This window comes from Streptomyces sp. NPDC047002, from assembly GCF_040704505.1.
Taxonomy (GTDB): domain Bacteria; phylum Actinomycetota; class Actinomycetes; order Streptomycetales; family Streptomycetaceae; genus Streptomyces.
Window position 1 is genome coordinate 1 of record NZ_JBEYWC010000003.1, and the last position, 57,208, is coordinate 57,208.

A 57,208-nucleotide genomic window follows, 5' to 3' on the forward strand; every position below is an offset into this window, starting at 1 on the left:
TCGAAGCCCTCGGTGACGAAGTGGAAGGTGGTGCCTCCCGCCATCGTGACCGGTTCACGGGCGTAGCGGGTGAGCACGAAGACCGGGGCGTGGTAGGGCGGCTCGGGCCCCCACCACCCGTCCCACGCCTCGTCCCACTCGCCCCGCACGGGCCCGAACATGTTCCGGCCCATGACATAGGCGCCGCGCGGCCGCATCAGCCAGCTGTTGGCCTTCTCGTCGGCCTCCGTCGCGCGCGGGTCGCCGATGTGCCAGCCGTGCAGCTCCTGGCCGCGCTTGCCCAGCGGATCCTCCCGGCTCTGCGCGGCGCACACGGCCCGGAGTCGCGTACGGCCCCGCCGCCCAGGGCGGCGGGGCCGTTCCCGCGGTGGGCGCGGACGGTTTCGAACCGCCGACATCTGCTTTGTAAGAGCAGCGCTCTACCCCTGAGCTACGCACCCGTGGAGGCAACAGGGTACATGGCGGGCGGGACACGGCCCGCACCCGGCGGGGCGGCGGACGAGGGGGGTTAGCCCCACCCCGGGACGGTGGCCGGCCGGATCGGCGGGGCGGGGCCCGGCTCCTACGGTGGGGGCACCGCTCGACGCCGACCCGTCCGACCAGGGGGACCGATCACCGTGACCACCACCGCCCGACCTCGCCGTGGCACCGGCGCCCGTGCCGTACTCGCCTTCTGCGGGGCCGTCGCGGTGGGGGCCACCGCGACGGCCTGCGGCTCCGACGTGTCGCACGCGCCCGTGCGGGAGCACACCTTCGCGTTCACCGGCAAGAAGCTCACCATCGACGCCGACGACTCGCGCGTGCGGGTGGTGCCCGGCGATGTCACGGGGGTACGGGTGCGGCGGCAGGTCGACGGCTGGGTGTTCCTCGGCACCGGACCCGCCCCGTCGTGGCGGCTGGCCGGGGACACGCTGACGCTCAAGGTGAAGTGCTCGGGGCTCGTCGCCGACTGCGAGGCCCGGCACACGGTGACCGTGCCGCGCGATGTCGCGGTCACTGTCAGGGGCGGCAACGGCAGCGTCACCGCCTCCGGCTTCCGTACGGCCGTGTCGGTGCGCACGTCCAACGGAAGCGCCGAGGTGCGGGACAGCTCGGGGCCCGTCAGCCTCAGCTCGGACAACGGGTCGGTGACCGGGGCCGGGCTCACCGGCGGCAAGGCCGTGGCGCGGAGCAGCAACGGCTCGGTCGACCTCGGCTTCTCCTCCGTCCCCGACGACGTCGAGGCCGTCAGCCACAACGGCCGTGTCCGGATCAGCCTGCCGAGGGGCCGCACCGCGTACGCGGTCGACGCGGGCAGCGGGAACGGCAGGACCGACATCGGCGTGCCGCGCGACGGCGCGAGCCCGCACGCGGTGAAGGCGCACACGGCCAACGGCGGTGTCTCGGTGCGCACGGCGAACTGACCGACCCGTGTGTTCGTCCTTACCGGGTGGGACAATGAACCGGCAGGACGAAACCGGCACGGGAGAGGCATGTGACACACGCGCATCCGCACTCCGGGGGCTCCGGAGACTCTGGAGCGAGGGCGCGCGCCGTCCATGGCCCGACCGATCCGACCAGCCCGACCGATCCGACCGATCCGACCGATCCGACAGGTCCGACTGGTCCGACCAGCCCGACAGGAGCGACCGGTCCGGCGGCAGAGGCCGCCGTGCGCGGCGCCCGTACGGTCCCGGGCGTGCGCCCCCGCGGGCCCGGCGTCTTCCGCGACCTGTGCGCGCTGGTGCTGCTGCCCGTTCCGCTGCTGGTGGCGGCGGTGCCCGCCGCGCTCGCGAGCGGGGGCGGCGGCGGCCGGCGCTGGTTCGGGGGCGGGCGCGGCGGCAGCGAGCAGCAGCGCGCCGCGGCGCAGGCCGCGAAGGACGCGGCGGCCGAGGCGTTCTACGAGCTGGACACCGCCCAGCGCGACCTGCGGATCTCCGTCGAGACGATCAGCGCGGTCGACAGCGGCCCGCGGTCCCGCAAGGCGCTCGACGACTTCGCGGCGCTCGGAGGCAGGATCGACGAGGCGAGCAGCCGCTACATCTCCGCGGTGGACGCGCACGACCTGGACAGGCCCGACCTCGATCTCGCGACGGCGACCCGCGCGCACAACGAGCTGACGAAGGCGAAGGACGACCTCGACCGGATCAAGGCCGAGCTCGAGCGCTTCGCCCAGGGCATCGGCCCGCTGCTGGGGGACGCGGAGACGCAGCTCGCGCGGCTCGCCCCGGCCGTGGAGCGGGCGAAGCAGGCGCTGCTCGCCGCGAGCGACGCGCTCGACGCGGTGCGCGGCTCGGGCCTGCGCGCGGACGACCTCGCGGCCCGGCTCGCCGCCCTCTCCCCCGAGCTGACCAGGCTCAACGAGGGCGCGGGCCGCCATGGCGTGCCCGAGACGCTCCAGCGCGCCGACCGGGTGCTGCGGGAGGCCGAGGGGGTCAGGCGCGACGCGGAGCGGCTGCCGGAGCGCGCCGCTGAGATCGACCGCCGCCTGGTGTCGCTGCGTACGCGGGCCCAGGCGCTGGCCAACCGGGCGGCCTCGGTCGAGCCGGTGCTGAGCGAGCTGCGGCGCAGGTTCTCCGCCGCGTGCTGGCAGGACCTCCAGTCGGTGCCCGCGCAGGCCGGGGAGAACGTGCACCAGGCCGAGGCCAAGCTCGCCGAGGCGACGCGGGCCCGCGAGGAGCAGCGCTGGCCGGACGCGACGGCGCTGCTCGGCACGGTGCGGGCGCTGCTGAACGACACGGACGAGGCGGTGTCCGCGGCAGGCGACCGCCTCCAGCGGCTGAACGCCGTGCAGAAGGACCCGCAGCAGGAGGTCGAGCGGACGCGGTTCGCGGTGCGCGACGCGCAGCGGCTCGCGATGGCGGGCCGCAGCACGCCGGAACCGCGGCACGCGCGGCCGCTGGACGACGCGGTGGGCCGCGTCGACCGCGCGCTCGCCGGGCTCGAAGGGCGCCATCCCGACTACTGGCACTTCCTCACCGAGATGGAGGCCGTACGCGAGACGGCTGCCCGGGTGGTCGCCGAGATCCGCGAGGACCGCGCGGGCGGCGCCCACCGCCCCCGCTGAACCGCCCCCGCCCGGGGGCGTGCGCCCCGCGGAGCCCGTACGCCCGGGCGCGGGCAAGGACCACGCGGGGCCCGTACGCCCTCCCGCGCGGGCGCGGGCCGTGCCAGGCGTGCACGCCCCCCGGGCACGGCCCGCGCGGATCGCGGGCGCCCGCGCGGCTGCCGCCCCGCAGCGGCTACGCTCGGACCATGCCTCGTTACGAATACCGCTGCCGCGCCTGTGGCGCCACGTTCGAACTCCGGCGGCCGATGGCCCAGTCCGGGGCGCCCGCGCCCTGTCCCGCCGGGCACGACGACACCGTCAAGCTGCTGTCGACCGTCTCCGTGGGGGGCACCGCACGCGGCGGCGACGCCCCCGCTCCGAGCGGCGGCGGTGGCGGCTGCTGCGGCGGCGCCTGCGGCTGCGGCTGACCCGCGGGGGCACCGCACAGAACCGCCGCGAGCGGCACGGGCCGCGCGGCGGCCGCGCGTCACAGGGCGTGCAGCCGCCGCACGGCCTCGTCGAGCACCGCCGTGCTCGTGCCGAAGTTGAGCCGCGCCCAGCCCGGCGCGCCGTACTCGTCGCCGTCCGAGAGCCGCACGCCGGTGCGCCGCTCCACCTCGGCGGCGGTGGGCGCGCCGCCCGGCAGGCCCCGCAGGTCGAGCCAGGCGAGATAGGTCGCGGCCGGGGGCGCGCAGCGGACCGCGGGCGCGTGCTCGGCGAGACGGCGGGTCAGCAGGTCGCGGGCCGCGCCCAGATGCGCGCGCAGGCCCGCCAGCCACGTGTCGCCCTCGGCGAACGCCGCCTCCCCCGCGAGGGCGCCCAGCAGGGAGATCCGGTGGGAGATCAGCTCGGGCAGGCCGCGCAGCGCCGCCGCCGCGCCCTCGGTGGCCGGCAGGAGCAGGGCGCACTTCAGGCCTGGCACGTTGTACGCCTTCGACGCCGAGGTGAGGACGACCGCGCGGGCCCCGTCCCCCTGCGGCAGCGTGGCGTACGGGGTGAAGCCTGGCCCGCCGTCCAGCACGAGGGGCGCCCAGATCTCGTCCGCGACGACCGCGACGCCGTGCTCCGCAGCGAGCCCTGCGACGGCGGTGAGTTCGTCGCGGTCCGCGAGGAAGCCGGTGGGGTTGTGCGGGTTGCACAGCAGCATCGCCTTCGCGCCGCCCGCGAACGCGCGGCGCAGCCCCTCGGTGTCCCGCCGCCAGCCGTCCTCCGTCCGCAGCAGCGGCACGGGCACGAGGGTGCGGCCCGTCTCGCGCAGCACCCGGAAGTACGGGCCGTACGCGGGCGTCTCCACGACCACGCCGTCTCCCTGCGCTGTCAGTACCCGCAGCGCCTCCACCACGCCGACCATCACCTCGGGCACCGGCACGAAGGCGGCCGGGTCGGGGTGCCAGCCCCAGTGGCGCCCCGCGAACGCGGCGAAGGCCGCGGGCAGCCCGAGCGCGCCGGGCGGCGCATAGCCGAGGTCGCCGTCGGCGAGGGCCCGGCCGAGGGCGGCGGCGACGGGCGGGGCGGGCGCGAAGTCGGTCTCGGCGACGGAGAGCGCGAGGACGCCCTCGCCCGCGCCCTCCCACTTGGTGTGGTGGCGGCGGCGCACGGCGGCGAGGTCGACGGCGTCGAAGTCGAAGGGGGCTGAGGCGTACGGCACGGGCATCCGTTTCTGGCGCGGGGGGGCACAGGGCGGCGTGGCGGACCGGTCTGCGGGCCGGTGGGGCGGGCCGGAGCAGGGCGGGCGGCCGCCCGGTCGTCCGCCCACCGGCAGGCTAAGCGTCCGCCGCCCCGGCGCGCCACCGCCTGGCACCGCGAAGGCGCAGGCCAGGGGCGCCGGGCCGGCCCGAAGGCGGGCACGCGGCCGTGCTCACTCCGTGGCCGCCCGCAGGAACGCGCGCAGGATCTCCTCGCCCGCGAGCACCCCCGCGGTGGACAGGGCGGTGACGCCGGGCGCCGTCCACCCCGCGTCGGCGAGCTCGCCGTGGCCGGGGCGCCAGGCGCGGTCGGCGGCCGTGAGCAGGTCGGCGTCGAGGAGGGAGTCGCCCGCGGCGAGGGTGAGGCCGGCGCCGGTGCGCCGTACCACCTCGGCGAGCGCGGCGCTCTTGGTCAACGGCCGGGGCACGGCATAGACCTTGCGGCCCTGGAGGGAGACCGACCAGCCGCGCCCGGCCGCCCAGTCGGCGAGATCGTCCAGCCAACTCTGCGGCAGCAGCGCCCTGTCGACGACCGCGTACACGAACAGGTCCTCCGCGACCCGCTCCTTGAGCAGCCAGGCCGGGTCGGCGTCCGCGGTCAGCCGCTTGCGCGCCTCGGCGAGCGGCGCGCAGGCGTCGGCGAGCAGCCCGGCGACCCTCGCCTGCCACGCCGGGTCGGAGACCCCGTCCACGAGGAGGTGGCCGCCGTTGGCGCAGATCGCGAACTCCGGTGGCGGGCAGGGCAGTCGGATCCTGTGGTACTGCTCTCTCGTGCGGGTCGTCGTCGGCACGAAAACCGCGGCGCGGGCGAGCGCGTCCAGCAGCCCCGCCGCGATCTCGGTGAGGTACGACAGCGGTCTGCCCTCGTACACCTCGACGCACAGCAGCCGGGGCGCCGCGGCGTCCGGCACGGTCAGGCCGAGGGCGGCGGCGGAGTAGACGAGGGTGCGGTCCAGGTCGCTCGCGACCACGGTGCGCGGGTCGCTCACGGGGCCGGCACCGCCCTGCCGTCCGCGCCTGTCGCGCCGCGGGTGAACCGCGGATGGATCAACCCCACGCAGCTGTAAGGGAGTCCGTCGACCTCCTCGACCGGCACGCCGCGCTGCGCTGCGAGCAGCCGCACATGGTCGAGGTCGGCGCCCGCGCCGCGCGCGGCGAGGACGCGCCAGGGGACGCGGCGCAGCAGCACGCGCGTGGTCTCGCCGACGCCGGGCTTGACGAGGTTCACGTCGTGGATGCCGTACTCCTCGCTGATCCGCTCGACCGCGGCCCAGCCCGCCCAGGTCGGCGCGCGGTCGGCGGCGAGCAGTTCCCTGGCGTCGGCCTCGACGCCGTCGGCGACCTCGGCGAACCGCGCGGAGACGGCGTCGAGGAACAGTCCGGAGACATCGGCGCCGGCGAGCGAGCGGTAGAACTTCGCGCCGTGGAAGTCGTCGGGCCCGACCAGGTCGGAGCGGAGCACGGTGCGCGAGACCAACCCGGAGACCGTCGAGTTGAGGCAGGCGGACGGGATGAGGAAGTCCTCGCGCGTGCCGTACGTCCGCACACAGCCGCCGGGGTCCGCGAGCACCGCGACCTCCGGGTCGAACCCCTCGAACTGCCCAATGGCCGTGGCCAGTTCACGGGTGATGGCGCCCTTGCCCGTCCAGCCGTCCACGAACACCACGTCCGCCGGGTCGTGGTGCGCGGCGAGCCAGCGCATGGCGGCGGTGTCGATGCCGCGGCCGCGCACGATGGAGACCGCGTAGTGCGGCAGGTCGAGGCCGTGCCGGTGGGCGGCCCAGCGCCGCATCAGCACGCCCACCGGGGTGCCCGCGCGGGCCAGCGACACCAGGACGGGGCGCGGCGAGCGCTCCGCGAGCACGGTCTCGGTGACGGCGCCCACGGCCCGCGCGACCCGGGCCGCCGACGCGTCGAGGGCTGCGCGGAACAGCTCCTGGTAGGCGGCGCTCGGCTGGTACTCGACGGGCAGCGACTCCGCGTAGTGCGCGCCGCCGCTCTGGATGGCCTCCTCGCGCTCCTCGGTGGGCGCCTCCAACTCCACGTCGGACAGGTCCTGAAGGAGCCAGCCGACCTCGTCGGGGGCGTACGAGGAGAAGGCGGGGCCGCGCAGCGGCTCGGGCAGCATGGGCGTGTCCTGTCGTTCGGGTGCGGTGGGCGCGCGCCCCTCGGGCGCGGGCCGCGCGGCGGCCGGTGCGTAGGTGGGGACCACGGCGAGCACCACCCGCGGCGCCTGCCCGGCCAGCTGCGCCAACAGCCCTCCGGAGGCGTGCAGTTCGGGTGTGTCACCCGCCGAGTCCACGACGAGCACGACCGCGTCGAAGCCGCCGCCCGCGACGTTGTACGCGTACCGGGGGCCGGTGCCGTCCGGCGAGCCCGGCGGGAACTGGGCGCTGTCGTGGGCGGGAAAGACGAGCCTGCTGCGGATCGCGTAGCCGGGGTCGTCGACCGCGAGCACCGGCGAGCGCGTCGTGGTCGAGAACCGCACCTCGGCGCCGCCCCGCGTCTGGAGCGCCGCCGCGATCCGCAGCGGCGCGTACATCAGCTCCTCGTGACCGAGGACCAGCACGCGCCGCGCGCCCTGCGGCAGGGCGGCGGCGACGGCCGCGGCCATGCCGGGCAGCGCCGCGTCGAGCACGGTCCTGTGGGCGGGGAGGAAGCCGTGCCGTCCGCCGTCAGGCAGCCCGGCGGGCCACGCGAGCGCGGCGCGTACGACGGCGCCCGCCGCGGGCGCGGGCGCGGCGGCCAGCAGGGCGGCATCCGGGGTCTGCGCCTCGGCGTGCGCGGCGACGAGCTCCCTGCCGCGGCCGAGCACGCCGTCGGGCAGCCGCACGGTCCCCGACGCGAGGGCGACGAGGTCGACGCGCGCCCCGATCTCCGCGGCGAACGCGGCGAACCGCTCCCGGTCGGCGGCGGAGCGCATGTCGACGAGCGCCACGATCACGTACCAGGCGCGCGGGGCGCGGTCGTGGAGCGCGCGGATCGTGTTGAGGACGGTGTTGCCCGTGGAAAACTCGTCGTCCACGAGCACCAGCGGCCCACCCCCCGCGAGCAGGGCGGGGTCCTCGGGCAGCAGCAGGTGCGAGGTGGCGTGCGAGTGGGACTCCTCGAAGCCGCCTGCCGCCGCGACCCCGGCGACAGGGCGCCGGGTGGAGTGCAGGTAGGGGGCGTGGCGCAGGCCGTCGGCGACGCTGTGGCCGAGGGCCGTCGCGGTCTCCGCGTAGCCGAGGACCACCGCGCGGCGCACGCTGTCGCCGAGCAGCACGGCGACCCGCTCCCCGAGCCGTACGCCGGTGCCGTGCACCACGGAGGGGAGCTGCGGCACATGCTTGCCGAGCACGGTGGAGACCAGCAGATGGGCGCGCTTGGGGTTGTCGCGCAGCGCGAGGCCCAGCAGGCCCCGCAGGCCGGGGTCGCCGCCGAGCTCCACGCCGAGCCGCTCGGCGACCCAGGTCCCGGCCCAGGGGTCCCCCGGCTTCGGGGCGCCGTCCTGACCGCCTTCCCGCGCGCCCGGCGCCTCCTGACCGCCCCCCTGGGCGCCGGGCGCCTCCTGCGCCGCACGCCCCTCGTCGGCCCCGCGCGCCACCCGTCGCACTCCCGCCTCCACCGGCTCCCCCGCTCCCATCAACCCCGCCGCTCCCGCCGAGCGCACCTCATCCACCGACCCCGCCGAGCTCACCGCCCCTGCCCGCCTCACCCGCCTCACCCGCCTCACCGCCCGAGTCCGGCCGCAAGCAGCTCCACGAAGCCGATGTCCTCGCGCGCCACGCCGAAGACCTCGGCGCGCCGCAGGGTGCGCTCGGCCCAGGCGCGGTGCGGCTTCACCTCGTTCATCTTGTTGGTGTACGCGGAGCGCAGCACGCCCCCGCCGCCGCGCTCGGGGCGCAAAATGTCCTGCGCGTCGCCGTACTCCTCGTGGCTGACCACGGAGAGCGCGTGCACGGGGATGACGTGCGAGGGGTGGATGCAGGTCTTGCCGAGCAGGCCGTTGGCCCGGTCGAGCTCGATCTCCCGCAGCAGCCCGTCGAGGTCGTGCTCGATCAGCGTCGTGCGGAGCGACTGCGCGCGCCCCTCCTCGAAGGGGCTGGCGCGCAGCTGCGGCTTGAACATGCGCTCCTGGAGGCGGAAGTACTCCCACACGGGCCCTGTGATGGTGAAACCGCTGCCGTCGGCGCGGCCCAGCACGTTCACCACGTCCGCGATGACGTGCGCGACGATCCCCACGTCGTACGCGGTCGTGTCGGCGGCGCGCCGCAGCCCGTACGCGGAGCAGAAGTCGGTCACGCCGAGGCGCAGCGCGAGGACGCGGTCGCGGTACTTGTCGACGACGGCCGCGATGTCGACGAGGGTGCTGGTGCGGGTCTCCAGGTGCAGCAGCTCGGGCGACTCCAGCACGGGCATCGCGAAGAGGCGGTGCCCCGAGGAGTACTCGGCCTCGGCGAGCGCCTCAAGGAACGGCTCGCCGTGCTCGTAGGTGAATTTCGGCAGCACGAATCCGGACAGCAGCCGGGCCGCGGGGCCGAGCCTGCGCACCAGGTCGGTTATCTGCCCCGGCGCCCTGACCCGGACGAACAGCAGCGGCGTCTCGTCGTCGCGCGCCGCCAGCTCGGTGAGCTGCTCGACGAGGTTGGCCTCGCCCACGGCGACCTCGCCGTCCGCGATGGAGTCCTCAAGACAGAGCACCATGGACCGCACGCCGAGCCCGGTCTGCTTGACGACGGCGTCGGCGAGGCGCGGCCGGGTCGCCGGGCTGTAGAGCGTGGCGCCCAGGGCCGTCGCGAGGAGGCCCGCGGGGTCGTCCCTGGTGAACTCCACAGGCTCGCGGTGGAAGAGGCGCTGCCGGTCCTCCGGCGAGACATGGCCGAAATGACGCATCTGTCATCCCCCGAACTACCCGTAGCACTGAACCGGCCACCCGCACAGGTGGCCGGTAATAGTACGTATGGATCGATGTCGGCGGTTCCCACCCCGCGTGAAATCCTGGTTGCCTTCACGCCACACGCCGGGACGCGCCCCGCGCGCGGGGCGCGGCAGGGGCCCGGGCGGCGTTGTCCCGCCGGCGGGCGGGGAGGCAGGATGTCCGGCATGACGCAAGCGATGCTGAAGGGCTCCAACGTCCCGCTCGACGCCACGGCCGTTCGGGCCGTGCTGCGCTGGTCCCCGGGCGCGGGCGTCCCGGACGTGGACGCGTCTGCGCTGCTGCTCGGACGCGACGGACGGGTGCGCTCCGACGAGGACTTCGTCTTCTACAACCAGCCGCGCCACCCCTCGGGCGCCGTGCGGCGGCTGGCGAAGAAGCAGCGCCCCGACGGCCTCACGGACTCCGTGGAGGCGGACCTCGCCGCGCTCGACGCGTCCGTGGACCAGGTGGTGCTCGCGGCGTCCTCGGACGGCGAGCCCTTCGGGCACGTGCCGGACCTGCGGATCCTGCTGTACGACGCGGGCGCGGCCGACGGCGAGCCGATCGCGGTGTTCGACGTGCGGCCGGAGACCGGCGAGGAGACCGCGATCATCTGCGGCGAGCTGTACCGGCGCGGCGACGGCTGGAAGTTCCGCGCGGTCGGCCAGGGCTATCCCACGGGCCTCGTGGGCCTCGCCACCGCCTTCGGCATCTCGGTCGACGAGGCGGAGGAGGCCGGGGCCGCGCCCGACACGCAGGACGGGACGCCCGCACCCGCGGCGAACGGGACGCCCGCCGCCGCCCCGCCCGCCACCTACGGCTACCCCCTCGCGGCGCCCGCGCTCGCCGCACCGCCCGCGTACGGCTATCCGCAGCCCGCGGCTCCCCAGCCGTACGGCTACGGCTATCCCCGGCCCGCGGCGGCCGCCGCGCCCGCGCCCGACCCGGGTTTCAGGCTCCCGCCGATGGGGCCGCAGTTCCTTCCCACCGCGTAGCACGCGGTGTGCCTCACACCACCACGGCGTAGGCGAGGAAGAAGCCGGCGACCACCACGACGAGCGCCAGGATCACCGTGAGCGGGGCCCTGCCCCACCCCGGCGACGTCTCCTGCAGGGGCCCCGCCTCCGACGTGCTGCCCTCCGCCGGCGGTGTCTCGCCCGGCGGGACGCCGCCCCCGGGTTCGAGCCCGGGGGTGGTGCGCGGATCGGGGTCCGGATTGGCGGTCTTCATACCGACCGGGTACCCCTCGCCCGTTTTCCATGCCGGCCCGCGGGCGGCGATCTGCCCGCGGGGGCGTGCCGCGCCTCAGGCCTTGGTCTTGTACCCGCGGCCCCACTGGAGGCCCCAGCCGTAGAGGCGGTCGAGCTCGGCCTGGAAGCCGTAGACGAAGCGGACCTCGCGCCGCACCAGCAGGTCGCCCTTGACGTTCTCCAGGGAGAAGACGGCGCAGGAGCGCGCCTCGGGGGCCCGCTCGTCCAGCTCGATCTCCACGCGGGGGCCGCTGCTCGGGTAGAGCGTGACCTTGGCGTGCGTACGGTCGAAGGCCGGCGTCTGGTCGTAGATGTAGACGAAGAACAGCAGGCGCTTGATCTCGTCGCGGTGGTCGAGGTTGACGAAGATCGTCTCCCCGGAGGGCGCGCCGAACCGGTCGTCGCCGCTGAGCTTGATGTACGGCGAGGTGTTGAGGTCGCCGAAGAAGCCGCCGAGCGGCTGGACGACGCCCTTGCTGCCGTCCGTCAGCTCGTACAGGCAGCCGAGGTCGAGGTCGACGTTGACCATGCCCTGCGTGTGCGCCTGCACCACGTCGGGCTGGAACATCTTCAGCGGGTGGCGCAGCAGGCCGCCCTGCTTCGAGCGGCCCTCGATGTCCGAGGTCCGCATCCGCCACGACAGGTTGACCCGGAGGTTGCCGGTGGCCGCGTCCTGCTTGGACAGCGACACCGAGGAGTGCCGCTTGGTCAGTTCGATGGCGTTGCTGGCGGCGCTGCCCGAGTCGAACTGCGCGACCCTGCCTCCCGGCCGCAGACCGTCCCAGAAAGACATGCTCACTCCCACCCTCGTGCATCCGGCCTGAGACTGCGGGGGCGGCCCTACGGACCCGGGTCCGGTGGCCACCCCCGCGGAAAAGCGTTCCCTGGCGGACCTGCGCCCCACACCCGGGTCCCCGCCTCCGACGGGTCACACGGGGTCGCACGGAGTCGCACACGTGTCGCGCGCCGGCATATCCGTACGACAAAGGCGCCGGGCAGGCGCGCGCCGGCGCCCGGCTCAGGCCTGCGCGCCCGCCTTCTCCTGGGCGCCGGGCGACCCGCTGTCGCCGCCGTCCCCGCCGTCGCCGTCCCGGGCCGACAGGGCGCGGTTGCGGCGGATCGACGACCAGAACGAGGCGCCGATGAGGACCACGCCGACGAGGCCGGTGACGACCTCGTTGATCTCGTGCTGGATCGTGACGAGCAGGATCACGGCGAGGGCGCCGATGGCGTAGTGCGCGCCGTGCTCCAGGTAGACGTAGTCGTCGAGGGTGCCCTGGCGCACCAGGTAGACCGTGAGGGACCTGATGTACATGGCGCCGATGCCGAGGCCGACCGCCATCCAGAAGATGTGGTTGGTGATGGCGAAGGCGCCGATGACGCCGTCGAACGAGAACGACGCGTCGAGCACTTCGAGGTAGAGGAACATGAAGAACGCGGCCTTGCCCGCGAGGCCGACCGCGGAGACCGTGCGCCCCGCGGCGCGCGCCTTCTCCTCCTCTTCCTCCTCGCGCTCCTCGGCTTCTTCGAGGCTGTTCTCGAAGTGCGAGGAGAGCCCGCCCACGATGAGGTACGTGATGAGGCCCGCGACCCCGGACAGCAGGACCGTGGACGACTTGTCGACGCCGTGGCCCGCGCTCGTGTGGGCGTGGGCGGCGAAGGTCTGGGACGCGACGACGAGGACGATCAGCGCGACGCAGACCGAGAGCATGTCGACCTTGCCGAGCTTGGCCAGGGGCCGCTCGATCCAGGCGAGCCACTTGATGTCCCGGTCCTCGAGGATGAAGTCGAGGAAGATCATCAGCAGGAACATCCCGCCGAAGGCGGCGATCGCCGGGTGGGCGTCGGTCACCAGCGACTCGTAGCGGCTCGGGTTGTCGACCGCGAGGCGCACCGCCTCGACGGGGTTCACCTTGGCCGTGATGGCCACGATCAGCACGGGGAAGACCAGCCGCATGCCGAAGACGGCGATCAGCACGCCGATGGTGAGGAAGATCTTCTGCCAGAAGGCGTTGAGCTTCTTCAGCACGCCGGCGTTGACGACCGCGTTGTCGAAGGAGAGGGAGATTTCCAGGATCGAAAGGATCAGGACGACCCCGAACGCCTCCCACCCCCAGAACACGGCCGAGGCCGCAAGGCCGAGGACCGTGATGACCAACGGCCAGCGAAAGGTTTTCAGGATCACTGCTACCCCATCCGGTGATACGGGCTTTCCCCCGTGCAGAGCACTGCTTTACGCAACATTGACCCCGAAGTCTAGGGCGATGCCCCGCAGCCCCGACGCGTACCCCTGGCCCACGGCGCGGAACTTCCACTCGCCGCCGTGTCGGTAGAGCTCGCCGAAGATCATCGCCGTCTCGGTCGAGGCGTCCTCGGTGAGGTCGTAGCGGGCGAGCTCCTGGCCGTCCGCCTGGTTGACGACGCGGATGAACGCGTTGCTGACCTGGCCGAAGGTCTGGCGCCTGTTGTCGGCGTCGTGGATCGAGACCGGGAAGACGATCTTGTCGCAGTTCTGCGGCACCAGGGTCAGGTCCACCAGCAGCGTCTCGTCGTCGCCCTCGCCCTCACCGGTGAGGTTGTCACCGGTGTGCTCGACCGACCCCTCGGGGCTCTTGAGGTTGTTGTAGAACACGAAGTACTCGTCGCCCATGACGCGGCCCTCGCGGCACATCAGCGCGCTGGCGTCGAGGTCGAAGTCGGCTCCCGTGGTGGAGCGCGCGTCCCAGCCGAGCCCGACGAGCACCTGCGTGAGATTGGGTGCGGCCTTGGAGAGGGAGACGTTGCCTCCCTTGGCGAGCGTGACGCCCATGGTGTTGTCCTCCCCGATGGTGGTCCGGGGCGGTGGCCCCGGCGCGGTGGTGCGGTCCCCCTGCGGGCGGGGGCCCGACGCGCTTGTCGTCCTGCCCACGGGGGTGTTCTTCATGCACTTCACGCCGCTTCGGCCCGGAGCGGTTCCGGGCGGCCCTCCCTGCCCCTCGGGGGCCCGGAAGGCGCGTCCGGCGCCGCACGGGACCGTGCGGCGCCGGACGGGCGTGCCGTGCGCGGTGCGGCCTCGGCCGCGGCTCAGACGTTGACGCCGAAGTCCTGCGCGATGCCGCGCAGCCCCGAGGCGTACCCCTGGCCGATGGCGCGGAACTTCCACTCGGCCCCGTTGCGGTACAGCTCGCCGAAGACCATCGCGGTCTCCGTCGAGGCGTCCTCGGTGAGGTCGTAGCGGGCCAGCTCGTTGTTGTCGGCCTGGTTGACGACGCGGATGAACGCGTTGCGCACCTGGCCGAAGGACTGCTGGCGGGTCTCCGCGTCGTAGATGGAGACCGGGAAGACGATCTTCTCGACGTCGGCGGGGACCGTGGTCAGATTGACCTTGATCTGCTCGTCGTCGCCCTCGCCCTCACCGGTGAGGTTGTCACCGGTGTGCTCGACGGAGCCGTCGGGGCTCTTGAGGTTGTTGAAGAAGACGAAATTGGCGTCCTGTGTGACCTTGCCCTCGGCGTTCGTCAGCAGCGCGCTGGCGTCGAGGTCGAAGTCCTGCCCTGTCGTCGTACGGACGTCCCAGCCCAGACCCACGGTCACCGCGGTCAGGTTGGGCGCGGCCTTGGTCAGCGAGACGTTTCCGCCCTTGCTGAGGCTGACTCCCACGAGTCCTCCCATTGGTTGTCGGGGCCGGCGGCCGTGGTCAGCGGCAGCTGCCGCGGGCCTCGCGCCCCCTGATGCGTTGCCATTCGGATCAACGTCTCGATCCTAGTGACCGGTTCCCGTCACCCGCGCTATTTCGGCGGCGGGCCCCCGGGGCCCGCGGACCGGCGGCGCGGCACGTCAGAGCCGTGCCAGCGCCTTCAGATAGGCGTCGGTGTCCCGGGCCTCGTGAACGGGGTTGACCACGCTCCAGCGCAGGATCCCCGCCCTGTCGACGAGGAACGTGCCGCGCACCGCGCGGCCCCGTTCCTCGTCCAGGACGCCGAAGGCGCGGGCGGCGGCGCCGTGCGGCCAGAAGTCGGCGAGCAGCGGGAAACCGAAGCCCTCCTGCTCGGCGAAGGCGCGCTGGGCGTAGAGCGAGTCGACGGAGCAGCCGAGCACCTGGGCGCCCGCCTCGTCGAAGGCCGCGGCCCGGTCGCGCAGCTCCTGGAGCTCGCCGGTGCAGGTGCCGCTGAACGCGTGCGGATAGAAGACCAGGAGGACCGGGCTGCCGGGGCGGTCGCCGCGGGCGCGGTGGTCCGAGAGCCGCACGGTCCTGCCGTGCTGGTCCTGAAGGCTGAGGTCCGGCGCCTGCGCGCCGACCGCGACGGCCATGGGGCGTGTCCTTTCCCGCCGGGGCGGCGCTCCGGCCGCCCGCACCCGGGTCAGCCTACGCAGCCCGGCCGCGCGCCCGGACGGGCGGGCCCCCGGTGCCGCCACAACGGCGGCACGCCGCTCCCGGCCCGCGCCAGGTCGGGCGGCGGGGCCGGGGCGGCGGGATCAGCGCTTGCTCTTGGCCGTCTTGGGCGTGACGAGCCGGCTTCCGGTCCAGTCCTTGCCCGCGTTGACGCTCTTGGTCTGCGACAGGCCGGCCGTCTGGGCTGCCTCGTTGATGTCGCTCGGCTCGACGTAGCCGTCGCGGCCGGTCTTGGGCGTCAGCAGCCAGATCACGCCGCCGTCCTCGATCAGACCGATGGCGTCCACCAGCGCGTCCGTAAGGTCGCCGTCCTCGTCCCTGAACCAGAGGAGGACGGCGTCGGCAACGTCGTCGTACTCCTCGTCGACGAGGTCCTGGCCGGTGACGGCCTCGATGGACTCGCGGAGCTCCGGCTCGACGTCGTCGTCGTAGCCGATCTCCTGGACCACCTGTCCGGGCTCGAACCCCAGACGTGCCGCCTGGTTGGTCCGCTCCTCCGCGTGGTCCGCGGTCGCGCTCACGGATTGCCTCCTGATCATGTTTCGGTGAGTTCTTCGGCTTCGCGCACGGGCGAAGCATTGGCCGTAGTCCACACGGGCGCGACGGATCGCGCAAGTACCCGGCGGTCGAGACCGCCGAAACGGTGACGTTCCGGGCCTCTCCCCCGTTCCCTGCGGCGGTCGGGGGGCGACCCTGTGCGACGGCCCGCACTTCTTTTCTCCATGTTTGCCATGGTATGCCGTACGGCTACGCCGTTCGGGTAGGAACCTTCGCGGATCCGCCGGGCCCGGGCGTGGCCCCGGCGCCGCCGCGCTCCCCCGGTCGCGGGGGTACGGGCACGCTACGCGGGTGGGCGCGCGTTCCCCCTGCGGCGCGCCCGTACCGGCCCCGCACGGCGCGGCGGCCTGTTACCTCCCGGTAGAGGTGACGTCCGCGTACGTCGCGGTACACGATGGGTGCGGCGTACGGCACCCGCGGAGACAGCGGCGACACCCGTAGAAGCAGCTCGGACAACCAGATATCCCGGGCGACCCAGTCAGCCCGGACACCCCAGCCAGCCCACAGACAGCGAGGGAACAGCGTGGCTTCCGGATCAGATCGCACCCCGATCATCATTGGCGGCCTTCCCAGCCAGGTCCCGGACTTCGACCCAGAAGAGACCCAGGAGTGGCTCGACTCGCTCGACGCCGCGGTCGACGAGCGCGGCCGGGAGCGCGCCAGGTACCTGATGCTCCGGCTGATCGAGCGCGCGCGGGAGAAGCGCGTCGCCGTGCCGGAGATGCGCAGCACGGACTACGTCAACACCATCGCCACCAGGGACGAGCCGTTCTTCCCCGGCAACGAGGAGATCGAGCGCAAGGTCCTCAACGCGACCCGCTGGAACGCGGCCGTGATGGTCTCGCGGGCGCAGCGCCCCGGCATCGGGGTCGGCGGCCACATCGCCACCTTCGCGTCGTCGGCGTCGCTCTACGACGTGGGCTTCAACCACTTCTTCCGCGGCAAGGACGAGGGCAGGTCGGGCGACCAGATCTTCTTCCAGGGGCACGCCTCCCCCGGCATCTACGCCCGCGCCTTCCTCCTCGACCGCCTCAGCGAGGCGCAGCTCGACGCGTTCAGGCAGGAGAAGTCGAAGGCGCCCGACGGCCTCTCCAGCTACCCCCACCCGCGGCTGATGCCGGACTTCTGGGAGTTCCCCACGGTGTCGATGGGCCTCGGCCCGCTCTCCGCGATCTACCAGGCGCGGATGAACCGCTACATGCAGGCGCGCGGCATCGCGGACACCTCGGACTCGCACGTGTGGGCGTACCTCGGCGACGGCGAGATGGACGAGGTCGAGTCGCTCGGCCAGCTGACGATCGCGGCGCGCGAGAACCTCGACAACCTCACGTTCGTCGTCAACTGCAACCTCCAGCGCCTCGACGGCCCGGTCCGCGGCAACGGCAAGATCATCCAGGAACTCGAGTCGGTGTTCCGCGGCGCCGGCTGGAACGTCATCAAGCTCGTGTGGGACCGCACCTGGGACCCGCTGCTCGCGCAGGACCGCGACGGCGTGCTGGTCAACCGCCTCAACACCACGCCTGACGGACAGTTCCAGACGTACGCGACGGAGAGCGGCGCGTACATCAGGGACCACTTCTTCGGCGACGACCACCGGCTGCGGGCGATGGTCGAGAACATGACCGACGAGCAGATCCTGCACCTCGGGCGCGGCGGCCACGACCACCGCAAGGTGTACGCGGCGTACGCGGCGGCCAAGGCGCACAGCGGCCAGCCCACGGTGATCCTCGCGCAGACCGTCAAGGGGTGGACGCTCGGCCCGAACTTCGAGGGCCGCAACGCGACGCACCAGATGAAGAAGCTGACGGTCGACGACCTGAAGGGCTTCCGCGACCGGCTCCACCTGCCCATCCCGGACAAGGAGTTGGAGAGCGGCCTGCCGCCGTACTACCACCCGGGCCGCGACTCGGAGGAGATCCAGTACATGCACGACCGCCGCCAGGCGCTCGGCGGCTACGTGCCGACGCGCGTGGTGCGCTCGAAGCCGCTCGCGCTGCCGGGCGACAAGGCGTACGCGACGGTCAGGAAGGGCTCGGGTCAGCAGTCGATCGCGACGACGATGGCGTTCGTCAGGCTGCTGAAGGACCTGATGCGGGACAAGGAGATCGGCAGGCGGTTCGTGCTGATCGCGCCGGACGAGTACCGCACGTTCGGCATGGACTCGTTCTTCCCGAGCGCCAAGATCTACAACCCGCTGGGCCAGCAGTACGAGTCGGTGGACCGCGAACTCCTGCTGTCGTACAAGGAGTCGGAGACCGGGCAGCTGCTGCACGACGGCATCACGGAGGCGGGCTGCACGGCCTCGGCGATCGCCGCGGGCTCCGCGTACGCCACGCACGGCGAGCCGCTGATCCCGGTGTACGTCTTCTACTCGATGTTCGGATTCCAGCGCACCGGCGACCAGTTCTGGCAGATGGCCGACCAGATGGCGCGCGGTTTCGTACTGGGCGCGACCGCGGGCCGCACGACGCTGACCGGTGAGGGCCTCCAGCACGCGGACGGCCACTCGCACCTGCTGGCGTCGACCAACCCGGGGTGCGTCGCCTACGACCCGGCGTACGGCTTCGAGATCGCGCACATCGTCAAGGACGGCCTGCGCCGGATGTACGGCGAGGCGGCGGAGGGCGAGGACCCCGACGTCTTCTACTACCTCACCGTCTACAACGAGCCGATCCAGCACCCCGCGGAGCCCGAGGACGTGGACGTGGAGGGCATCCTCAGGGGCATCCACCGCCTGCGGACGGCGACGGCGGGCGAGATCCCCGCGCAGATCCTCGCCTCCGGCGTGGCGCTGCCGTGGGCCGAGGAGGCGCAGCGCATCCTCGCCGACGAGTGGAACGTACGCGCCGACGTCTGGTCCGCGACGTCCTGGACGGAGCTGCGGCGCGAGGCGATGGCGGCCGAGGAGTACAACCTCCTGCACCCGGAGGAGGAGCAGCGCACGCCGTACGTGACCCGCAAACTCGCGGACGCGCAGGGCCCGTTCGTCGCGGTGTCGGACTGGATGCGGGCGGTGCCCGACCAGATCGCGCGGTGGGTGCCCGGCACCTACCAGTCGCTGGGCGCCGACGGCTTCGGCTTCGCCGACACCCGGGGCGCGGCGCGGCGCTTCTTCCACATCGACGCGCACTCGATCGTGCTCGCGGTCCTGAGCGAGCTGGCCAGGGAGGGCAAGGTCGACCGCTCGGCGCCCAAGCAGGCCCTCGACCGCTACCGGCTGCTCGACGTGGCGGCGGCCGACCCGGGCGCGGCGGGGGGCGACGCGTAGGGCGCGGGCGCGCGGGCCGGGCCGGGCGCGGGAAGCGTGCGGGCCGGCCCGGGGAGTGCGCCCGGACGACGTTGAGCGACGGTGGCGGGGGCGGGTGCCCGAGGGGGCCCGCCCCCGCCGCCTGTCCGGGGGCGGGCCGGGGCGCGCGGCGCGCGGGAAGATCAGCGGATCCGTTACAGGTGTACCGGATATGCCAGTGGCATAACGACGGCACGCCTAAGCCTTCTCCGCCCCCGCGGCGGCCGACGGCGGCAGGCTGAACAGATCGTGCATCCGCGCGTCGAGGACCTCCGCGATCAGCCAGGCCGTGCTCAGTTCGCAGCGCTCGCGCGCCGTGCTCCCGCGGCCCGCGATGCGGCCGATCGTGGCGGCGCTGACCCCGCGCCCTGCGGGGTCGATCTCCTTGGTCCTGGCGGCGAGGCCCGGACCTGACAGGCCCTGCCGACGCATTTCGTCGCGCAACGGCTGGCCGTGTGCCTTACGGAGCACTTTCGGCATCGGGTACCTCATGCGGGGTCGGTGAGCTGTGGGACGCCTCCGGACGAGGTGCGGCTACTTTTCTACAGTTGCAGTTACAAGAGTGTCAACGACGCAATGCCTTCGCCGGTGACTCGACGTGATCACTCGCACACCTTCTGTGCGCACATGAGGTCCGTATGGCACGGCCTTCTACTTTTGCTTGCGAAAAGTAGAAGGAGCCAGGCAGTCTGTAGCCCGTGGCAGACGCTGAACCGACCGCCGACCGTCCCACCGACCCGACGGGCGAACCGACCGCGGGGCAGAACGCTGCCCGCAACGTCGCGCGCGACCCCGCCGCCGAGCGCGACGAGGAGGACTTCGCGCAGCTCCTCATCCGGCTTAAGCAGGACTACAAGGTCTCCGAGAGCGAGATCGCCCGGCGCATCGGCGTCTCCTCGGCCACCGTCAACCACTGGGTGCACCGCAAGCGCGGCTACGGCCGGGGACCCCAGCGGACGAGCCTCGTGACGCTGTCCGAGGAGTTCCCCCGCTACTCGCTCGACAAGATCTACGCCTCGCTCGGCCGCCCGGTCCCCGGCACCGTCAGCCGCGACAAGGAGGCCGAGGTCCTCACGGTCTACGCCGACCTCACCGAGGTCCAGCAGGAGTTCACCCTGATCCAGATGCGCGCCCTACGAGAGAGCAACCTCAACAAACGTACGTAGCCGCGGGCGCTCGGCGGCATCGCGACGCCTCAGCCACCGAGCGCCCCGCACCTGCTACCTTTCCTCGACCCTTTGGAGGATCAGTTCTCTTCCGGTTCCCAGAGCCTCAAGCAGCGCGTCGAGGGCTTCCTCGACGTCGGCGTGCTGCCGGTGCAGAAAAACCGCAGTACCCATGCTCTCGTCATCTTTTGACTGGTGAAAAGCGAAGTACCGGCGCTTCAGGCGAAACGCCGCCACCCGCACCTCTCCGAGGTCCGACCAGCTCTCCTCGACCTCCAGCCGCAGCCTGTCGGCCAGCCCCGCCAACGGGGCGTCCAGGACGGCCACCGGTCTGAGCACCTCGGTCACGTACTCCCATAGACCGTATTGCAACGCCGGGTTCTTCTTTCCGCCCTGGTAACGGAATGCAGCTTCCCAGCCCGCTTCCGGTTCCGGTATATCCATTCCCTCTGTCACTTTCTTACTCTTCTTGCATCCGGCCGGATCGGGAGACGAATTTTCTTCATGAAACTCCCGTCTGCGTAACGCCGCTCCGGAACCGAACGGATGGCGGTCCGGTCCCAGAGCACACGCTACACGCCTTCGATTGGACTTGGGCGCGCACCTCGAAGATCAAACACGCACCCGACCCGCGCATAACCGCGACCGCCAATCCATGGGCGGCGTCGAGTGGCGATACTTGAGAGTGCTCAGCGATGTTCGGCAGTAATGATGATTGGGATAGCAGCCCAATCATCACCGTCCTTCAGGAAAGAACGTACATCTTCATACCCTTCCTCCCATTCGACATATCCTTTTATTGAGTTTTTTTGCGGCTTCGGCTTCACAGTCGTATAGAACTCGATGCTGCCCGACTTCGCGTCAGGGGGCAGCGGTCCTCGGTACGCCTGTACTGTTGGCCGCGGAGCGAACCGTGGAGTCCTTCCCCAAAGCTCACCAGAATCAATCTGCATCTGAGCAACCGCAGACCCCTGCGTGCGAGATCCCTTTCTGTGAAAAGGGCCGTACAGCGTTGCGACTTCCGGCAGGCCGGCTTCTGCTCCCTTGGCTTCGGCCCGGGCCTTGCTTGCGAGGACGACTGCTCCGCCACCAGCAGTCGCACCGCTGCCGGCTGCCGGTCCGGAGATGAGGTCTGCGGCTCCTTCTGCGCAGGCCACAGCGACTGCGAGGCAACTGCCGGCGCCCAGGGACGCGATGGGGGCCACGGCAACGAGAAGACCGGCGCCGGAAAGGGTGCCGACCAGCACTTTCTGCCAGGTGGCGAGCTTCCCTCGGTCGATCCAGTCGTCGGAGACGTCTGGGGAGTAGTCGGGGTTCGTCCCCATGGCATAGCCGTGGAACACAACTTCGCGGGGCTTGGGCTCAGGTCCCTTCTTGAAAACTACCTGGACCCTCTTCACCGGACCGTCTTGGCGCAGGATGGTCGTCATGATCCCGGAGGTGTGTGTCCTGCCGGAGGAGATCGCTACCTGCTGGTCGTAGATCCGGGTCGAGTGGTAGGTCCAGCCTCCGCTGAAACCTGGGGTCAGATAGTCGAAGGTGGTGCTGCCGTCCTTGTTGGCGCAGCCGCGTTCACAGTTGCCGATGGGACGGAGCCCGGTCGGGTCGGAGAGGGTGACGGGATTGTTGTCGGCGTATGCGTATCCGTTCAGGGACTCGAGGTCCGTCTGGTCCAGGACAGGGTCGACGGAGAGGAAGCGCCCGAGCTGAGGGTCGTACTGCCGCGCACCGACCTGCGTGAGTCCCGTGGAGGGGTCTTCCGGTGCGCCGAGGAATCCCTTGTCGTCAGGCCATGCGGCAGGTGGGCTGCCCCGCGTCGCCCCGAACGGGTCGGTGTAGCGTCGGGTCACCTGCTGTGAGGCTGCATCGACGATCATTGTGGCGGTGCCGTGGTGGTCGTCGACGATCCAGCTGAGTCCTGTGTTGGTGCGCAGCGCGGTGCCGTCGCCCGCGGTGTAGTAGCGCTGGGCCGTGAAAGTGCCGGTGGCCGGGTGGTAGTGGACTTCCTGTCCGGGGAGGTAGAGGACCGTCTCGTCCGGCCCCTGCCGGATCATGAGTTGGCCGGCCGCGTCGTACAGGTAGTGCGTGGTACTGCCGTTCTCGGTCAGGCTCGACAGGTGTCCTTCGCTGTCCCAGGCGAGTTTCTGATTGCCCGAGGCGCCTGGCCGTTGCGTGGTGTTGCCTGCCTCGTCGTATGTATAGGAAGTTGTTCTGCCGTCAGTGGTGGACGACGTCAGGGTGTGGGGCTGCCCTGTTCCGTCCGCGGTGACGCTGGGATAGGTGTATGTGGTGCTGGTGTCGCCGATCGCGGTGTGGACTGTTCGGGTGTCCCTGAGTCCGGCGACCGTGTAGGTCCAGGAGTTCCAATAGGGTGCCGGGCCACCCAGCGTGCCGGGGGATTTCGCGGTGGCGCAGTCGTGCGAGCCGGGGGTCCATGCCTCCGTCAGACGCTGGTGTCCGTCGTAGGTGAAGCACTGGGTGTCCGGTCCGCCGACCTTGTTGTTGATGGAGGTGACGTTTCCGGCGGTGTCGTACGCGTAGTCGACATCGCTGGTGTACCCGGGGTTGGTCTGGTCGAGGGTGTGGGTGTTGGAGAGGCGGCGGGTGCCGTCCTCGTATCGGTTGGTTATCTGGAGCTGCTTGGCTGTGGTCGACGTACCGAGAGTGGTCTGTTCTGTTTCGCCATAGGGGGTGTAGGCGACTTGGCGTACGTAGTCGGTACTGCCATCGACAGAGGTGACCAGTCCGAGGTTGTTGTAGGTGTAGGCAACGGTCTCGATCGGGAGCCCGCCGGCGGCAGGCAGGACAGTGTTGTTGATGGTTCCGTCGAGGTTGTAGGCAGTCTTGGTGGTGAAGGTCTGGGGTGCTCCGGCTTTGACGAGCGGATCGTCTGCGGGGAGCACGGTCCTGGCGCCTGTGGGTTGGTAGTCGGCGTTGTAGCCGGTGATCTGGCTGGCGTAGATTTTTCCGTTTGCTCCACCGACATAGCGGATGGAAGCGGCGCTCTTCCCCTTGGCGACGGTGTCGTACGTGAGCTTGGTCAACTGGTGGTCGTCATCCTTGACGCCGTTCCAGGTGCCCGTCGGGCGGTCGAGTTCGTCGTAGTCGGTGATGAGCGTGGTGGATCGGCCGTCGACGCGAGTGGTGGCGGTCCGCACCTGGTCGGCGTCGTCGTAGGTTGTGGTGGTAGTCCCCTTGTCGGGATCCACGGCCTTGGTCTGCCGGCCCCGGATGTCGTACGTGTAGCTCCAGACGGACCGGTCGGGGCCCGTCATGGTCTTGATCTGTCCCCCCGGGTAATAGGTGTAGGCGGTTGTGGTGTAGTCCGATCCGGTGGGACTGGGTCCCGCGTACTCACGGCGCTCGGTGACGCGTCCGCGGGCGTCCTTGAGGGTGAGTGTGCCGGAGCCCCCCGGGGCCGCAGTGACGGCGACCCGGTCCCCTTGGTCGTCGGTGGCGGTGCGCCACCGTTCCTGGTCGTACACGCGGAAGACGGACGCCGTGGCCCGGCCGGCCCCGTCGTAGAGGGTTTCCGTGGAGGCGGGGACGGATCCGGGGATGGTGTTGGCGAGGGCGCCGGTGGGGGTGTTGTTGTTGAAGACCTGCTCGTTGGTGACGTGGGCGAGGCCCCTGTCGTCGTAAAGGGTCTCGGATATCGTGCGGCCGCCGCCCGAGGCGGGACTCTGCTTCTGTCGGGGACGCAGCAGCGCGTCGTAGATGTCGTAGGCCGTGTTGTAGGTCTTGCCGTCTGTTCTGATGGTGTCCGTGCGGACCCAAGTGGCCTTGTCCTTGGTGACGCTGTACGTGTAGAGGATGCTTGCCGTGTCGCCGAGGGAACGCGCGCGGTTGGGCTTCCAGACAGCGGTGAGGCGTCCCAGGGCGTCGAAGGCCCATTCGGTGGTCTTGCCGTTGGCGTCCGTCAGCTTGGTGGCGCTTCCCCAAGCCGGATCGACTTCCGTCGTACTGGCGTATCCCTTGACGTTGGTCACGGTGGTACTGGTCAAAGGACCATAGCCGTTGTCGTCGGGGGTGTAAGCGGTCTTGGTCGTGTGGCCGAGCGCGTCGGTTGCCGCGGTGGGGCGGCCGAGGGCGTCGTAAGCCGACGTGGAGATCTTCTGGTAGTCCGGCTCGCCCGCGGTGTAGCTGGAGAGCCGGTACGAGGAGGTGATGTCGCCTCTCGTGGGCGCGGCACCGACTGCTTGGCCGTCGTATCCGGTGGTGACGTCCGAGATGGTGTCATCGGGGAGTTCGGGAGTGGTGGCGCAGTCTTTCGCGTAGGTCTCGACGCGTGCTGCGTACTGCACGAGCCAGTCGGCAGTATTCCGCGCATAGGTCGACGTCTGGCAGGTCTCGTCACCGCTCTTTCCGATGTCTCCCTGGTCGTCGACCTTGACAGGCATTCCGTAGGTGCTGTCGTAGCTAGTGGTGACCTTCGTGGTTCGGGTTCCGGAGGACGTCTTGGTTCGGGTGGTGACTGCCGCCGGCTCCATGTACCAGGACTCTGTGGTGCCCCAGTCGTAGACGTGTCTGCCCGTGCGGTGGGACCACGGCGTGTTGACGGTGTCGCTGATGACCTCCGTGCCGTTGTAGGCCGCCATCTCACGGACGAAGCCGGCGTACTGGCGGGAATCGTCGATTGCGGCGCCTGTGGTGTCGGTGACCTTTTCCCGTCTTGTGGATCCGTCCTTCTGCTTGTCGCCGTCCAGGCCCCGCATATAGAGCGTCACGGTTTTGCTTGTGGGACCCGTTCCGTCCCCGGTGATGACGGTGACCTTGGGATATCCGCGCCATTGGTTCCATGTTCGGTACTTCTGCTTCGTCAGTCCGTCGTCGTCGGCGTATCCCCAGCCCGCGCCTCCGTCGTAGGAGTAGCGCGTCTCTTTCGTGTCACCGCCGCCCGTCGGATCCTCTTCGAATGTCGAGGTGACGACGTACTTGTGAAACCAGTCCAGTTGCGGTGTCGCATCGTTCTGCGACCAGTAGACGGGAAAGCAGCGCAACGTATTGGCGTCTTCGGACGCGGGCATGGTGGTGCCACGAATGCACTGCGGGTCGGAGTAGTTGACGGTGAGGACGGCCCCGGTTTCACTGGTGATCTTGCGGATGCGCCACTTGTAGTAGCGCAGGGTGTCTTCTCCGCCCTCGACGTGGTTGGGCATTTGGACGCCGTCAAAGGTGACAGGGGGGAGGGAGGACTCACCGGGGCCCGCTTTGCCGGTGTTCTGAATGGACTGCAGCCACAGGCTGGGCGAGGAGGCGTCGCCGGACGCTGGGAAATTCTGGGTCAGGTGCCAGTTGTCGACCTGGCGGCGGTCCATGCCTGAGCCGGTCCAGACGGACGTGGTGATGTCGGTGAGGCGGTACCGGGTGAAAAAGGTGGGGCCGATCTTGCCCGGGCATGCTTTGCCGTCACCGCAGATGAGGTCGAAGGGCACGTCGGGCCAGTCCGCCTTGGTGTCCTTCGTCAAGCTGGAGCAGTCGGTGGCGACACAGCGCTGGGCATAGGTGTAAGTGATCCGTTGCGCGGCCGGCTTGGTGTAGAGGCTGTTTGCACGCAGACCGTAGTCGGTGTGCTTGAGGTAGCCGGCCCTCGTGTAGCTGGTGGTAGGGGTGTCGTCGCCGTTCTTCGCGTAGTTGTTCTTTTCCTTGCCGTACCAGTAGGTCATGGCGTTGCCGTGGGGGTCGACGACGTAGTCGAGGTTCCATTTCCATGCCTGGTTGCAGCTGGAGGCCGCGTAGGTGCTTGCGTGGCAGGGCTCGTCCGCGTCGTCGCCGAAAACAGGGGTCGTCCAGGTTGAGTTGGTGACGGGATCGTCGGCGTCGCTGCCGTGGTCGCTCCATCCGGGGAGGCGGTGCTTGCCGAAGTAGTACTGGGTCCCGTTGGTGGTGGTGACCCTCCAGTACTCGCCGTTGTTGTCACCGTTACTGGTGTTCCCCGTAAGGTGCTCCACCCTGGTGGCGTCGTCGTTCTTCAGGCGCCAGGTCCCCCCGTCGCCTTCGGACTTCTCTGCGCTGTCGCAGACCGAGGTGGTGTCGCAGTCGTTGACGAGCTCCGCGGCCTTGCCGTTGAGGACGAGGGTGGCGTTGGCGTACTTCCAGCAGAGGTCTCCCTTCCCTGCGTTCCCGTCGTCCTTGCAGGATCCGTATTTCCGCTCGATGTAGGACTCCGTCATGTCGAAGCCCTCGCCGACCACCGAGGTCTGGTTGTTCTCGGAGGAGGTCCTGCCGTCAACACTCTGCGCGCTGTAGCTGAGCGCGAGGTTGGGTGCCGGGCCGGCCGTTGCCGGCGGGACGCGCAGTGGATAGCTCCACGTGAAGTCGCCGGTACTGCCCCCGGCCTCCCAGGTCGCGGAGGGGCTGAGGGGAGTTGCCCCGTAGTCCCCTCCCCCACCGGATGCGTCTGCGGCAGCAGCCAGCAGAAGAGGCTGCGAGGTCGTCAGCTGTTCCGGAGCCAGAGTGACGGACAGTGTCTGGTGTGTGGTGTCGTTGCGGGTGTCCATCGGCTTCTGGCTACGGCACTGCGGGGCCTGCGGCCGACTCAGCACACAGGACGGAAGTTGCACCAGGCGCAGCCGAGATCCGTAGGAGCCGCCGAAGGCGTCGGCGAAACCTGAGTAGTCGAGGGAGAAGTGCAGCCCGGCGTCAGCGCGGCGCATGGGTGTGAGGGCCATGAGGGCGCCGTTGACGTGGGCCTTGGCGGTGTCTGCGTGGTCGTAGACACGTAGGCGTATGTCTGTGCCAGCGATGTGCCCGGATGTGCCGACGCCTCTTCGTGCGCTCCGCTCCAAGGTGACAGGCAGGGTCCCGACGCTGCCCTGCGCCCTGTCGGAGGTGCGGAGGTGCATCGTGGTCGTCCCGGCGCCGGGCCAACGGCTGCGGGAGAGCTTCTGCCGCGTCATGTCGGCCGCCGCCGCGGCTCTGTTCGCACTCTGGCGCGGCGGGGCCTTGTACGGCAGGACCTTGTCGATCTTCGGTTCGGGTACGGCCGGGAGGTCGATGATCGCACGCGCTGCGGGCCGGGCGGCAGCGTAGGTGCCGGGGACAGCGAGCTGGGGTACGAGGACGAGGGTTGCGGCAAGAGCACCTCGACCCAGCCAACGGTGTACTGCGCTGGGGGGTCTGCTGCCGCGTGATGATGCGTTCACGTGTGACGGCTTCCTTGGCTCGTGGTGGCGGGTGCGCTCTTCGTCGCTGAGGGAGCGCAGCAGTGGAAGCCCGGGCCGGGGCAGCGGAGCCCCGGCCCAGGTCGGGCAAACGTGCGGTGGGGCCTACTGCTCGGCGCCGTACAGATCGCCGATCGCGCCGGTGCTCATGGCTCCGGCCCAGAGCCGGACGTTGGCGATGTGGCCGGGGAAGTAGGCCGATGCCGTGCCGTCGCTGCGTGCCCGGCCCACTTCGAAGGCGCCGCTCCCCTGCCAGGGCGCGGTGTACGCGACGCCTCTGTCCCCGTCGATCTGGGCGGTGTCGGCGTACACGAAGAGCCCGCCGCGCGTCGTCGAGTCGCTCGCATCGTCCGAGGCTTGCTGCGCGTTGTAGACGACCGTCAGCCGCACCCATGTGTCCTTGTCGGCGATGTCGGACTGCGCCACGGTCCATGTGGCGCCTGTTGCGTCCTTGTCCGGGCGGCCGAAGTGCCACTTGCCGATGGTGGATCCGGCCGGCTGCTCGTACCACAGCCCCCAGGACGACTGGGCCGTCCCGGTCTGGCCGAAGACCCGCGCCTTGTAGCTCCTGGTGGTGTCGGCGAGTTGGCTGCTGTCCAGCCGGACCCAGGCGGTGGCGGTGAACGATCCGGTGTCGTCGACGAGAGGCCCCGGCACGGAGGCGTAGTCGCTGCTCCCGTTCAGAGCGAGGACCTGCCGGGTCGGCAGCCCGACATCGGGGTTCCCGACGGTGTCCGGGTCGATTGACAGCGCCGCGCCGTGAAGGGCCATGGAGTGGCCGTACCCGGAGGTGTCCTCGATGGCGGTCCCGGCCGCAGTAGGGGCCTCCCAGTCGCCGACGATCGACGTAACCGGGTCGCCCGCCTGCCCGTCCGAGGCGTCCTCGTCCTCCAGTGCCGCGTCCTGCACGATCTCCGGTTCGGCGAGGGCCCGCGACCACACGTGGATCTCGTCGATCTGGCCGGAGTAGTTCTCCTTGTAGACGCTTTCGGCGTGCAGACGGCCCACCTGGAGTCCGCCTGTGGCCTTCCACGGCGTGGTGAACGCGACGGGGTCGCCCTGCGGCCGGCCGTTGACGTACAGCTGGATCGTCTGGTCGGCGGCGTCGTAGATGCCGGCGAGATGGGTCCACACGTTGAGCGTGGGCGGCTTCGACGAGAGCGATCTGATGATCGTGGGGCCTGCGACGTCGTCGGCATGCCGGTTGAACACCCAGGCTCGGTAGGCCGACGAGTAGTACAGCTGGAACCCGGAGGCGACACTGCCCGCCTGGGACAGGGCCGTGTAGTTGCGCGTGTCGTCGCCCAACCGTACCCACGCGGACACGGAGAAGCTCTTGCTCGTGTCGAGGACTGCGCTGCTGGTGGAGGCGTAACCGCTCGTGCCGTCGAGGCTCAGCGCCTGCGGACCCGAACGTGCCAGGGCGGTGTAGGCCGCTGTCCCGCCGGTGCTCAGCGGGTGGGCCGGCCCGGTGGTGCTGTCGTCTCCGGTGCCGTCGAGGTGCCAGATGCCCGAAGGCAGCTCGGCCCCCCTCACGTTGAAGCTGTAGTAGCCCGTGAGTGAGCTGTGGCCCGCGTCGTCGTACCCCCACACCTGGATCGTGTTCTCACCGGCCTGATCAGGCGTGATCTTCCGGGTCAGTGAGGCGCCCCTGGCAACCTTGACCGCGGACGAGACGGCGCCGCTGTTGAGCCGCCACGTGAAGGAAGTGACGTCCGATTGCAGGCCCGCTGTCTTCGGATCGGCGTCCCCGGGGGTGAAGGTGAAGCTGCCGCTCTCCCCTACGCTGCCGGACGCAGGACTGCTGTCCGCCGACGGGTACTTCCCGTCAGCGCTGGCGATGGCGACCGGCGGAGGGCTGTCGGTGTCCACGCGGAAGTAGCACCAGGACGACCAAGCGGAGGTGAGTGTCCCTGTCGCACCGCGGTCTGTCGTGTAATGGGCCTGCGTACGGGCATGTACCCGGTAGTCGGTCTGCGGGGCCAGTGCGCTCGTCGTCGCGTCGCGTTTGGCGTTGTCGGCGACCCACTCGCTGGTCGGGGAGTCCGCGCTCCACACCTTCGAGGACCCGTCCGCCTTCCACACCTCGAACTGGGCGCGCAGTTGCGCGTTGCCACCGTCACCGGACTGCACGGTGGCATACATCTTCGGAGTGGTGTCGCTGGTGGCGAAGGGCTGGCCGGAGGCGTTGCACGCCGACCCGGTGGATCCTTGCTGCACCCCGACTGGGCTGGGGAGGCTCGGAGTGGACACGTAGGTGACGGACAACTTGGCGTCGTCGCGGAAGCGCGCCCACGCGGCAGTAGTGCTCTCGTCGTGCGGGGCGAGGGAGAACGTGATCTCCGGCTTTCGGCCGTCCACGAACTTCTGCACGGTGGGGGTGAGATTCTCGTTCGTCTCGGCGCCGACATTGTCGCTGAAGCGGACCCAGTTCGCGGGCTGTGACGGGCTGCACAGGCTGCCGCGGCCGTAGGAGACGTTGCGGTCCCCCATCAGGTCGACGGCCGTGGGTTTCGAGGACCAACTCGTGGTCGACGATATGCCCTTGTTCACGAGGCTCAGGTCGTACCAGTGTGCATCACAGGTGAATGTCCAGGTCTGGTAGGCCTCGAAGGTCGCATCGAGGATCTTCTTACCGTAGAGCGAAGCCATCGGATACTCGAAGTAGAGCCGCTGGGTATAGGGCGTGTCGGAACAGAGGTAGCCCGCGTAGTTGGAACAGCGGCCGGTGCCTTTGTCGCCGTGCCACTCCCAGAATCGGTCGCCGTCCGAGGACAAGGCCGTCCAGTCGGTGCGGGTCAGGCCCTTGACCGGAGGGTCGATGTAGACGGGGTAGGCCGTGTCGCCGCCCCGGAGCAGCTGCAGGTCCGGCTTGAGAGCGAGCTTCCCCCCGTCCACCACTACATCGACGCCCGCTGTTCTGTCGCCTGCGCCCGGTCCCTGCGCAGGGTCCTCGCTCTCGCCGCTGCCCCCTACGGGATCCTGCGCTCCCAGGACGGCGTGCTCGGCATGTGACCGCGCGGGGGGCCGGGGCCCCGTGGAGTCGCCCCTGGAGTCCCACATGCGACCCGGGGGACCTGCGAAGACCGTCGCCCCGTCGGCGTCGACGGCGTTCAGGCCGCCGTCGCGCCCCGGGAGTATGCGTACGCCGTGGCCTGCTACGGAGAGTTCGAGATGTTCCAGCTCGGGATTGGCGGCCGCCTCACCGTCCTTGACGATCAGTACCTGGGTGAAACCGGCACTCACCGCGGTGACCTTCAGGTCCACGCCAGGCAAAACGTCCGCGTAGGTCGCCGAACTCCCCTCGACCGTGGGGCGAGGCAGGACATGGGGCCACTGCAGGGAAAGGGATCGGGCGCCCTTGGACAGCGTCACCAGGTGTGCGTCGCCTCCTCCGGAGAATCGCACATCCGTCGTGGTCGCCCTCGCGCGGACCCCTCCGTCCGAGGTCTTCGCAAGCGTCGTGTCGATCTGCGCCCAGCTTCCGTCGTCCTTACGGGCCCGCACCGGAGCTGCGTCCATCTCCTGAGTGAACGTCCCGTCAGGATTGGCGAAAACCTGCGACGCCTCGGTGCGCAGAGCATCCACCTCGACACGCTCGCCGCTCCGCGTCGCTCGCGCCGTCGCCTCCGCTCCCGGAGAAACGCGCTCGAGAGCTGTCGAGCGGGGCGACCGAGCAGCCGCCCCGGGGGATTCGAGCCCCACTGCCACGCACGCCACAAGCGGCACCAGAGCCGTCAGTGCAACCTGTCTTCGGCGCACCGCACTCCACCCTACCCTCGACCCTTCACATCCCACCCCAAGGAGTCACACAGTCATCACAAAGATCGGACAAATATCCATCGCTGTCGTGACTACGTCAAGAGTGATCAACGGGGCGGGCGCGGGTGAAGGCGCCGGGGGGCGGTGGTGGGGACCGCCGTCCCCCGGCTGCGTGCCCCGGGGGTGCCCGGGTCAGAACAGGGTGGTGAGGGCGATCACCGTGTCGATGGCGCCGAGCACCACGGCGATCACCGCGGGGACGTGGCGGTTGGACCACCGCCGGTCCATGGAGAGCCAGCCGGTGATCAGCGCGATCGGGCCGAGCACGATGCCGAGGACGAAGAACCCCGCGATCGCGCAGACGAGTCCGATGATCCCGAATGTCGCGCGGTCCGGCCCGCTCCGCGACCCCATCCGGCCGCGCGAGCGGGGGCTCATGCGTGTTCGGGTGCTGCCGAAGCCCGCCATGACGTGTCTCCTTCCGGAGCTACCGGCCCGGAACCACAGGCCTGTTCGGACCTTCGCACGTCCGCGTACCCGCGCTCGCCGTGCGCACTCCCCCGGCCACCGGCCGGTGCTCAGTGCTCCCAGACCTTGAACGCGCGCACGCGGTAGGGCGACCTGGGCACCCAGGTGCCGTGGCCCGGGTAGGTCTCGAACTCGCCGGTCTCCTCGCACTCGTCGGACTGGTAGACCGTCACCGGGCGGCCGAGGCGGTTGGCGAGCGAGAGCGCGGAGCCGGCGCCACGCAGCCGTACGCAGTCCTGGACGACGAGGCCGGTCAGCTCGTACCGGCTCCGGGGGCCGCCGTAGCGGCCATCGGGCCACAGACACAGCTCGCCCGGCGCGCAGTCGCCGCGCGGCGCGGGGGCCGGGGCGGCCCCGGTCGGCGCGGCCCAGGCCGGGGCGCAGGACAGTGCCGCGGCGAGCAGGGCGAGCGCCGTCGTTCTCTTCGTACGTCGCATGGTGAGGGACCCCCGTCGGTCGTGGTGTGGTCGGGCTGCGGTGACAGCCTGCCCGCCGGGGCGGCCGCAGACAGCCGGAGGGGCCCGCCGAAACGATCCGGCGGGCCCCTCCGAGCTGTGTGTTTGACCCTCTGTCAGCCGTGCGTTGACGTCAGATGTGCGCCGCTCCGCCGGCCGCGGCCGCATTCTCCCCGCGCTTCGTCAACAGCGCGACGAAGATCGCCACGAAGCCGACGGCCGCGGCCACCAGGCACGCCAGCGTCATGCCCGACATGAAGGTGTCGTGTGCGACGGCCGTGATCTTCTCCGCGATCGCGGCAGGTGCGCCCTTCGGCACGGGCGCGACGCCGACCTGGACCGCCTCGGAGACCTGCCCGATCTGGCCGGAGGTCAGGGGCGGCAGGCCCGCGCCCGTCCAGTTGCCCGGCAGCTTGTCGGAGACGCGCGAGGCCATGACGGCGCCGAGCACCGCCGTGCCGAGGCTGCCGCCGATCTGCATGGCGGCCTGCTGGAGGCCGCCGGCCACACCGGAGAGCTCCATGGGCGAGTTGCCGACGATGACCTCGGTGGCGCCGACCATGACGGGCGCGAGCCCGAGGCCGAGCAGCGCGAACCAGAGCGACATGGTGGCGGTGCCCGTGCCGACTTCGAGGCGGGACATCCCGAGCATCGCGACGGTCGTGAAGATCATGCCGCCGGCGAGCGGGATGCGCGGCCCGACCTTGGTGATCAGGACGCCGGCGACGGGCGAGGCGACGATCATCATGCCGGTCAGCGGCAGCAGGTGGAGTCCGGCGTCGACCGGGCTCATGCCGTGCACGTTCTGGAGGTAGAACGTCACGAAGAACAGTCCGCCGAGGAAGGCGATGGCCATCAGCGCCATCAGCACCACGCCGGCCGAGACCGGGACGGACTTGAACAGCGCCATCGGGATGAGCGGTTCCTTGACGCGGTTCTCCCAGAGCGCGAAGACGATGAAGCACACGATCGAGACGCCGATGAACAGCCAGGTGCTGCCCGCGCCCCAGCCCCAGGTCGGCGCCTTGATGAGGGCCCAGACGAGGCAGAACATCGCCGCGGAGAGCAGCAGGATGCCGAGCACGTCGAAGGACCTGGGCGCGTTCTCGGCGCGGTGGTCGAGCAGGATGAAGGCGCCGAGCACCAGCGCCACCACGCCGACCGGCACGTTGATGAAGAACACGGACTGCCAGCTGATGTGCTCCACGAGCACACCGCCGAGGATCGGGCCGCCCGCGGTGGAGGCGCCGATGACCATGCCCCAGATGCCGAGCGCCGCGTTGAGCTTCTCGGCGGGGAAGGTGGCGCGCAGCAGGCCGAGCGCCGCCGGCATCAGCAGTGCGCCGAACAGGCCCTGGAACACCCGCAGGGTGACCACGAGGGCGATGGTGTGGGAGAGGCCGATGGCTCCTGACGCGGCGGCGAAGCCGACCACGCCGATGAGGAAGGTCTGGCGGTGGCCGAACCGGTCACCGAGCTTGCCCGCGGTGATCAGCGCCACCGCCAGGGCCAGGAAGTAGCCGTTGGTGATCCACTGGACGTCGGCGAACGAGGCGCCGAGGTCCTTCTGAATGGCCGGGTTGGCGATCGCGACGATGGTGCCGTCGAGGGCCACCATCATCACGCCGACGGCCACGGCTATGAGCGTCAGCCAGGGGTGGCCGCGCAGCCCCTTCTTGGACGGCGCCGTCGTCGGGGGCGCCTGAGCGACGGTGGTCTGACTTGTCATACCGCACACGCTAATGTCAGTAGCTGACAGTTGACAAACCAATTCACAAGTCGGTAACTGTCACGTGGCTCACAGCCGCCGGCACTACCGTGGTGAAGGGGCGTGACCGGCGGGAACGCCCCGGTCGGTCCGACAGGGCGCCGGAGGAACGGGACACCGCAAGAACAGGACGCCGGAAGAAGGAGCGAGGTTCCCCCACAGTGAGCGTCGGGCAGGACACAGCGGCAGAACGGCCCACAGGTCTGCGCGCGCGCAAGAAGCAGCGCACGCGGGACGACCTGATGCGCGTCGCGCTCCAGCTTTTCACCACCCAGGGGTACGAGGCCACCACGGTAGACGAGATCGTGGAGGCGGTGGAGGTCTCGCAGCGCACGTTCTTCCGCTACTTCGCCAGCAAGGAGGACGTCGCCCTGGCGATCGTCTCGCTGGTGGAGGGGCAGTTCGTCGAGCAGCTGCGGGTGCGGCCCCCCGAGGAGGGCCCGCTCAGCGCGCTGCGCGCCGCGATCACCGCGGGCTGGGCCCAGATCGGCGAGACCATCGAGGACGTCGCCCCCGTCGAGCTGGTGATGAAGGCCTACCGGATGATCGAGTCCACCCCCGCGCTGCTCTCCGCGCACCTGCGCCGCGGCAGCGAGACGGAGGAGGAGATAGCCCGGATCGTCGCCGAGCGCGAGGGCCTCGACATCGAGCGCGACCCCAGGCCGCGCGCCGCCGTCGCCGCCGTCTGCGGGGTGCTGCGCATGGCGGGCCGCGTCTGGGGCGGGGCGGGGCACGAGACCAGCGTGGAGGCGCTGATGGCGCTGACCGAGACGTATCTGGACGCGCTGCGCCCGTCCCTGGCGGGCGACTGGCGTACGGCGGACGGCCCAGCGGAGGCGGCCGGCTGTGTTCCCGACGGCCGCGCTTCGGCTAGCCTGGCACAAGATGTGACCTTTACGTGATCGGTGCGTGACCTGTCGCCCCCGCTGCGGGGAGCGCCTGACGACGCGCTCTAGGGTGGCCTGCCAGTGATTCCTTTCGCCTCTTCACCCGCTCTGCTGACGTGGCGGACGCTCCTGGCGCTCGCCGTGGTGTTCGTGATGCTCGCGACCACCGGCTGGACCGCCGTACAGCGGGGCCAGAGCCCCGCCGACCCGCTCAAGGCGGCCGTGGCCTCGTGGCGCAAGGGATCGGTCGGCCACCGCAGGCTGCCCGACCCGCGCTCCTCGCCCCGCCGCATCGCCGCGTTCTTCGGGGCGCTCACCTCGGGCGAGCGCTCCCGGCTCGTCTCGCGCTACCCCCTGGTGGTCGGCAACCTCAACGGCGCCCCTGTCTCCCTGCGCTACCGCGCCAACCGGCTCGCGCTGCGCAAGGAGGCGGCCGTGGAACGCCGCAGGGCCGAGGACACGCAGCTCTCGCCCGAGGGCAGGAACCTCGCGGCCAGGACGGAGCAGCAGTACGCGTCGATGCTGGAGCCCGGCAGGGACTTCCTCGCCTTCGACCCCTCGGGCACCGGGCGCGCGGCCGAGGTCTTCGGCGACCTCGCGCACGCCCGCAGGATCTCGGTGGTGGTGCCGGGGGTGGACACCAACGTGCTGACGTTCCAGAAGACCGGCAAGTGGTACACCGCCCCCTCGGGCATGGGCGCGTCGCTCTACACCGCCGAGCGTGCCGCGTCCCCCTCCACCAGCACCGCCGTCATCGCCTGGGCCGACTACACGGCGCCCGCCGGCCTCGGCATGGACGCCGCCATAGGGACGCTCGCGCGGGCCGGTGCCGTACGCCTGACGGCGCTGACGCGGGCGCTGCCCGGCGCGGCGCCCGTCTCGCTGTTCTGCCACAGCTACGGCTCCGTGGTGTGCGGCGTGGCCGCGCGCGGCCTGCCGCGGCGCGTGGTCGACGTGGCCGTCGCAGGCAGCCCCGGCATGCGGGTCGGCAGCGCGGCGGGCCTGCACACCCGGGCGCGCGTGTGGGCCATGCGGGACACCGGCGACTGGATCCAGGACATCCCCTACGTGGACGTGGTGGGCCTCGGCCACGGCGCCGACCCGGTCTCCGCCGGGTTCGGCGCCCGGGTGGTCTCGGCTGCGGGCGCGCAGGGCCACGCCGGCTATTTCCAGCCGGGCACGACGAGCCTGGACAACTTCGCGGACATCGCCGTCGGCGACTACGGTGCCGTGGTGTGCGCGGGGGACGTTTCGGGCTGCCGCGGCTCAATCCACGCCGGAGAGAACTCCTGACGCGCGTAGATTTCCGCGTTCGGGCTGAAGACGTGGCGGCGAACGCCGCCTAATATGTGGCACATGGGTGATGTACTGGCCGGTATCCACGCCACCTGGGAGTTCGAGGGCGACTCCGTGCTCATCCGCTTCGGACGGGGCATACGGACACCCAGGCTGTTCCAGGTGCTGCGGGAGCGCCGCATCCCCCACGAGGCGCTGGCGTCGGTGGCGGTCTCCCCCGGCAGGCGCGGCACCGTGGTGCTGCACGCCGTGGTGCGGCCGGGCGCCGACCCTCTGATGGACGTGGCGGCCGGGCAGCTCAAGGAGGGGTACGACCCCTACCGCCTGGTGGTACCCGCGGGCCGCGAGACCCTCGCCGAGTTCTACGCGCGGGAGCTGCGCAAGGCGCTGGAGGCCCGGCGCCCCCTGGACCCGGCGGCCCGGGCGTACCCCGCGGACCAGCAGCTGGTGGCGCCGCCCGAGGCGCCGCTCGCCTTCAAGGCGTACGACGGCAGGGCAGCGTTCGACGGCAGCGAGGTGTCGTTCCGCTGGTCGTGGACGGGCGCGTCGACCGCCAAGTGGAAGGCGGGCGACCAGACGTTCAAGGTGGGCGACCTCCAGGGCGTCGAGTGGCGCTCCCCCGAGGGCTCCGACGGCTGTCTGCGGCTGACCGCGCGGCAGCCGGCCGCCGCGCAGCCCGCCCTGCGCACCTCCGTGCCGGGCCAGCCGACGGCGGCGGAGGCGGACCGGCGCGCACGGCCCGACCTCGACCCGTCGGCGGTGGTCTTCGGCGTCGGCTACGGGCCGGTCCACGAGTCCCTGCCGTTCGCCGCCGCCGTGCTCGCCGCGGTGCGCGGCGGCTCCTCGGCACGCTCCCACCCCGGGGAGCCGCGGCACGCCCCGGCGCCCGCCGCCGACCCGGGGCGCTCGGTCGCCGACCGGATCAGGCAGCTGGGCGAGCTGCACAGCGCGGGCCTCGTCACGGACGAGGAGTTCACCTCGAAGAAGGCCCAGCTGCTCGCGGAGCTGTGAGCCCGGCGCCGGTGTCCCGCGCGGGCTACTCGCGGCCCGCGGAGGTGAAGCTCATGTCCGCGTAGCGGCCGCCCGCGACGCGGGAGGCGATCGGTTCGAGGACGTCCAGCTCGCTGGGGGTCAGGATCAGGTGCGTCGCGCCCACGTTCTCCTCCACGCGGGTCCGGCTGCGGGTGCCGGGGATCGGCACGACGCTGACGCCGTGCACGCCCGCGCGCTGCTGCACCCAGGCGAGGGCGACCTGCGCGAGCGTCGCGCCGTGCGCGGCGGCGACGGCCCGTACGGGTTCGAGGAGGGCGGCGTTGGCCGCCGCGTTGTCCCCGGTGAAGCGGGGCTGCTGCCGGCGGACGTCGTCCTCGCCGAGCTCCTTGTCCGCGCTGACGAACGCCCCGGTCAGAAAGCCCCGGCCGAGCGGCGAGTACGGCACGAGCCCGACGCCGAGCTCGGCGGCCGCGGGGACGACCCTGGCCTCGATGTCGCGGCTGAACAGCGACCACTCCGACTGCACGGCGGCGATCGGGTGCACGGCGTGCGCGGCGCGCAGCTCGTCGGCGGTGACCTCGCTCAGCCCCAGGTGCTTCACCTTGCCCTCGCGCACCAGCTCGGCCATGACGCCGACGGTCTCCTCGATCGGGTACCGCACGTCGCGCCGGTGCATGTAGTACAGGTCGATCGCCTCGACGCCGAGCCGGGACAGGCTCCCCTCGGCGCTGCGCCTGATGTACGCGGGGTCGTTGTCGATGATGCGCTTGGTGCGGTCCTCGCGGTCGATGGCGAGGCCGAACTTCGTGGCCACCACCGCCTCGTCGCGGTGCGCGGCGAAGAATGGCGCGAGGAACTCCTCGTTGGCGCCGTCCCCGTAGGCCGCCGCGGTGTCGAACAGGGTCACCCCCAGCTCAAGCGCGCGCTCCAGCGTGGCGCGCGACTCGGCGAGGTCGCTCGGGCCGTAGGCGAAGCTGATGCCCATGCAGCCGAAGCCCTGCGGGCCGACCTCGGGCCCGTTCGCGCCCAGGCGGATCAGGGTGGGGGGCGTGGTGTCGCTCATCGGTGCTCAGCACCTCTCCGACGCCTGGGAGGCGTCCGCGTAGAAGCCGATCTTCTGGTCGAGTACGGCGACCGTGTCCTGGAGTTCCGCGATCCGCGCGAGGACGTCCCGCCGTGTGTGCAGCAGGAGTTCGCGCCGCTCGGCGAAGGTGGTCTCCCCGGCGCGCACCAGCTCCGCGTAGCGGATCATGTCCGCGACGGGCATGCCCGTGAGCCGGAGCTTGGCGACGAGGGAGAGCCAGTCGAGGTCGCGGTTGCTGAAGCGGCGCTGGCCGGTGTGCGAGCGGTCGACGTGCGGCATCAGGCCGATCCGCTCGTACCACCTGAGGGTGTGCGCGGTCAGGCCGGTGAAGGCGGCGACCTCGCTGATCGTGTACTGGTCCTGCCCCTCGGGCCTGGGGTGCCCCGACGGTCCTGAGGCACAGGCGTCCGTGGCGGCGGTGTCCACCGGTGTGCTCTCGGTCAGCGTCATGCCCCCACGCTAATTCCTTGGAGTGCGCTCGAAGCAAGGGCGACTCGGGGCGCGGGCAAACCGGTACCGCCGCCCGGGCCCACGCCCTACGCTGCGCGCCATGGAGCCGATCGCCTTCGCCGCGCCGCGCGCCGCCCCGACCGCGAGGGCCGCGGGCCCCGGGGACGCCGAGGAGCTCGTACGGCTGCGCGCCGTCATGCTGGAATCCCTCAACCCCCATGCGGACGACGACTCCTGGCAGCCCGCCAGCGTCGCGATCCTGCGGCGGGCGCTCGCGGAGCCAGAAGGGGACCTGGCGGCGTTCGTGGTGGACACGCCGGGCAGGCCGGGTGTCCTCGCCGCCTGCGTGGTCGGCACCGTCACGCAGGGGCTCGGCTCCCCCGGCGACCACGCGGGCCTCGGCGGCCATGTCTTCAGCGTGGCGACCGACCCTTCGATGCGGCGGCGCGGCTGCTGCCGCGCCTGCATGGAGGCGCTGCTCGCCTGGTACCGGCGGCGCGGGGTCGTCAAGGTCGACCTGCACGCGTCGCAGGAGGGCGCGCCGCTGTACGCGTCCCTCGGCTTCCGGCCGACGCACGCGCCCGCCATGCGCCTCCTGCTGTGAGCCGGGCCGCCCCCGCTCCCGGCCCCCGCGCGGCCTGAACTAGGGTCGGACGCATGGAGCGCCACGAGTCCTCGCCGTCCGCGCCGCCCCCGCAGGCCGCGGAGTCCCTGCGGTCCCTGCGCCAGGTCGGCGGGTGGCCGGTGCCGCACGCGGCGGCGGCCGTCGTCCGCGCCGACGGCACCGTCGCCGGCGCTTACGGACCCCAGGACCTGCGGTTCGCGCTCGCGTCCGTGACCAAGCCGCTCGCCGCCTACGCGGTGCTCGTGGCGTACGAGGAGGGCGCGGTCGAACTCGACGAGCCCGCGGGGCCCGAGGGGTCGACCGTCCGCCACCTGCTGGCGCACGCGAGCGGCCTCGCGCCGGACGAGCAGCGGGCGCTTGCGGCCCCCGGCACCCGGCGCGTCTACTCGAACGCCGGGTTCGACGCGCTGGGCGCGCATGTGGCAAGGGCGAGCGGTATCGCCTTCCCCGACTACCTGCGGGAGGCCGTGCTCGAACCGCTCGGCATGGCGGCGACGGAGCTTCCCGAGGGCGGTTCGCCGGCCCGCGGCGCGGTCTCCACCGCGGCCGACCTGGCGCGGTTCGCCGCGGAGCTCCAGGCGCCCAGGCTGCTCGACCCGCGCACGGTGGCCGAGGCGATGACGGTGCAGTTCCCCGGGCTCTCGGGTGTGCTGCCGGGCTACGGCGGCCAGAAGCCCAACGACTGGGGCCTCGGCTTCGAGATCAGGGACGGCAAGTCGCCGCACTGGACGGGCGCCGCGTCCTCGCCGCGCACCTTCGGCCACTTCGGGCAGTCCGGCACGTTCCTGTGGGTGGACCCGGAGGCCGCCGCTGCCTGTGTCGCCCTGACGGACCGGGACTTCGGCCCCTGGGCAGTCGAGGCCTGGCCCCCGCTGACGGACGCCGTGCTTGCGGAGCTGCGGGCCGCCTGACCCCGCTGCCTCGCGCGTCGGGCCCGACCGTGGCCGCGCGGGACGGCGCAGCGCGGGCGCCCGTGATCAGGCCCTGCTCTCCGTGCGGGCCGTGACGTTGCCGGTGAGGCGGCGCAGGCTGGCGCGGGTGCGGTCGAACTCCTCCTCGCCCAGGCCCATCGCCTCGCCGATCGCGCCGGGGATGGCGCGGGCGCGCTCGCGCAGGGCCGCGCCCTCGGGGGTGAGCGCGATGCGGACCGTGCGCTCGTCGTCGGCCTGCCGCTGCCTGCGCAGCAGGCCCGCCGCCTCCAGCCGCTTCAGCAGCGGCGTCAGCGTGCCGTAGTCGAGCTGGAGCGCGGCGCGCAGGTTCTTCACCGGCACCCCGTCGCGCTCCCAGAGCGCCAGCAGCACCAGGTACTGCGGGTAGGTGAGGCCGAGTTCGTCGAGGAGGGGCCGGTAGAGCGCGGTGACCGCGCGCGAGGCCGCGTACAGCGCGAAGCACATCTGGTCGTCGAGCAGCAGGGACAGCTCTCCCTGCGCGGCCCGCCCGTCGGTGCGGGCGTCCTGGTCCGCGCTCATGCCTGCTCTCCTTCGTCCGGTGTGCGGCGGTGCGGCGGCCGCCCGTCCGTCACCGGGCGGCCACCTCTCCAGCGTAACTCCTCGCCCACGATCGGCCGTGGGGCTACTTCCTCGTGCACGGGTAAACCGTCCTCACGTCACCATTCCCCCATTAGCTTGCGCACGATTTAAATGTGTCCTAGTCTTCTGGCTGTCCGAAGGGAAACCCTCCTGACGGAACCGAGGGCAGGGCAGCGCACCCACCGCGTCCCGCCGGAACGAGGAGAAGACCATGTCCGAGAGCACCACCACCCCCGCAGCCCCCGTGCTCGAACCGGCCGCCGCCGCCTTCGCCGAGGCGACCTCGAAGCCGCCCTTCCTCTTCCAGCTGCCGCCCGCCGAGGGCCGCGCCGCCGTCGACGAGGTGCAGTCGGACGGCCTCGACGAGCTTTCGGCCGCGGCAAATCCCGCGGCCGACGAGGAGTGGGTCACCGTCGAGGGCGGCCCCACCGGCTCCGTACGGGCCAGGATCGTCAGGCCCGCCGGCGCCACGGGCACCCTGCCCGTGGTCCTCTACATCCACGGCGCCGGCTGGGTTTTCGGCAACGCCCACACCCACGACCGGCTGGTGCGCGAGCTCGCCGCGGGCACCGGCGCAGCCGTGGTCTTCCCCGAGTACGCGCTCTCCCCCGAGGCCCGCTATCCGGTCGCCATCGAGCAGAACTACGCGGTGGCGCGCTGGATCGTCGCCGAGGGCGCCGCGCACCGCCTGGACGCGGGCCGGATCGCCGTCGCCGGCGACTCGGTCGGCGGGAACATGACGGCCGCGCTGACCCTGATGGCCAAGGAGCGCGGGGACGTCCCGCTCGTCCAGCAGGTGCTGTTCTACCCGGTGACGGACGCCTCCTTCGACACCGGCTCGTACCGCACGTTCGCCGAGAACTACTTCCTCGCCCGCGAGGGCATGAAGTGGTTCTGGGACCAGTACACGACCGACCCCGCCCAGCGCGCCGAGATCACCGCGTCCCCGCTGCGCGCCACCGAGGAGCAGCTGGCCGGGCTGCCGCCGGCCCTCGTCATCACCGGCGAGGCCGACGTGCTGCGCGACGAGGGCGAGGCGTACGCGAACAAGCTGCGCGCCGCCGGCGTCCCGGTCACCGCGGTCCGCTTCCAGGGCATCATCCACGACTTCGTGATGCTCAACGCCCTGCGCGGGACCCACGCGGCCGACGCGGCGATCCGCCTCGCCGTGGACACGCTGCGCCGGGCGCTGGCCGCCTGACCCGCCACAGCCGCGGCGGCCGGGGCCCGCGCCCCGGCCGCCGCCGCATGTCTCAGCCCGGCGGGGCCATCTCCCACACGAGCGTCTCGGAGCGGCCCTCGTGGCCGGCGAGTTCGAGGCCGCGGGCGTCCGTGATCCGCGCCGAGTCGCCGGGCCGCAGCTCCTCTCCGCCGAGCAGCACCGCGCCGCGCACGACGTGCACATAGAGGTACGCGGCGTCCGGCACCGCCGAGCGCTCGCCCTCGGCGAGCCGCCGCACATGGAGCATCGCGCCGGCCTCGGGCAGGGCGTACGGCGTGGCGTCGGCTATGCCGCGCACCAGGTCGTACGCGGGGTCGCCGCCCGGCTCCCCGGGCGCGAGCCACATCTGCACGAAGACCAGCGGCCCGCCGCTCTCGTTGCGCTCGCTGTGCCTGACCCCGGAGGCCGAGCTGAGCCGCTGCAGGTCACCGGGGCGCACCACGGTCGTACGACCCTCGGAGTCGCGGTGCGTCAACTCGCCGCTGACCACCCAGGTCACGATCTCGGTGTGGCTGTGCCGGTGCTCGCCGAAGCCGGCGCCGGGCGCCAGCCGCTCCTCGTTGCAGGCGATCACCGCGCCGAAGCGCAGGTTGTCGGGGTCGTAGAAGCCGCCGAAGGAGAAGGCGTGCAGGGAGACGATGCCGGCGTCCTCGTCCCCGCCCGGGTAGCGGTCCTCTGCGTACCGAAGGGACATCACGGGCCCTACGGTAGCCCCGGCCCCGCGTCCCGCCGCCCTGATGAGGCAGTCTTGTCCCGTGCCTCGACCCGCGAACGAACCCCACCCGCACGCCGCCACCCTGCGCCGACTCGAACAGTCCTCTGGCCGGCTCGCCGCCAACGCCATCGCGCTGATGGACGAGACGCTGCCGTGGTACCGGGCGATGCCGCCGGAGAACCGTTCGTGGATCGGGCTCGTCGCGCAGGCGGGTGTCGCCGCCTTCACGGAGTGGTTCCGCCGCCCCGAGCGGCCGCAGGCGATCTCCACCGACGTGTTCGGCACGGCGCCGCGCGAGCTGACCCGGGCGATCACCCTTCGGCAGACCGTCGAGATGGTCCGCACGACGATCGAGGTCGTCGAGTCGGCCGTGGAGGAGATCGCGGCGCCGGGCGACGAGGCCGTGCTGCGCGAGGCGCTGCTGGTGTACGCGCGGGAGATCGCCTTCGCGACGGCGCAGGTGTACGCGCAGGCCGCCGAGGCGCGCGGCGCCTGGGACGCGCGCCTCGAATCGCTCGTGGTGAACGCGGTGCTCTCCGGCGAGGCCGACGAGGGCGCGGTCTCCCGGGCCGCCGCGCTGGGCTGGACCAACCCGGAGCACGTCTGCGTGCTGCTCGGCACGGCGCCCGAGGGCGACAGCGAGCTGACCGTCGAGGCGATCAGGCGGGCGGCGCGGCACGCCAAGCTCCAGGTGCTGACCGGCGTCTTCGGCAACCGCCTCGTGGTGGTCGCGGGCGGCTCGGACAATCCGCTCCAGGTCGCGAAGGGGCTGATCGGGCCGTACGCCGCGGGGCCCGTCGTCGCCGGGCCCGTCGTGCCCGACCTGCAGAGCGCCACCCGCTCCGCGCAGGCCGCCGCGGCCGGGCTGCGGGCCTGCTCCGCCTGGCAGGACGCGCCGCGCCCCGTGCTCGCCGACGACCTGCTGCCGGAGCGCGCGATCGCCGCCGACCCGGCCGCGCGCGAGCAGCTGGTGGAGGAGATCTACAGACCGCTGGAAGAGGCGGGCTCCGCGCTGCTGGAAACGCTGAGTGTCTATCTGGAGCAGGCGAGCAGCCTGGAGGGCGCGGCGCGCATGCTGTTTGTGCATCCCAACACCGTGCGCTACCGGCTGCGTCGTGTGACGGACGTCACGGGATGGTCACCCTCCGACGTACGATCCGCCTTCACACTGCGGATCGCGCTGATCCTCGGGCGGCTCGCGGACGCCGACGTCCAGTTCTGATCTTGTAGAGTCTCCACAACTACCCCCTCGGTTCTTGGTCCCTGTCATCACGGGCGTCCCGGACCGTCGACAAGAGAGAGTGTGAGAGTGCTCGTACTCGTCGCTCCCGGCCAAGGCGCCCAGACGCCCGGCTTCCTGACCCCCTGGCTCGACCTCCCCGGCGCGGAGGAGAAGCTGCGGCAGTGGTCGGCCCTCATCGACCTCGACCTGGTCCACTACGGCACCGAGGCCGACGAGGAGCAGATCCGCGACACCGCGGTCGCCCAGCCGCTGCTCGTGGCCTCCGCGCTGCTGTCCGCGCGGCAGCTGTTCCCCTCGGGCGGCGACCTGCGCGCCGCGGTCGGCGCGGTCGCGGGCCACAGCGTCGGGGAGCTGGCGGCCGCCGCGCTCGCCGGTGTGCTCGGCGACGACGAGGCGATGGCCCTGGTCGGCGTCCGCGGGCGGGCGATGGCCGAGGCGTCGGCCGTCACGCCGACGGGCATGGCGGCACTGCTCGGCGGCGAGCGCGACACCTCCATCGCCCACCTGGAGCGGCTCGGCCTCACCCCCGCCAATGTGAACGGCAGGACGCAGATCGTCGCAGCGGGCACCCTGGAGCAGCTGGCCGCGCTCGCCGAGGACAAGCCCGAGGGCGTGCGGCGGGTCGTGCCGCTCAAGGTCGCGGGCGCCTTCCACACCCGCCACATGGCCCCCGCGGTCGACGCGCTCGCCGCGGCGGCCAAGGAGCTTCAGCCGCGCGACCCCGCGCTGCCGTACGTGTCGAACCGGGACGGGCAGCAGGCGGCCTCGGGCGCCGACGCCCTGGCCCGGCTCGTCGGGCAGGTCGCCAACCCGGTGCGGTGGGACCTGTGCATGGAGACCTTCACGGACCTGGGCGCCACCGCCCTGGTCGAACTGTGCCCCGGCGGCACGCTGACCGGCCTGGCCAAGCGTGACCTGCCCGGTGTCACGACACTCGCGCTCAAGACCCCTGACCAGCTCGACGCGGCCCGCGCGCTGGTTGCCGAGCAGTCCTCAGCGGCCGGATAAAGGAGCCTCACGAGCATGTCGATGTCGAAGATCAGCCCCAGCAAGGGCGCGCCGTACGCGCGCATCATGGGCGTGGGCGGCTACCGCCCCACGCGGGTCGTGCCCAACGAGGTGATCCTTCAGACGATCGACTCGTCCGACGAGTGGATCCGCTCGCGCTCCGGCATCGCGTCGAGGCACTGGGCCTCCCCCGAGGAGACCGTCGCCGCGATGTCGGTCGAGGCCGCGGGCAAGGCCATCGCGGCCGCGGGCCTGACGCCCGAGCAGGTGGACGCGGTGATCGTCGCGACGGTCTCGCACTTCCACCAGACCCCAGCGGTCGCCACCGAGATCGCCGACCGCATAGGCGCGGGCAAGCCCGCGGCCTTCGACATCTCCGCGGGCTGCGCGGGCTTCGGCTACGGCCTCACGCTGGCCAAGGGCCTGATCGTGGAGGGCTCCGCCTCCCATGTCGTGGTGATCGGCGTGGAGCGCCTCTCCGACCTGACCGACCTGACCGACCGGGCGACCGCGTTCCTCTTCGGGGACGGCGCGGGCGCGGTCGTCGTCGGCCCCTCGCAGGAGCCGATGATCGGCCCCACCGTGTGGGGCTCCGAGGGCGACAAGGCGGAGACGATCCGCCAGACCGTCCCGTGGACCGCCTACCGCGACGGCACGCCCGCCGCGTTCCCCGCCATCACCCAGGAGGGCCAGGCCGTCTTCCGGTGGGCCGTCTTCGAGATGGCGAAGGTCGCACAGCAGGCCCTCGACGCGGCCGGCATCGGCCCCGAGGACCTGGACGTCTTCATACCGCACCAGGCGAACATGCGGATCATCGACTCGATGGTGAAGACCCTCAAACTGCCGGAGAGCGTCACGGTCGCACGTGACGTGGAGACCACCGGCAACACCTCGGCCGCCTCGATCCCGCTCGCGATGGAGCGGCTTCTTGCGACCGGGAAAGCGAAGAGCGGCGACACCGCCCTCGTCATCGGCTTCGGGGCGGGTCTGGTGTACGCCGCGACGGTCGTTACCCTCCCCTAGGCACCACGCCTCCCGGCCGCAGGCCGGGGCTCGTGCCCGAAGTACAACCGCCACTATTGAAGGAGCGCCCGACATGGCCGCCACTCAGGAAGAGATCGTCGCCGGTCTCGCGGAGATCGTGAACGAGATCGCCGGGATCCCGGTCGAGGACGTCCAGCTGGACAAGTCCTTCACCGACGACCTGGACGTCGACTCGCTGTCCATGGTCGAGGTCGTCGTCGCCGCCGAGGAGCGCTTCGACGTCAAGATCCCCGACGACGACGTCAAGGAGCTCAAGACCGTCGGCGACGCCGCCGACTACATCGCCAAGCACCAGGGCTGACGGACCCGTCAGGAACTGATGGCACCCCGGTCCGGTCGTACCCCGGCCGGATCGCACGGCTGAGGCCACCCGGTGGTGGCGCCGTAAGAATTCAGCCCCTCTACACGTGGAGAAAGAATTCCAGTGAGCTCGACCAATCGCACCGTGGTCGTCACCGGTATCGGCGCAACCACACCACTGGGTGGCGACAGCGCGTCAACCTGGGAGGGCCTGCTCGCGGGCCGTTCCGGGGTGCGCACCCTCGACGACGAGCGCTACGCCGACCTGCCGGTACGGTTCGCCGCCACCGCCGCGGTCGACCCGAGCGAGGTCCTGGCCCGGCCCCTGGCCCGCAAGCTCGACAGGTCCGCGCAGTTCGCGCTGGTCGCCGCGCGCGAGGCCTGGGCCGACGCGGGCTTCACCGCCAAGGCGGGTGAGGACGCCGCGGTCGACCCCGACCGGCTCGGCGCCGTCGTGGCCTCCGGCATCGGAGGCATCACCTCCCTGCTCGAACAGTACGACGCGCTGCGGGACAAGGGCCCGCGCCGGGTCTCCCCGCACACCGTGCCGATGATGATGCCGAACGGCCCCTCGGCCAACGTCGGCATCGAGGTCGGCGCCCGCGCGGGCGTCCACACCCCCGTCTCCGCCTGCGCCTCGGGCGCCGAGGCCATCGGCTACGCGGTCGAGATGATCCGCACCGGCCGGGCCGACGTGGTCATCGCGGGCGGCACCGAGGCCACCATCCACCCGCTGCCGCTCGCGGCGTTCGCCAACATGATGGCGATGTCGAAGGAGAACGACGCGCCGGAGAAGGCGTCGAGGCCCTTCGACAAGTCCCGCAACGGCTTCGTCATGGGCGAGGGCGCGGGCCTGATCGTCCTGGAGACCGCCGAGCACGCCGCGGCGCGCGGCGCCCGGGTCTACTGCGAGGTGCTCGGCCAGGGCATCTCCTCCGACGCGTACCACATCACGGCCCCCGAGCCGACGGGTGACGGCATCGCGGCGGCGCTGCGCCACCTCATGGACAACACGGGCCTCAAGCCGTCCGAGGTCGTGCACGTCAATGCGCACGCGACCTCCACCCCGCTGGGCGACCTCGGCGAGATCAAGGCGCTCCGCCAGGTCTTCGGCGACGACCTCGACCACATGGCGATCTCCGCGACCAAGTCGATGACGGGCCACCTGCTGGGCGGCGCGGGCGGCATCGAGACCGTCGCGGCGATCCTGGCGCTGTACCACCGCACGGCCCCGCCGACCATCAACGTCACGGAGCTCGACGAGGAGGTCGACGCCGACATCGTGCGCGACAAGCCGAGAGCGCTGCCCGAGGGCACGATCTCCGCGGTCAACGACTCGTTCGGCTTCGGCGGACACAACGTGGTGCTCGCGCTGCGCTCCGTCTGACGCGCCGCGGCTCCAGGGCCCCGCTCCCCTCCGCCGAGGAGGGGAGCGGGGCCCTCGCGCGCGGCCCTGGGGGCCCGGGGTCAGCCCTGCTGGCTGGCGAAGTAGGTGGCCGCCATGTCCTCGTCGCCGTGGCCCGCGGCCTCGGCGCGGCGGAAGCGCTCCGCGCCCGCCTCCGTGAGGTCCATGCGTACGCCTGCGGCCTCGGCTGCCGCGATGATCAGCCGGGCGTCCTTGGCCGCGTTGGACAGCGCGAAGCTGGGCTCGAAGTCGCCGTTCATGATGGCCGCGCCCTTGAGCTGGACGTAGCCGCTGTCCATCAGGCCGCCCTTGATGGTGTCGAGGAACGCCTGCGGGTCGACGCCGAGCCCCTTGGCGAGGGCCACCGACTCGGCGGCGGCGTGGGTGAGCGCAAGCGTCCAGTTGTTGCAGACGAGCTTGAGGCGGGTGGCCGCGGCCGTCGAGCCGTCGTCGGCCGCCCAGACCGTGCGCTGCCCGATCGCCTCGTGCACGGACGCGAGCGCCTCGCGGGCGGCCGCGGGCCCGGCGGCGATGGCGGTCAGCTTGCCGGCCTCGGCGGGCGCCCTGGTGCCGAGGACGGGGCCGTCGACGAAGAGGAGGCCGTGGTCCTCGCCGAACGCGGCGAGCCGCGGCACGTCGTCCACGCCGACGGTCGTGGACTGGAGCCAGACGGCGCCAGGCGCGAGCCCAGGGGCGGCCTCGCGCATGGTCTCCAGGGTGGCGGGGCCGTCGTACAGCATCGTGATGACGACGTCGGCGCCGGTGACGGCCTCTGCGGCGGTGCCGCAGACCTCGGCGCCGTCCGCCGCGAGGGGTTCTGCCTTGGCCCGGGTGCGGTTCCAGACGCGCAGGGCGTGCCCGGCGCGCAGCAGATTGCGGCCCATCGCCGCGCCCATGATGCCGGTGCCGAGCAGGGCTACGTTCTTGTGGTCAGCCATGGTCACCACCGTACGGCTCCCGGCCGGGCGCCGCGGCTCCCGCCGGTCAGACGACCTGGTGGAGCCAGCGGACCGGGGCGCCCTCGCCCGCGTACCTGAACGGTTCGAGCTCGTCGTCCCAGGGCTTGCCGAGCAGCTTCTGCACCTCGGTCTCCAGGGCGCTCTCGCCGCGCCCCGAGCGGGCGAGCGCGGCGCGCAGCCGGTCCTCGGGGACCAGGATGTCGCCGTGCACTCCGGTGGCGGCGTGGAAGATGCCCAGTTCGGGAGTGGCGCTGTAGCGCTCGCCCTCGGCCGCCGCGCTCGGCTCGGCCGTCACCTCGAATCTGAGCATCTGCCAGCCGCGCAGCGCGGAGGCGAGCTCGGACGCCGTGCCTGCGCGCCCCTTCCAGGAGAACTCGGCTCTCCAGGTGCCGGGGGCGGCGGGCTGTCTGATCCAGTCGAGTTGGACCCGCACCCCGAGCACGCCCCCGACCGCCCACTCGACGTGGGGGCACATCGCGCGCGGTGCGGAGTGCACGTACAGGACTCCACGTGTCGTCACCGGCACCTCCAGTGTGGGACGAGGTTCGCCTTCCCAGCGGCCTCAGTAAACATCATCGAAAGCGGAACCCCGCAAAACGGACAGGATGTGACGTGATGCAACCTACCGGAGCGGTGCGGAGCGAATGCCACTGGGCAGACGGGGAAAAAACTACCGTGCGCGGGGGTCCTGAGGGTGACGTACCGTCGGTCCCGGGCCCGATTTACGCGAAGCTTTCACTCGCGAGGACGGGCCGGGGTGCGCATGGTCCACGGGCGGTTCCGCCCGGCACGGGACCGGGAAAGGCGGCGTGTCATGCGGTGGCTGAGGCGGTCGGGACGGCCGCGCGCGGCGCGCGGTGTGTCCGCGGCCTGCGCGGCCGCGCTGCTCGCCCTCGCCGGGTGCGGCGCCCCCGGCCACGGCGCGCAGCCGCACCGGCCGCGCGCCACCCACTCGGCGGCACCCGTGTGGAACACCAGGCCCGGGTCGCTCGCCGCGGTCGGCGACTCCATCACGCGCGGCTTCGACGCCTGCGGGCTGCTCAGCGACTGCCCCGCGGTGTCCTGGTCGACGGGCACGGACGCCTCGGTGGACAGCCTCGCGGTGCGGCTGCTCGGCGCGGCGGGCGCCCGTAAGCACAGCTGGAACGCGGCGCGCTCCGGCGCCCGGATGGCGGACCTGCCGGCCCAGATGGCCGAGGTCGCGCCGCACCGGCCCGCGCTGGTGACGGTGCTCGCCGGCGCCAACGACGCCTGCCGCCCCTCGGTGTCCGGCATGACGCAGGTCGCGGCGTTCCGCGCGTCGTTCACGGCGGCGCTGCGCCGGCTGCGGGCCGCCTCGCCGTCCTCGCAGGTGTACGTGGCGAGCGTGCCCGACCTGCGCCGCCTGTGGTCGCAGGGGCGTGCCAACCCGCTCGGCCGCGAGGTGTGGAAGCTGGGGATCTGCGCGTCGATGCTCAAGGACGCGTCGAACGCGGGCCCCGCGGCCACGCGGCGCAGGCAGGCGGTGTACGACCGGGTCGTGGCGTACAACGGCGTGCTGCGGGACGTGTGCGGGCGCGACCCGCGCTGTCGGTACGACGGGGGCGCGGTCTTCGACTACCGCTTCTCCGCCGCGCTGCTGAGCCCCTGGGACTGGTTCCACCCGGGCAGGCCGGGCCAGGGCAAGCTGGCGGAGATCGCGTACACCCGGGTCACGGCGGCGCGGGCGGCCCCGTAGGCTGCCGGACCGTGACGAGCGTGGACACGACATTGAGCAGGGAAGCGGCGGGCACGGCGCCGGGCGGCAGGCCGGTCGAGCGGTGGACGCTGGAGCGCGGCGGCACCCGGGTGCGGCTGCTGACGTACGGCGGGATCGTGCAGTCGGTCGAGGTGCCGGACCGGTCGGGGGCGCGGGGCGACGTGGTGCTCGGCCTCGGTTCCGCCGCGGAGTACGCGGCGTGCCGCGGCCCGTATCTGGGCGCGCTGGTCGGCCGGTACGCGAACCGGATAGCGGGCGCGTCCTTCACGCTCGACGGCACGTTGTACGCGCTGGTGCCGGGCGACGGGCCGAACTGCCTGCACGGCGGCGCCGAGGGGTTCGACCGGCGGGTGTGGCGGGCCGAGCGGGTGCCGGGCGGGGTGCGGCTCACGCGGGTGAGCCCGGCGGGCGAGCAGGGCTTCCCAGGACGCCTCGCCGTCTCCGCGACCTACACGCTGGACGCGGCGGGCGCGCTGGCCATCGCGTACGAGGCGGCGGCGGACGCGCCGACGCCGGTGAGCCTGACGAACCACACGTACTGGAATCTGAACGGCGCGGCCTCGGGGCCCGCCGTCGGCAGCCACGAACTGCGGCTCGGCGCCTCGCGGATGACGCCGGTGGACGCGGCGGGCATCCCGAAGGGCGGGACGGCGCCGGTGGCGGGCACCCGCCACGACTTCCGGGCGGCGCGCGTGCTGGACGCGGGCCACGACCACAACTTCGCACTGGACGGCGGGGCGGACGGCGGCGAGCGGTTCGCCGCCGAGCTGTACGCGCCCGCCTCCGGGCGGGTGCTGACGATCCGTACGACGGAGCCCGGCATCCAGGTGTTCACGGCGGACTCGTTCGCTCCGCCCGTGCCCTTCGGGCCGGGCGCAGGGGTGGCGCTGGAGACGCAGGCGTTCCCCGACGCGCCGAACCGGCCGGAGTTCCCGTCTGCCGTCCTGCGGCCCGGCGAGCGGTACACCTCGCGGACGACGTACGCCTTCTCGGTGCGCTGACGGCCCGGTGCGCGGCGGTCCTGGGCGCGGCGGCCCTGGCCTCAGCCCGCCGCCGGGCCCGCGTCGCCGCCTCGCAGCAGGGTGAGGAAGTCCCGGAAGACGGCGGGCATGTCGACGGCCTCGGGGTCGAGCAGCCACTGGTACTGGAGGCCGTCCATCACGGCGGTCAGCAGCGGGCCCGCCTGCTCGGGGGTGAGGCCGCTCGGCAGGCGGTCGCCGAACTCGTCGCGCAGCGAATCCGCCATGTCGGCGCGCACCTGCTCGTAGCGGTGGGTGAAGAACGCGCGGGCCGGGTGGTCCTCGGTGACGCTCTCGCCGAGCAGCGCGGAGAAGGTCTGCACGACGCCCGGGCGCATCGCGTTGTACTCCACCAGCGAGGTGAGCAGTTCGAGCCGCCACCCCGCGCGGCGCCGGCCGCCGCCCCCGGTGTCCCAGCGGTCCCGGTCCTCCAGGACGGCGACGAGCAGCGCCTCCTTCGTCGGGAAGTGGTGCAGCAGGCCCTGCTGGGTGAGGCCGACCCGCTCGGCCACCGCCCCCAGGGTGGTACCGCGGTAGCCGCGCTCCGCGATGACCTCGAGCGCGGCCCGCAGGATCTCGGCCCGCCGCTCCTCAGTTCTGGCTCTCGCCGCCATCCACCTCGGCCTTCCGGTCGTCTCCTGGGACAGGACCGTACGCCATGCGCCCGGCGTTGAAATTACGAACCGGTAACGAAGCCTACTCATCTACAGGTTCGTGGCCCACCATGTAACCGTCGGTGGGGCCCTGGAGAGCCACGGCCCCGCGGCCATCGGCCCCACCGTCGCCCTTTCGCCCCGCCCCCGCATCCCCGGTACCTGGAGGTACGGCCTTGTCTTCCGGCGCACCCACCACCACCGCCGACGACGACGCGCGGAACGCCGCGGTCGAGGCGGCGCTCGCCACGCTCGACCTGGACACGAAGACCCGGCTGCTGGCCGGGCAGGACCAGTGGTCGCTGCCCGCGGTGCCGGAGATCGGGCTGCCGCCGCTGGTGATGTCCGACGGCCCGGTCGGTGTCCGCGGTGTGCGCTGGACCTCGGAGGACCCGTCCGTCGCGCTGCCTTCGCCGACCGCGCTCGCCGCGAGCTGGGACCCCGCGCTCGCCCGCCGCGCCGGGCACCTGCTGGCCCAGGAGGCGCGCCGCAAGGGGGTGCACGTGCTGCTCGCGCCGACGGTGAACCTGCACCGCTCACCGCTGGGCGGCCGCCACTTCGAGGCGTACAGCGAGGACCCGTACCTGACCGGCGAGATCGGCACCGGGTACGTCAGGGGCGTGCAGGACGGCGGCGTCGGCACGACGGTCAAGCACTTCGTGGCCAACGACGCGGAGACCGACCGCTTCACGGTCGACAACGTCGTCGCGCCGCGCCCGCTGCGGGAGTTGTACCTCGCGCCGTTCGAGGCGATCGTGAAGAACGCCCGCCCGTGGGGCGTCATGGCCGCCTACAACACCGTCAACGGCACGTCGATGACGGAGCACCGCCACCTCCAGCAGGAGGTGCTGCGCGGCGAGTGGGGCTTCGACGGCTGCCTCGTCTCCGACTGGCTCGCCGCCCGCTCCACCACGGGCGCCCTCCGCGGCGGCCTCGACGTCGCCATGCCGGGGCCGCAGACGGTGTACGGGGAGAAGCTGGCAGCCGCCGTACGGGCGGGCGAGGTCGAGGAGTCGGCCGTGGACGACGCCGTGCGCCGGGTGCTGCTGCTCGCCGCGCGCGTCGGCATCCTGGCGGGCGCGCCGCCCGTCGTCGCCGAGCCGCCTGCGCCCCTCGACGGGGACGCGCTGGCCCGTGAGATCGCGCGCCGCTCCTTCGTCCTCGTGCGCAACGAGGTACGCGACGGGCGCCCCGCGCTGCCCCTGAACCCGGCCCGCACAGGGAAGGTCGCGCTGATCGGCGCGGCCGCGCGGGACGCCAGGATCCTCGGCGGCGGCTCCGCCACCGTCTTCCCCGCCCGCGTCGTCTCCCCGCTCGACGGCCTGCGCGCCGCGCTGCCCGAGGGCGCTCTGACCTACACGATCGGCGCCGACCCCAACACCGAACTGGCCCTCGCGGCCGACGGGTTCGACCTGACGGCCACGGCGCGCGACGCGGCCGGCGCGGTGCTCGCCACGGTCAAGCTGCCAGGCGGCCGGGTCCAGTGGGTCGGCAGCGACCTGCCGGAGGGCGTCACCTACGACGCGCTGCACAGCGTCGAGATCGGTGGCACGTTCACCGCGCGCGACGCGGGCGAGCACACCTTCGGCACCCGGGGCCTCGGCGGCTTCACGCTCAGCGTCGACGGCGACGTGCTGTTCGACGGCTACCAGGAACGGGGCGACTCCTCCGACCCGTTCGAGGCGTTCTTCGGCGCCCAGACCGAGCGCTGCCGCGTCGTGCTCGAAGCCGGGCAGCGCGTCGGGATCTCGCTGCGCGACACGGTCTACAAGGTCACCGACGCGCCGATGAACGCGATCGGCTTCTCGCTGCTGCACCTGGGCCCGCAGCACGACCCCGACGAGCTGATCGCCGAGGCGGCGCGCGCGGCGGCGGACGCCGACACCGCCGTGGTGGTGGTCGCCACCACCGAGCGCGTGGAGTCCGAGGGCTTCGACCGCAAGGACCTGCGGCTGCCGGGGCGCCAGGACGACCTGGTGCGCGCGGTCACCGCCGCGAACCCGAACACCGTGGTCGTCGTCAACACCGGCTCCCCGGTGGAGCTGCCGTGGCGCGAGAGCACGGCGGCGGTGCTGCTGAGCTGGTTCCCCGGGCAGCAGGGCGGCGCCGCCCTCGCCGACGTGCTGCTCGGCGCCGCGGAGCCCGGCGGCCGGCTGCCCACCACCTGGCCGGCCGCGCTGGCCGACGCGCCGGTCGTGGACACCGCCCCGAAGGACGGCCGACTCCACTACGACGAGGGCGTGTTCATCGGCTACCGGGCATGGGAGAAGGCGGGCGGCACGCCCGCCTACCCGTTCGGCCACGGGCTCGGCTACACCGAGTGGGAGTACGAGGCGGTCGACGCCTCCCCCACCGAGGTCCGGGTGCGGCTGCGCAACGCGGGCACGCGGCCGGGCCGCGAGGTCGTCCAGCTGTACGCGGCGCCGGAGCAGCCGCACCGGGACGCCGACGGCGCCGAGCGCCCGGCCCGCTGGCTCGCGGGCTTCGCGGTGGCCGAGGCGGAGCCCGGCGAGACGGTCGAGGTCACCGTGGGCCTGCGGCGGCGCGCCTTCGAGATCTGGGACGAGGGAACGGATTCCTGGTCGCTGATCGAGGGCAGGTATGAGATCCAGGTGGCGCATTCCCTGACGGATGTGCGCCTGAGCGCGCCGGTGGCCGTGGCGCGCTGACCGAGTACGTACGGCCCCGAGGCGGAACCTGACACCGCCCCGGGGCCGTATGCCTGCCCTCGGCCCGTCAGCGCTCGCCCGGCGCGGGCGCGCCGGCCCGGCCGTGCGGCGCGGGGCGGCCCTGTCCCGGCAGCGGGGCGGGGCCCGGGGGGCCGGCGGGCGCGGCGGGCGCGGCCCCTGCGTCTGCCCCGGCCCCTGAGCCCGGCCCGGCTCCTGCTTCGGCTTCGCGTGCGCGCGCCATCAGCGTCGCGCCCGCGACGGCCCCCGGCATCAGGAAGATCGCCACCACCGGCACCAGGAACGCCAGGGTCAGCGGCACCCCGAAGCCGAGCGCCATCAGCCTGCGGCCCTTGAGCCAGGCGAGCTGCTCGCGGGCGCCGACCCGGCGCCGTTCGAGAGCGACCGCGGTCAGTTCCTGCGTCAGGTAGAAGCCGGAGACGCAGAACCCCACGGCGGGCACCACGGTCTGGCCGACGAAGGGCAGGAAGCCGAGGGCGAAGAGCAGCACGCCCCAGGCGGCCACGCGCACCAGGACGTACAGGCTGTTCCTGAGCGAGACCAGCATCCCGCGCCACCAGGAGAGGCCCGAGTCGGGCACGGTGCCGTCCGGCGACCGGTCGCGCTCGACGGCCTCGGACAGGGCCTCGTAGAAGGGCTGGCCGACCAGCAGGGTGACCGCGGTGAAGGTGACGACCGCGAGGAAGAGGCCGAGCGCGCACAGCAGGACGGTCATCCCGCCGCGGAACAGGCCCTGCCAGGGGGAGCCCCAGCCGTCGGCGAAGGGCGTCGCCCAGGCCACCGCGTCGTCCGCGCCGTAGGCGAGGGCGATCAGCGCGGCGGCGTACACCACCAGGGTCACGAGGCCGGGCAGCAGCCCGAAGCCGAACCATCTGCCGTGGCCGCCCACCCACCGCTGCCCCTTGACCAGAAAGCCGAAGCCCGCCCCGAGATCGCCCATGCGGGCAACCCTAGCGGGGCGGGCGGGCCCGGTCCGGGCCGTGCCGGTGCGGCTCAGGCGGCCGAGAGGGTCACCTCGATGTTGCCGCGGGTGGCGTTGGAGTACGGGCACACCTCGTGCGCCTTCTCCAGGAGGTCCTTCGTGGCGGCCTCGTCGAGCGAGGGCACGGAGGCGGTCAGCTCGACGGCGAGGCCGAAGCCGCCGTTCGACAGCTTGCCGATGGAGACCTTCGCGGTCACCTTCGACCCCTTGATGTCCAGCTTCTGCCGGCGCGCCACGACGCCCATCGCGCTCTGGAAGCAGGCGCTGTAGCCGGCCGCGAACAGCTGCTCCGGGTTGGTGCCCGCGCCGCTGCCGCCCATCTCCTTCGGGGGGTTGACGACGACGTCGAGGTTGCCGTCGTCGGAGGCGACCCGGCCGTCCCGGCCGTTCTCCGCGGTGGCGACGGCGGTGTACAGGGGCTGAATCTGCTCAATGGCCATGTCGGACTGTTCCGTTCTGCTTGTGCGCCGCGACTCGCGCCCAAGGCCGCGGCGGCCTGGAAATCACCTTAGTGGGCGGGCGGGGAGATCCGCCGTCCGAGGCGGCGGACGGGGGGACCCTCCCGGCCGGTATCTAGTGGTCGAGGATCTAGAGGATCTAGCGGTCGAGCGAGACGATCATCTTGCCGGTGTTCTCGCCGCGCATCACGCCGAGGAACGCGTCGAAGCCGTTCTCGATTCCCTCGACGGTCGTCTCCTGGTACTTGAGGCGCCCCTCGGCGAGCCAGCCCGCGACGTCCTCGACGAAGCGCTGCCGCAGGCCCATGTGGTCCATGACGATCATGCCCTGCATGCGCAGCCGCTTGGTCAGGACCTGGGCGAGGTTGCGCGGGGCCGCGGGCGGCTCCGTGGTGTTGTACTGCGCGATCATGCCGCACAGCGTGATCCGCCCGAAGTTGCGCATCCGGCCGATGGCCGCTTCGAGGTGGTCGGCGCCGACGTTGTCGAAGTACACGTCGATGCCGTCGGGGGCCGCGGCCTTGAGCTGGTCCTTGACCGGGCCGTTCTTGTAGTTGAAGGCCGCGTCGAAGCCGTACTCGCCGGTGAGGAGGTCGACCTTCGCGTCGGTGCCGGCGGAGCCGATGACCCGGGACGCGCCCTTGATCTTCGCGAGCTGGCCGACGATGCTGCCGACCGCGCCTGCGGCGCCGGAGACGAACACCGCGTCGCCCTCCTTGAAGGAGGCGGTCTCGAAGAGGCCCGCGTAGGCCGTGAGGCCGGTGGTGCCGAGAACGCCGAGATAGGCGGAGAGGGGCGCGAGAGACGCGTCGACCTTGACGGCGCGGTCCGCGGGGAACTCCGCGTACTCCCGCCAGCCGAGGCCGTGCAGGACGTGGTCGCCGACGGCGAAGCCGTCCGCGTCCGACGCGATGACCTCGCCGACGGCGCCGCCGTCCATCGGCTTGCCGAGCTCGAAGGGCGGCACGTACGACTTGGCGTCGTTCATGC

The 57,208-nt window shown here is 72.1% G+C and carries 48 protein-coding genes, 1 tRNA gene and 1 pseudogene (1 of these 50 cut by a window edge); 20 read left to right on the forward strand and 30 right to left on the reverse strand.

The genetic code is table 11. From position 1 onward, the window contains the following. Both AB0910_RS04480 and AB0910_RS04485 read right to left on the reverse strand, forming a co-directional pair. Positions 1 to 314: pseudogene (locus tag AB0910_RS04480) on the reverse strand (dihydrofolate reductase); the annotation flags it as partial. A 54-nt stretch (positions 315 to 368) separates the two neighbouring features. Next, a tRNA-Val gene (locus tag AB0910_RS04485) sits at positions 369 to 440 on the reverse strand. A gap of 177 nt (positions 441 to 617) precedes the next feature. On the opposite strand from AB0910_RS04485, the gene AB0910_RS04490 reads away from it, so the two are divergent. From AB0910_RS04490 to AB0910_RS04500, 3 genes are all read left to right on the forward strand, one after another. Then, complete coding sequence (locus tag AB0910_RS04490; RefSeq protein ID WP_366743027.1) at positions 618 to 1,403, forward strand: hypothetical protein; 786 nt, start codon at positions 618 to 620, stop codon at positions 1,401 to 1,403. 248 nt (positions 1,404 to 1,651) lie between these two features. Beyond that, positions 1,652 to 3,046, forward strand: coding sequence for a hypothetical protein (locus AB0910_RS04495; protein WP_366743028.1), 1,395 nt, complete (start codon positions 1,652 to 1,654; stop codon positions 3,044 to 3,046). Positions 3,047 to 3,234: 188 nt separating this feature from the next. Further along, entirely contained in the window at positions 3,235 to 3,456 is a 222-nt protein-coding gene (locus AB0910_RS04500) for a zinc ribbon domain-containing protein (RefSeq protein WP_366743029.1), read from the forward strand. 59 nt (positions 3,457 to 3,515) lie between these two features. On the opposite strand, the gene AB0910_RS04505 is transcribed toward AB0910_RS04500, so the two are convergent. The 4 genes from AB0910_RS04505 to AB0910_RS04520 all read right to left on the reverse strand — a co-directional run bounded on the left by AB0910_RS04505 (position 3,516) and on the right by AB0910_RS04520 (position 9,588). Beyond that, positions 3,516 to 4,676, reverse strand: coding sequence for an aminotransferase class I/II-fold pyridoxal phosphate-dependent enzyme (locus AB0910_RS04505; protein ID WP_366743030.1), 1,161 nt, complete (start codon positions 4,674 to 4,676; stop codon positions 3,516 to 3,518). A 210-nt stretch (positions 4,677 to 4,886) separates the two neighbouring features. Further along, complete coding sequence (locus tag AB0910_RS04510; RefSeq protein WP_366743031.1) at positions 4,887 to 5,702, reverse strand: HAD family hydrolase; 816 nt, start codon at positions 5,700 to 5,702, stop codon at positions 4,887 to 4,889. Continuing rightward, positions 5,699 to 8,143 carry a phosphoribosyltransferase gene (locus tag AB0910_RS04515; RefSeq protein WP_366743257.1) on the reverse strand — a complete coding sequence of 815 codons (2,445 nt, stop codon included), beginning with the start codon at positions 8,141 to 8,143 and terminating at the stop codon, positions 5,699 to 5,701. The genes AB0910_RS04510 and AB0910_RS04515 overlap by 4 nt, the downstream gene beginning before the upstream one ends. A 281-nt stretch (positions 8,144 to 8,424) precedes the next feature. Next, positions 8,425 to 9,588 (reverse strand): HpcH/HpaI aldolase/citrate lyase family protein, encoded by a 1,164-nt coding sequence (locus tag AB0910_RS04520; protein ID WP_366743032.1) that lies wholly within the window; start codon positions 9,586 to 9,588, stop codon positions 8,425 to 8,427. Between the two features lie 201 nt (positions 9,589 to 9,789). Here AB0910_RS04520 and AB0910_RS04525 point away from each other — a divergent pair, with 201 nt between their 5' ends. Beyond that, positions 9,790 to 10,608: a TerD family protein gene (locus AB0910_RS04525; RefSeq protein ID WP_366743033.1), complete on the forward strand. Its 819-nt coding sequence runs from the start codon at positions 9,790 to 9,792 to the stop codon at positions 10,606 to 10,608. Between the two features lie 13 nt (positions 10,609 to 10,621). On the opposite strand, the gene AB0910_RS04530 is transcribed toward AB0910_RS04525, so the two are convergent. From AB0910_RS04530 to AB0910_RS04560, 7 genes are all read right to left on the reverse strand, one after another. Beyond that, a complete protein-coding gene (locus AB0910_RS04530; RefSeq protein ID WP_366743034.1) occupies positions 10,622 to 10,843 on the reverse strand; it encodes a DUF6480 family protein in 222 nt (73 codons plus the stop codon). 75 nt (positions 10,844 to 10,918) lie between these two features. Then, positions 10,919 to 11,656, reverse strand: a complete 738-nt coding sequence (locus tag AB0910_RS04535) for a Tellurium resistance (RefSeq protein ID WP_345643124.1) — start codon at positions 11,654 to 11,656, stop codon at positions 10,919 to 10,921. A gap of 225 nt (positions 11,657 to 11,881) precedes the next feature. Further along, complete coding sequence (locus AB0910_RS04540; RefSeq protein WP_366743035.1) at positions 11,882 to 13,048, reverse strand: DUF475 domain-containing protein; 1,167 nt, start codon at positions 13,046 to 13,048, stop codon at positions 11,882 to 11,884. Between the two features lie 48 nt (positions 13,049 to 13,096). After that, positions 13,097 to 13,672, reverse strand: a complete 576-nt coding sequence (locus AB0910_RS04545) for a TerD family protein (protein ID WP_345642921.1) — start codon at positions 13,670 to 13,672, stop codon at positions 13,097 to 13,099. 254 nt (positions 13,673 to 13,926) lie between these two features. Then, positions 13,927 to 14,502 carry a TerD family protein gene (locus AB0910_RS04550; protein WP_345642924.1) on the reverse strand — a complete coding sequence of 192 codons (576 nt, stop codon included), beginning with the start codon at positions 14,500 to 14,502 and terminating at the stop codon, positions 13,927 to 13,929. A 177-nt stretch (positions 14,503 to 14,679) separates the two neighbouring features. Continuing rightward, positions 14,680 to 15,153, reverse strand: a complete 474-nt coding sequence (locus tag AB0910_RS04555; protein WP_366743036.1) for a peroxiredoxin — start codon at positions 15,151 to 15,153, stop codon at positions 14,680 to 14,682. A gap of 165 nt (positions 15,154 to 15,318) precedes the next feature. Then, on the reverse strand, positions 15,319 to 15,756 hold the full coding sequence (locus tag AB0910_RS04560; RefSeq protein WP_366743037.1) for a DUF3052 domain-containing protein: 438 nt from the start codon (positions 15,754 to 15,756) through the stop codon (positions 15,319 to 15,321). A 560-nt stretch (positions 15,757 to 16,316) separates the two neighbouring features. Between AB0910_RS04560 and aceE the strand changes: the two genes are divergently transcribed. After that, positions 16,317 to 19,061 carry a pyruvate dehydrogenase (acetyl-transferring), homodimeric type gene (gene aceE, locus AB0910_RS04565; protein WP_366743038.1) on the forward strand — a complete coding sequence of 915 codons (2,745 nt, stop codon included), beginning with the start codon at positions 16,317 to 16,319 and terminating at the stop codon, positions 19,059 to 19,061. A 216-nt stretch (positions 19,062 to 19,277) separates the two neighbouring features. Here the strand turns inward: aceE and AB0910_RS04570 are convergent, their stop codons facing one another. Continuing rightward, positions 19,278 to 19,559: an XRE family transcriptional regulator gene (locus tag AB0910_RS04570; protein WP_366743039.1), complete on the reverse strand. Its 282-nt coding sequence runs from the start codon at positions 19,557 to 19,559 to the stop codon at positions 19,278 to 19,280. Between the two features lie 218 nt (positions 19,560 to 19,777). On the opposite strand from AB0910_RS04570, the gene AB0910_RS04575 reads away from it, so the two are divergent. Further along, positions 19,778 to 20,245: a helix-turn-helix domain-containing protein gene (locus AB0910_RS04575; protein ID WP_366743040.1), complete on the forward strand. Its 468-nt coding sequence runs from the start codon at positions 19,778 to 19,780 to the stop codon at positions 20,243 to 20,245. A gap of 54 nt (positions 20,246 to 20,299) precedes the next feature. On the opposite strand, the gene AB0910_RS04580 is transcribed toward AB0910_RS04575, so the two are convergent. The 6 genes from AB0910_RS04580 to AB0910_RS04605 form a co-directional block, all read right to left on the reverse strand. Beyond that, complete coding sequence (locus AB0910_RS04580) at positions 20,300 to 20,701, reverse strand: hypothetical protein (protein ID WP_366743041.1); 402 nt, start codon at positions 20,699 to 20,701, stop codon at positions 20,300 to 20,302. Between the two features lie 233 nt (positions 20,702 to 20,934). Beyond that, on the reverse strand, positions 20,935 to 27,390 hold the full coding sequence (locus AB0910_RS04585; RefSeq protein WP_366743042.1) for an RHS repeat-associated core domain-containing protein: 6,456 nt from the start codon (positions 27,388 to 27,390) through the stop codon (positions 20,935 to 20,937). A 123-nt stretch (positions 27,391 to 27,513) separates the two neighbouring features. Continuing rightward, positions 27,514 to 30,930, reverse strand: a complete 3,417-nt coding sequence (locus AB0910_RS04590) for a LamG domain-containing protein (protein WP_366743043.1) — start codon at positions 30,928 to 30,930, stop codon at positions 27,514 to 27,516. 432 nt (positions 30,931 to 31,362) lie between these two features. Then, positions 31,363 to 31,638, reverse strand: coding sequence for a small hydrophobic protein (locus AB0910_RS04595; RefSeq protein ID WP_366743044.1), 276 nt, complete (start codon positions 31,636 to 31,638; stop codon positions 31,363 to 31,365). A 110-nt stretch (positions 31,639 to 31,748) separates the two neighbouring features. Further along, a complete protein-coding gene (locus AB0910_RS04600) occupies positions 31,749 to 32,135 on the reverse strand; it encodes a peptidase inhibitor family I36 protein (protein WP_366743045.1) in 387 nt (128 codons plus the stop codon). A gap of 151 nt (positions 32,136 to 32,286) precedes the next feature. Further along, on the reverse strand, positions 32,287 to 33,882 hold the full coding sequence (locus tag AB0910_RS04605; RefSeq protein ID WP_366743046.1) for an MFS transporter: 1,596 nt from the start codon (positions 33,880 to 33,882) through the stop codon (positions 32,287 to 32,289). Between the two features lie 200 nt (positions 33,883 to 34,082). On the opposite strand from AB0910_RS04605, the gene AB0910_RS04610 reads away from it, so the two are divergent. The 3 genes from AB0910_RS04610 to AB0910_RS04620 all read left to right on the forward strand — a co-directional run bounded on the left by AB0910_RS04610 (position 34,083) and on the right by AB0910_RS04620 (position 37,115). Then, the gene (locus AB0910_RS04610; protein WP_366743047.1) at positions 34,083 to 34,823 is read left to right on the forward strand and encodes a TetR family transcriptional regulator; all 741 of its coding nucleotides are present in this window, start codon (positions 34,083 to 34,085) and stop codon (positions 34,821 to 34,823) included. 66 nt (positions 34,824 to 34,889) lie between these two features. Next, on the forward strand, positions 34,890 to 36,101 hold the full coding sequence (locus AB0910_RS04615) for an alpha/beta hydrolase (RefSeq protein ID WP_366743048.1): 1,212 nt from the start codon (positions 34,890 to 34,892) through the stop codon (positions 36,099 to 36,101). Positions 36,102 to 36,164: 63 nt separating this feature from the next. After that, entirely contained in the window at positions 36,165 to 37,115 is a 951-nt protein-coding gene (locus AB0910_RS04620; protein WP_366743049.1) for a DUF4429 domain-containing protein, read from the forward strand. A gap of 25 nt (positions 37,116 to 37,140) precedes the next feature. Here the strand turns inward: AB0910_RS04620 and AB0910_RS04625 are convergent, their stop codons facing one another. Together AB0910_RS04625 and AB0910_RS04630 are read right to left on the reverse strand one after the other, a co-directional pair. Then, positions 37,141 to 38,160 (reverse strand): aldo/keto reductase, encoded by a 1,020-nt coding sequence (locus AB0910_RS04625; protein ID WP_366743050.1) that lies wholly within the window; start codon positions 38,158 to 38,160, stop codon positions 37,141 to 37,143. A 6-nt stretch (positions 38,161 to 38,166) separates the two neighbouring features. Next, positions 38,167 to 38,631, reverse strand: a complete 465-nt coding sequence (locus tag AB0910_RS04630; RefSeq protein WP_366743051.1) for a MerR family transcriptional regulator — start codon at positions 38,629 to 38,631, stop codon at positions 38,167 to 38,169. A 100-nt stretch (positions 38,632 to 38,731) separates the two neighbouring features. On the opposite strand from AB0910_RS04630, the gene AB0910_RS04635 reads away from it, so the two are divergent. Both AB0910_RS04635 and AB0910_RS04640 read left to right on the forward strand, forming a co-directional pair. Then, complete coding sequence (locus tag AB0910_RS04635; protein WP_366743052.1) at positions 38,732 to 39,235, forward strand: GNAT family N-acetyltransferase; 504 nt, start codon at positions 38,732 to 38,734, stop codon at positions 39,233 to 39,235. Between the two features lie 53 nt (positions 39,236 to 39,288). Then, on the forward strand, positions 39,289 to 40,167 hold the full coding sequence (locus tag AB0910_RS04640) for a serine hydrolase domain-containing protein (protein ID WP_366743053.1): 879 nt from the start codon (positions 39,289 to 39,291) through the stop codon (positions 40,165 to 40,167). Positions 40,168 to 40,233: 66 nt separating this feature from the next. On the opposite strand, the gene AB0910_RS04645 is transcribed toward AB0910_RS04640, so the two are convergent. Then, positions 40,234 to 40,725, reverse strand: coding sequence for a MarR family transcriptional regulator (locus AB0910_RS04645; protein ID WP_366743054.1), 492 nt, complete (start codon positions 40,723 to 40,725; stop codon positions 40,234 to 40,236). 271 nt (positions 40,726 to 40,996) lie between these two features. Here AB0910_RS04645 and AB0910_RS04650 point away from each other — a divergent pair, with 271 nt between their 5' ends. Continuing rightward, a complete protein-coding gene (locus tag AB0910_RS04650) occupies positions 40,997 to 41,986 on the forward strand; it encodes an alpha/beta hydrolase (protein ID WP_366743055.1) in 990 nt (329 codons plus the stop codon). A gap of 52 nt (positions 41,987 to 42,038) precedes the next feature. Here the strand turns inward: AB0910_RS04650 and AB0910_RS04655 are convergent, their stop codons facing one another. Beyond that, positions 42,039 to 42,701, reverse strand: a complete 663-nt coding sequence (locus AB0910_RS04655) for a pirin family protein (RefSeq protein ID WP_366743056.1) — start codon at positions 42,699 to 42,701, stop codon at positions 42,039 to 42,041. Positions 42,702 to 42,762: 61 nt separating this feature from the next. Here AB0910_RS04655 and AB0910_RS04660 point away from each other — a divergent pair, with 61 nt between their 5' ends. The 5 genes from AB0910_RS04660 (at position 42,763) to fabF (ending at position 47,704) form a co-directional block, all read left to right on the forward strand. Next, complete coding sequence (locus tag AB0910_RS04660; RefSeq protein ID WP_366743057.1) at positions 42,763 to 43,944, forward strand: helix-turn-helix domain-containing protein; 1,182 nt, start codon at positions 42,763 to 42,765, stop codon at positions 43,942 to 43,944. An 87-nt stretch (positions 43,945 to 44,031) separates the two neighbouring features. After that, positions 44,032 to 44,973, forward strand: a complete 942-nt coding sequence (locus AB0910_RS04665; RefSeq protein WP_366743258.1) for an ACP S-malonyltransferase — start codon at positions 44,032 to 44,034, stop codon at positions 44,971 to 44,973. A 21-nt stretch (positions 44,974 to 44,994) separates the two neighbouring features. Further along, positions 44,995 to 45,996 carry a ketoacyl-ACP synthase III gene (locus AB0910_RS04670; protein WP_366743259.1) on the forward strand — a complete coding sequence of 334 codons (1,002 nt, stop codon included), beginning with the start codon at positions 44,995 to 44,997 and terminating at the stop codon, positions 45,994 to 45,996. Between the two features lie 73 nt (positions 45,997 to 46,069). Then, complete coding sequence (locus AB0910_RS04675; RefSeq protein ID WP_345642979.1) at positions 46,070 to 46,318, forward strand: acyl carrier protein; 249 nt, start codon at positions 46,070 to 46,072, stop codon at positions 46,316 to 46,318. Between the two features lie 123 nt (positions 46,319 to 46,441). After that, positions 46,442 to 47,704: a beta-ketoacyl-ACP synthase II gene (gene fabF / locus AB0910_RS04680; RefSeq protein ID WP_366743058.1), complete on the forward strand. Its 1,263-nt coding sequence runs from the start codon at positions 46,442 to 46,444 to the stop codon at positions 47,702 to 47,704. An 80-nt stretch (positions 47,705 to 47,784) separates the two neighbouring features. On the opposite strand, the gene AB0910_RS04685 is transcribed toward fabF, so the two are convergent. Together AB0910_RS04685 and AB0910_RS04690 are read right to left on the reverse strand one after the other, a co-directional pair. Next, positions 47,785 to 48,660 (reverse strand): NAD(P)-dependent oxidoreductase, encoded by an 876-nt coding sequence (locus tag AB0910_RS04685; RefSeq protein ID WP_366743059.1) that lies wholly within the window; start codon positions 48,658 to 48,660, stop codon positions 47,785 to 47,787. Positions 48,661 to 48,706: 46 nt separating this feature from the next. Further along, the gene (locus AB0910_RS04690) at positions 48,707 to 49,201 is read right to left on the reverse strand and encodes a DUF3145 domain-containing protein (protein WP_366743060.1); all 495 of its coding nucleotides are present in this window, start codon (positions 49,199 to 49,201) and stop codon (positions 48,707 to 48,709) included. A gap of 294 nt (positions 49,202 to 49,495) precedes the next feature. Between AB0910_RS04690 and AB0910_RS04695 the strand changes: the two genes are divergently transcribed. Both AB0910_RS04695 and AB0910_RS04700 read left to right on the forward strand, forming a co-directional pair. After that, complete coding sequence (locus AB0910_RS04695) at positions 49,496 to 50,398, forward strand: GDSL-type esterase/lipase family protein (RefSeq protein WP_366743061.1); 903 nt, start codon at positions 49,496 to 49,498, stop codon at positions 50,396 to 50,398. A gap of 20 nt (positions 50,399 to 50,418) precedes the next feature. Further along, positions 50,419 to 51,420, forward strand: coding sequence for an aldose epimerase family protein (locus AB0910_RS04700; protein ID WP_366743062.1), 1,002 nt, complete (start codon positions 50,419 to 50,421; stop codon positions 51,418 to 51,420). Positions 51,421 to 51,461: 41 nt separating this feature from the next. Here AB0910_RS04700 and AB0910_RS04705 read toward each other — a convergent pair whose 3' ends face one another. Then, the gene (locus AB0910_RS04705; RefSeq protein ID WP_366743063.1) at positions 51,462 to 52,052 is read right to left on the reverse strand and encodes a TetR/AcrR family transcriptional regulator; all 591 of its coding nucleotides are present in this window, start codon (positions 52,050 to 52,052) and stop codon (positions 51,462 to 51,464) included. A gap of 215 nt (positions 52,053 to 52,267) precedes the next feature. Between AB0910_RS04705 and AB0910_RS04710 the strand changes: the two genes are divergently transcribed. Further along, the gene (locus AB0910_RS04710) at positions 52,268 to 54,760 is read left to right on the forward strand and encodes a glycoside hydrolase family 3 C-terminal domain-containing protein (RefSeq protein ID WP_366743064.1); all 2,493 of its coding nucleotides are present in this window, start codon (positions 52,268 to 52,270) and stop codon (positions 54,758 to 54,760) included. A gap of 67 nt (positions 54,761 to 54,827) precedes the next feature. Here the strand turns inward: AB0910_RS04710 and AB0910_RS04715 are convergent, their stop codons facing one another. The 3 genes from AB0910_RS04715 to AB0910_RS04725 all read right to left on the reverse strand — a co-directional run. Beyond that, complete coding sequence (locus AB0910_RS04715; protein WP_366743065.1) at positions 54,828 to 55,718, reverse strand: EI24 domain-containing protein; 891 nt, start codon at positions 55,716 to 55,718, stop codon at positions 54,828 to 54,830. Between the two features lie 53 nt (positions 55,719 to 55,771). After that, the gene (locus AB0910_RS04720) at positions 55,772 to 56,200 is read right to left on the reverse strand and encodes an organic hydroperoxide resistance protein (RefSeq protein ID WP_366743066.1); all 429 of its coding nucleotides are present in this window, start codon (positions 56,198 to 56,200) and stop codon (positions 55,772 to 55,774) included. A gap of 157 nt (positions 56,201 to 56,357) precedes the next feature. Beyond that, positions 56,358 to 57,208, reverse strand: partial view of an NADP-dependent oxidoreductase gene (locus AB0910_RS04725; protein ID WP_366743067.1) — the 3' portion only. It continues 169 nt past the right edge of the window; only the last 851 of its 1,020 coding nucleotides appear in the window; the start codon falls outside the window, past its right edge; it ends in the stop codon at positions 56,358 to 56,360.

Bases quoted from the DNA above. Each gene is read 5' to 3' on its own strand.
- AB0910_RS04720 (WP_366743066.1), bottom strand. From the start codon at position 56,200: ATGGCCATTGAGCAGATTCAGCCCCTGTACACCGCCGTCGCCACCGCG.
- AB0910_RS04535 (WP_345643124.1), bottom strand. From the start codon at position 11,656: ATGTCTTTCTGGGACGGTCTGCGGCCGGGAGGCAGGGTCGCGCAGTTC.
- AB0910_RS04685 (WP_366743059.1), bottom strand. From the start codon at position 48,660: ATGGCTGACCACAAGAACGTAGCCCTGCTCGGCACCGGCATCATGGGC.
- AB0910_RS04640 (WP_366743053.1), top strand. From the start codon at position 39,289: ATGGAGCGCCACGAGTCCTCGCCGTCCGCGCCGCCCCCGCAGGCCGCG.
- AB0910_RS04695 (WP_366743061.1), top strand. From the start codon at position 49,496: ATGCGGTGGCTGAGGCGGTCGGGACGGCCGCGCGCGGCGCGCGGTGTG.
- AB0910_RS04715 (WP_366743065.1), bottom strand. From the start codon at position 55,718: ATGGGCGATCTCGGGGCGGGCTTCGGCTTTCTGGTCAAGGGGCAGCGG.
- AB0910_RS04600 (WP_366743045.1), bottom strand. From the start codon at position 32,135: ATGCGACGTACGAAGAGAACGACGGCGCTCGCCCTGCTCGCCGCGGCA.
- AB0910_RS04570 (WP_366743039.1), bottom strand. From the start codon at position 19,559: ATGCCGAAAGTGCTCCGTAAGGCACACGGCCAGCCGTTGCGCGACGAA.
- AB0910_RS04625 (WP_366743050.1), bottom strand. From the start codon at position 38,160: ATGAGCGACACCACGCCCCCCACCCTGATCCGCCTGGGCGCGAACGGG.
- AB0910_RS04530 (WP_366743034.1), bottom strand. From the start codon at position 10,843: ATGAAGACCGCCAATCCGGACCCCGATCCGCGCACCACCCCCGGGCTC.
- AB0910_RS04670 (WP_366743259.1), top strand. From the start codon at position 44,995: ATGTCGAAGATCAGCCCCAGCAAGGGCGCGCCGTACGCGCGCATCATG.
- AB0910_RS04655 (WP_366743056.1), bottom strand. From the start codon at position 42,701: ATGTCCCTTCGGTACGCAGAGGACCGCTACCCGGGCGGGGACGAGGAC.
- AB0910_RS04595 (WP_366743044.1), bottom strand. From the start codon at position 31,638: ATGGCGGGCTTCGGCAGCACCCGAACACGCATGAGCCCCCGCTCGCGC.
- AB0910_RS04630 (WP_366743051.1), bottom strand. From the start codon at position 38,631: ATGACGCTGACCGAGAGCACACCGGTGGACACCGCCGCCACGGACGCC.
- AB0910_RS04650 (WP_366743055.1), top strand. From the start codon at position 40,997: ATGTCCGAGAGCACCACCACCCCCGCAGCCCCCGTGCTCGAACCGGCC.
- AB0910_RS04525 (WP_366743033.1), top strand. From the start codon at position 9,790: ATGTCCGGCATGACGCAAGCGATGCTGAAGGGCTCCAACGTCCCGCTC.
- AB0910_RS04520 (WP_366743032.1), bottom strand. From the start codon at position 9,588: ATGCGTCATTTCGGCCATGTCTCGCCGGAGGACCGGCAGCGCCTCTTC.
- AB0910_RS04645 (WP_366743054.1), bottom strand. From the start codon at position 40,725: ATGAGCGCGGACCAGGACGCCCGCACCGACGGGCGGGCCGCGCAGGGA.
- AB0910_RS04500 (WP_366743029.1), top strand. From the start codon at position 3,235: ATGCCTCGTTACGAATACCGCTGCCGCGCCTGTGGCGCCACGTTCGAA.
- AB0910_RS04590 (WP_366743043.1), bottom strand. From the start codon at position 30,930: ATGGACGCAGCTCCGGTGCGGGCCCGTAAGGACGACGGAAGCTGGGCG.
- AB0910_RS04705 (WP_366743063.1), bottom strand. From the start codon at position 52,052: ATGGCGGCGAGAGCCAGAACTGAGGAGCGGCGGGCCGAGATCCTGCGG.
- AB0910_RS04605 (WP_366743046.1), bottom strand. From the start codon at position 33,882: ATGACAAGTCAGACCACCGTCGCTCAGGCGCCCCCGACGACGGCGCCG.
- AB0910_RS04545 (WP_345642921.1), bottom strand. From the start codon at position 13,672: ATGGGCGTCACGCTCGCCAAGGGAGGCAACGTCTCCCTCTCCAAGGCC.
- AB0910_RS04675 (WP_345642979.1), top strand. From the start codon at position 46,070: ATGGCCGCCACTCAGGAAGAGATCGTCGCCGGTCTCGCGGAGATCGTG.
- AB0910_RS04620 (WP_366743049.1), top strand. From the start codon at position 36,165: ATGGGTGATGTACTGGCCGGTATCCACGCCACCTGGGAGTTCGAGGGC.
- AB0910_RS04555 (WP_366743036.1), bottom strand. From the start codon at position 15,153: ATGGCCGTCGCGGTCGGCGCGCAGGCGCCGGACCTCAGCCTTCAGGAC.
- AB0910_RS04635 (WP_366743052.1), top strand. From the start codon at position 38,732: ATGGAGCCGATCGCCTTCGCCGCGCCGCGCGCCGCCCCGACCGCGAGG.